General features: G+C 75.1%; 40 protein-coding genes and 1 pseudogene. 15 read left to right on the forward strand and 26 right to left on the reverse strand.

Translation table 11 applies throughout. The annotated features are described in order from the left end of the window. Positions 1-114: 114 nt before the first annotated feature. Genes ACGF07_RS33055 through rpmB form a run of 3 tightly spaced genes read right to left on the reverse strand, consistent with a single transcriptional unit; the run spans position 115 to position 1,825 of the window. Positions 115-1,278, reverse strand: a complete 1,164-nt coding sequence (locus ACGF07_RS33055; protein ID WP_392904920.1) for a CobW family GTP-binding protein — start codon at positions 1,276-1,278, stop codon at positions 115-117. A 5-nt stretch (positions 1,279-1,283) separates the two neighbouring features. Then, positions 1,284-1,589: a 30S ribosomal protein S14 gene (gene rpsN / locus ACGF07_RS33060; protein ID WP_350745816.1), complete on the reverse strand. Its 306-nt coding sequence runs from the start codon at positions 1,587-1,589 to the stop codon at positions 1,284-1,286. Then, entirely contained in the window at positions 1,589-1,825 is a 237-nt protein-coding gene (rpmB, locus tag ACGF07_RS33065; RefSeq protein WP_350745814.1) for a 50S ribosomal protein L28, read from the reverse strand. Before rpmB ends, rpsN begins: the two co-directional genes overlap by 1 nt. Positions 1,826-2,387: 562 nt before the next feature. On the opposite strand from rpmB, the gene ACGF07_RS33070 reads away from it, so the two are divergent. From ACGF07_RS33070 to ACGF07_RS33090, 5 genes and pseudogenes are all read left to right on the forward strand, one after another. Then, entirely contained in the window at positions 2,388-4,322 is a 1,935-nt protein-coding gene (locus tag ACGF07_RS33070) for a putative Ig domain-containing protein (protein WP_392904981.1), read from the forward strand. 89 nt (positions 4,323-4,411) lie between these two features. Next, entirely contained in the window at positions 4,412-5,032 is a 621-nt protein-coding gene (locus ACGF07_RS33075) for an L-threonylcarbamoyladenylate synthase (protein ID WP_350748402.1), read from the forward strand. 225 nt (positions 5,033-5,257) lie between these two features. Beyond that, a pseudogene (locus ACGF07_RS33080) lies at positions 5,258-5,941 on the forward strand (NADPH-dependent F420 reductase); the annotation flags it as partial. Positions 5,942-6,284: 343 nt separating this feature from the next. Then, positions 6,285-7,796 carry a S53 family peptidase gene (locus ACGF07_RS33085; RefSeq protein WP_350748406.1) on the forward strand — a complete coding sequence of 504 codons (1,512 nt, stop codon included), beginning with the start codon at positions 6,285-6,287 and terminating at the stop codon, positions 7,794-7,796. 161 nt (positions 7,797-7,957) lie between these two features. After that, positions 7,958-8,386: a VOC family protein gene (locus ACGF07_RS33090; RefSeq protein WP_392904924.1), complete on the forward strand. Its 429-nt coding sequence runs from the start codon at positions 7,958-7,960 to the stop codon at positions 8,384-8,386. Between the two features lie 36 nt (positions 8,387-8,422). Here the strand turns inward: ACGF07_RS33090 and lysA are convergent, their stop codons facing one another. Together lysA and ACGF07_RS33100 are read right to left on the reverse strand one after the other, a co-directional pair. Beyond that, on the reverse strand, positions 8,423-9,763 hold the full coding sequence (lysA, locus tag ACGF07_RS33095; RefSeq protein ID WP_392904983.1) for a diaminopimelate decarboxylase: 1,341 nt from the start codon (positions 9,761-9,763) through the stop codon (positions 8,423-8,425). A 131-nt stretch (positions 9,764-9,894) separates the two neighbouring features. Continuing rightward, on the reverse strand, positions 9,895-10,062 hold the full coding sequence (locus ACGF07_RS33100; RefSeq protein ID WP_350748412.1) for a hypothetical protein: 168 nt from the start codon (positions 10,060-10,062) through the stop codon (positions 9,895-9,897). Positions 10,063-10,658: 596 nt separating this feature from the next. Here ACGF07_RS33100 and ACGF07_RS33105 point away from each other — a divergent pair. Further along, complete coding sequence (locus ACGF07_RS33105) at positions 10,659-11,123, forward strand: hypothetical protein (RefSeq protein ID WP_392904927.1); 465 nt, start codon at positions 10,659-10,661, stop codon at positions 11,121-11,123. Here the strand turns inward: ACGF07_RS33105 and ACGF07_RS33110 are convergent. The 7 genes from ACGF07_RS33110 to ACGF07_RS33140 all read right to left on the reverse strand — a co-directional run bounded on the left by ACGF07_RS33110 (position 11,111) and on the right by ACGF07_RS33140 (position 20,242). After that, positions 11,111-11,737 carry a hypothetical protein gene (locus tag ACGF07_RS33110; RefSeq protein ID WP_392904930.1) on the reverse strand — a complete coding sequence of 209 codons (627 nt, stop codon included), beginning with the start codon at positions 11,735-11,737 and terminating at the stop codon, positions 11,111-11,113. The genes ACGF07_RS33105 and ACGF07_RS33110 overlap by 13 nt on opposite strands. 208 nt (positions 11,738-11,945) lie before the next feature. Next, complete coding sequence (locus ACGF07_RS33115) at positions 11,946-12,401, reverse strand: hypothetical protein (RefSeq protein ID WP_392904932.1); 456 nt, start codon at positions 12,399-12,401, stop codon at positions 11,946-11,948. Between the two features lie 141 nt (positions 12,402-12,542). Next, the gene (locus tag ACGF07_RS33120) at positions 12,543-13,880 is read right to left on the reverse strand and encodes a nitrate/nitrite transporter (protein ID WP_392904934.1); all 1,338 of its coding nucleotides are present in this window, start codon (positions 13,878-13,880) and stop codon (positions 12,543-12,545) included. Then, on the reverse strand, positions 13,877-14,236 hold the full coding sequence (gene nirD, locus ACGF07_RS33125) for a nitrite reductase small subunit NirD (RefSeq protein ID WP_350744126.1): 360 nt from the start codon (positions 14,234-14,236) through the stop codon (positions 13,877-13,879). Before nirD ends, ACGF07_RS33120 begins: the two co-directional genes overlap by 4 nt. Further along, positions 14,233-16,857, reverse strand: a complete 2,625-nt coding sequence (nirB, locus tag ACGF07_RS33130; RefSeq protein WP_392904937.1) for a nitrite reductase large subunit NirB — start codon at positions 16,855-16,857, stop codon at positions 14,233-14,235. The genes nirD and nirB overlap by 4 nt, the downstream gene beginning before the upstream one ends. Next, on the reverse strand, positions 16,854-18,104 hold the full coding sequence (locus ACGF07_RS33135) for an NAD(P)/FAD-dependent oxidoreductase (protein WP_392904939.1): 1,251 nt from the start codon (positions 18,102-18,104) through the stop codon (positions 16,854-16,856). Before ACGF07_RS33135 ends, nirB begins: the two co-directional genes overlap by 4 nt. Next, positions 18,101-20,242, reverse strand: a complete 2,142-nt coding sequence (locus ACGF07_RS33140; RefSeq protein ID WP_392904942.1) for a molybdopterin oxidoreductase family protein — start codon at positions 20,240-20,242, stop codon at positions 18,101-18,103. Before ACGF07_RS33140 ends, ACGF07_RS33135 begins: the two co-directional genes overlap by 4 nt. Before the next feature lie 192 nt (positions 20,243-20,434). On the opposite strand from ACGF07_RS33140, the gene ACGF07_RS33145 reads away from it, so the two are divergent. The 4 genes from ACGF07_RS33145 to ACGF07_RS33160 all read left to right on the forward strand — a co-directional run bounded on the left by ACGF07_RS33145 (position 20,435) and on the right by ACGF07_RS33160 (position 23,146). Continuing rightward, positions 20,435-21,556: a uroporphyrinogen-III synthase gene (locus tag ACGF07_RS33145; protein WP_392904944.1), complete on the forward strand. Its 1,122-nt coding sequence runs from the start codon at positions 20,435-20,437 to the stop codon at positions 21,554-21,556. After that, a complete protein-coding gene (locus tag ACGF07_RS33150; RefSeq protein ID WP_392904946.1) occupies positions 21,556-22,260 on the forward strand; it encodes a sirohydrochlorin chelatase in 705 nt (234 codons plus the stop codon). The genes ACGF07_RS33145 and ACGF07_RS33150 overlap by 1 nt, the downstream gene beginning before the upstream one ends. A 98-nt stretch (positions 22,261-22,358) precedes the next feature. Continuing rightward, positions 22,359-22,625, forward strand: a complete 267-nt coding sequence (locus ACGF07_RS33155) for an LPXTG cell wall anchor domain-containing protein (RefSeq protein WP_392904948.1) — start codon at positions 22,359-22,361, stop codon at positions 22,623-22,625. A gap of 110 nt (positions 22,626-22,735) precedes the next feature. Next, complete coding sequence (locus ACGF07_RS33160; protein ID WP_392904951.1) at positions 22,736-23,146, forward strand: helix-turn-helix domain-containing protein; 411 nt, start codon at positions 22,736-22,738, stop codon at positions 23,144-23,146. 120 nt (positions 23,147-23,266) lie between these two features. Here ACGF07_RS33160 and ACGF07_RS33165 read toward each other — a convergent pair whose 3' ends face one another. The 3 genes from ACGF07_RS33165 to ACGF07_RS33175 all read right to left on the reverse strand — a co-directional run bounded on the left by ACGF07_RS33165 (position 23,267) and on the right by ACGF07_RS33175 (position 25,523). Further along, entirely contained in the window at positions 23,267-23,869 is a 603-nt protein-coding gene (locus ACGF07_RS33165; RefSeq protein ID WP_350744116.1) for an ATP-dependent Clp protease proteolytic subunit, read from the reverse strand. Position 23,870: 1 nt separating this feature from the next. Beyond that, positions 23,871-24,503, reverse strand: a complete 633-nt coding sequence (locus ACGF07_RS33170) for an ATP-dependent Clp protease proteolytic subunit (protein WP_350744115.1) — start codon at positions 24,501-24,503, stop codon at positions 23,871-23,873. 108 nt (positions 24,504-24,611) lie between these two features. Next, positions 24,612-25,523: a phosphorothioated DNA-binding restriction endonuclease gene (locus tag ACGF07_RS33175; protein WP_392904955.1), complete on the reverse strand. Its 912-nt coding sequence runs from the start codon at positions 25,521-25,523 to the stop codon at positions 24,612-24,614. Between the two features lie 229 nt (positions 25,524-25,752). Between ACGF07_RS33175 and ACGF07_RS33180 the strand changes: the two genes are divergently transcribed. Then, complete coding sequence (locus ACGF07_RS33180; RefSeq protein WP_392904957.1) at positions 25,753-26,235, forward strand: hypothetical protein; 483 nt, start codon at positions 25,753-25,755, stop codon at positions 26,233-26,235. Positions 26,236-26,350: 115 nt separating this feature from the next. Here ACGF07_RS33180 and ACGF07_RS33185 read toward each other — a convergent pair whose 3' ends face one another. Both ACGF07_RS33185 and ACGF07_RS33190 read right to left on the reverse strand, forming a co-directional pair. Then, complete coding sequence (locus tag ACGF07_RS33185; RefSeq protein WP_350744112.1) at positions 26,351-27,952, reverse strand: metallophosphoesterase family protein; 1,602 nt, start codon at positions 27,950-27,952, stop codon at positions 26,351-26,353. Between the two features lie 192 nt (positions 27,953-28,144). Beyond that, positions 28,145-28,999: an S-methyl-5'-thioadenosine phosphorylase gene (locus ACGF07_RS33190; protein WP_392904959.1), complete on the reverse strand. Its 855-nt coding sequence runs from the start codon at positions 28,997-28,999 to the stop codon at positions 28,145-28,147. 223 nt (positions 29,000-29,222) lie between these two features. On the opposite strand from ACGF07_RS33190, the gene ACGF07_RS33195 reads away from it, so the two are divergent. Next, positions 29,223-29,912 carry a transglycosylase family protein gene (locus ACGF07_RS33195; protein WP_392904961.1) on the forward strand — a complete coding sequence of 230 codons (690 nt, stop codon included), beginning with the start codon at positions 29,223-29,225 and terminating at the stop codon, positions 29,910-29,912. Between the two features lie 225 nt (positions 29,913-30,137). Here the strand turns inward: ACGF07_RS33195 and ACGF07_RS33200 are convergent, their stop codons facing one another. Both ACGF07_RS33200 and ACGF07_RS33205 read right to left on the reverse strand, forming a co-directional pair. Further along, complete coding sequence (locus ACGF07_RS33200) at positions 30,138-31,949, reverse strand: amino acid transporter (RefSeq protein ID WP_392904985.1); 1,812 nt, start codon at positions 31,947-31,949, stop codon at positions 30,138-30,140. 450 nt (positions 31,950-32,399) lie between these two features. Further along, positions 32,400-33,320 carry a LysR family transcriptional regulator gene (locus ACGF07_RS33205; protein WP_392904963.1) on the reverse strand — a complete coding sequence of 307 codons (921 nt, stop codon included), beginning with the start codon at positions 33,318-33,320 and terminating at the stop codon, positions 32,400-32,402. A 127-nt stretch (positions 33,321-33,447) separates the two neighbouring features. Between ACGF07_RS33205 and ACGF07_RS33210 the strand changes: the two genes are divergently transcribed. Continuing rightward, on the forward strand, positions 33,448-34,497 hold the full coding sequence (locus ACGF07_RS33210) for a YncE family protein (protein WP_392904965.1): 1,050 nt from the start codon (positions 33,448-33,450) through the stop codon (positions 34,495-34,497). A 189-nt stretch (positions 34,498-34,686) separates the two neighbouring features. Next, the gene (locus ACGF07_RS33215) at positions 34,687-35,088 is read left to right on the forward strand and encodes a YccF domain-containing protein (protein WP_350747103.1); all 402 of its coding nucleotides are present in this window, start codon (positions 34,687-34,689) and stop codon (positions 35,086-35,088) included. A gap of 138 nt (positions 35,089-35,226) precedes the next feature. Here the strand turns inward: ACGF07_RS33215 and ACGF07_RS33220 are convergent, their stop codons facing one another. The 7 genes from ACGF07_RS33220 to ACGF07_RS33250 form a co-directional block, all read right to left on the reverse strand. Further along, positions 35,227-36,867, reverse strand: coding sequence for an AMP-binding protein (locus ACGF07_RS33220; protein ID WP_392904968.1), 1,641 nt, complete (start codon positions 36,865-36,867; stop codon positions 35,227-35,229). A gap of 138 nt (positions 36,868-37,005) precedes the next feature. Further along, the gene (locus ACGF07_RS33225) at positions 37,006-37,245 is read right to left on the reverse strand and encodes a chaplin (protein WP_350747004.1); all 240 of its coding nucleotides are present in this window, start codon (positions 37,243-37,245) and stop codon (positions 37,006-37,008) included. Between the two features lie 93 nt (positions 37,246-37,338). Then, complete coding sequence (locus ACGF07_RS33230; protein ID WP_392904971.1) at positions 37,339-37,656, reverse strand: hypothetical protein; 318 nt, start codon at positions 37,654-37,656, stop codon at positions 37,339-37,341. Next, entirely contained in the window at positions 37,653-40,223 is a 2,571-nt protein-coding gene (locus ACGF07_RS33235) for an Hsp70 family protein (RefSeq protein ID WP_392904973.1), read from the reverse strand. Before ACGF07_RS33235 ends, ACGF07_RS33230 begins: the two co-directional genes overlap by 4 nt. 31 nt (positions 40,224-40,254) lie before the next feature. Then, positions 40,255-41,061, reverse strand: coding sequence for a nucleotide exchange factor GrpE (grpE, locus tag ACGF07_RS33240; protein WP_392904975.1), 807 nt, complete (start codon positions 41,059-41,061; stop codon positions 40,255-40,257). Beyond that, a complete protein-coding gene (locus ACGF07_RS33245; protein WP_350747013.1) occupies positions 41,058-41,483 on the reverse strand; it encodes a hypothetical protein in 426 nt (141 codons plus the stop codon). The genes grpE and ACGF07_RS33245 overlap by 4 nt, the downstream gene beginning before the upstream one ends. Positions 41,484-41,767: 284 nt before the next feature. Beyond that, positions 41,768-45,943, reverse strand: a complete 4,176-nt coding sequence (locus tag ACGF07_RS33250; RefSeq protein WP_392904977.1) for a hypothetical protein — start codon at positions 45,941-45,943, stop codon at positions 41,768-41,770. A 215-nt stretch (positions 45,944-46,158) separates the two neighbouring features. Between ACGF07_RS33250 and ACGF07_RS33255 the strand changes: the two genes are divergently transcribed. Continuing rightward, positions 46,159-47,931 carry a serine/threonine protein kinase gene (locus ACGF07_RS33255; protein ID WP_392904979.1) on the forward strand — a complete coding sequence of 591 codons (1,773 nt, stop codon included), beginning with the start codon at positions 46,159-46,161 and terminating at the stop codon, positions 47,929-47,931. The last annotated feature ends 272 nt before the right edge of the window (positions 47,932-48,203 follow it).

Below are 48,203 nucleotides of genomic sequence, written 5' to 3' on the forward strand. Positions count from 1 at the left end.
GGTGTTGTGGGGGTGCGCACGGCCATTTGGTGGGCCCGTGGGGGGGGGGGGGGGGGGGGGGCGGGCGGCGCCGACGGTGGTGACGCCCGCCGCGTGCCGGGCTGGTCCGCCCGGTCAGGAAACGGGTTCGAGCAGGTCGGCGAAGGCGTCGGGCAGGGCCTTCCAGCCCTGTTCCCCCGCCATCAGCTCGGCGTCGGTGAGCAGGCACGAGTCGAGCAGCTCGACGATCCCGTCGACGTCCAGGCCCTCGGCGGTGAAGGCGAGTTGCTGGACGCGGTCGCCGTGGGCGGGGTGCCAGTCCAGGGCGGCGGCGGCCCGCCGGGCGGGCGGGTAGAGCTCCCAGGCGGCGTCCGGCAGCGAGGCCAGCCAGGGCCCGCACTCCTCGACCGCGAGGTTCGCCCCGGCCGCGTCCCAGGCCAGCATCAGCTCCGGGCGGTTGGCCAGCCAGAACCGGCCGCGGCTGCGCTGGGCGGCCGGGACGAGCAGTTCCAGCGCGGCGTGCAGCCGGACGGGGTGCAGCGGGCGGCGGCGCTCCCACACCAGGGTGGCCACGCCCGCCTCGTCGTGCTCCTGCGGCAGCAGGGCCAGCGCCGGGTTGACCCGGTCGCGGGCGGCCGGCACGTCGAAGCCGCCGAGCGCCGCGCGCAGCAGTTCCCCGGTGCCGAGCAGCACCCGGCGCGCGGTCGGGTGCAGCTGGCGCAGCATCGACAGGCCGCTCTCGCCGCCGCGGGCGACGGCGATCGTGGTGGCGTACTCGATCTGGTGGGCGAGCGCCTCGGCCCGGGTGCGGACGTCGCCCGGGCAGGTGTGCTCGCCGTGCTCGGACAACTCGTCGGAGACGGAGAGTTCGCCGAGCAGCCGGTCCGGGTCGACGGCGGTGACCACGCCGGCGAGCTCGATCAACTCCTCCATGGGGCGGCCGTCCACCTCGCCGCCGGCGATCACCTCGACCGCCGGGTGCGGGTCGCTGCCGCCCCACAGCTCGACGACCGCCAGCCCGTGCTCGCCGGCCTCGGCGATGCCGGCGAGCAGCGGCAGCAGGTCCTCGCGCAGGGCGCAGCAGGGGCAGTCGTTGGTCAGCGGGAGCTCGGCGGTGTCGTACACCCCGTCGGTGTCCCGCAGTTCGCGGTGGACGGTGCCCCGGCCGGCGTCGCGCAGATCGTGGTGGAGGACCACGCCGTTGACGCCGCCGTCGAGCAACTCCTGGACGGCGCGGCGGCGTTCGGCACGGTGCAGGCCGGCCACCACGACGACGGGGAGCCTGAGGTGTGCGGGCACGGTGCTCACCAGCTCGACTTGCGCACGCCCGGCAGCTGTCCGGCGTGGGCCATGGTGCGCAGGTTGATCCGGGACAGGCCGAAGGCGCGCTGGTAGCCGCGCGGGCGGCCGTCCACGGCGTCGCGGTTGCGGACCCGGGTGGCGCTGGCGTCCCGGGGCTGGCCGGCCAGCTCGCGCTGGGCGGCGGCGCGCTCCTCGGGGGTGCTGGTGGGCCGAGCGATGATCTTCTTCAGCTCGGCCCGGCGCTCGGCGTAGCGGGCCACGACGGCACGGCGCTGCTCGTTCTTGGCGATCTTGCTCTGCTTGGCCATCAGACCTTCTCCCCCCGGGCGCGGATCCGGGCCACGGCGGCCTCGATCCCGATGGCGTCGACGGTCTTCAGGCCCTTGGCGCTGAGCGTGAGGCGCACGTAGCGGCCCTCGCTGGGCAGCCAGTAGCGCTTGCGCTGGATGTTCGGGTCGAAGCGGCGCGGGGTGCGGCGGTGCGAGTGCGAGATCGCATGGCCGAAGCCCGGCTTGCGACCGGTCAGTTGGCAGTGGGCGGACATCAGGGGCTCCGTTCTGTCGGGGTCGACACGGGGAGACTCTACATGAACATGGATTTCATTATGCCCTCGGTCCCGACCGCCGGGCCACGCGCGGCGCACGGCGAACCGCCCCCGGGAAGCGCCCGTCTCATCCTCCGGACAACTCATGGGCAAGCCCGGGTAAAAGCTGCGCACCGCTCCTTGAGGGCGCCGACGACCCGTCAGTAACGTCATGGCCGCACCGCTACGGCAACGCCCCTGGGCGGTGCGGCCCTTGATGCGCCCCCTGGCATGTCATGGTCCTGTCACCATCGCTGAGGTGTCCCCCCGTTTTCCGGCCCGGGACGTCCCCCGCCTCACAGTTCAGCGCAAGCACCACGCCGGCCCGCGGCCACCAACCGGGGCCGGCCAGCACATGCCGTGATCCGTCAGCACGGGCCCGAGCCCGTACCGGCGAGCACCCCCATGCCGGCACCGGCCGCGCCCTCACCCCACGGAGGGTCGACTCTTGCGCTTCCACCCCCCCAGCAGCCCGCGCCCGCCACGGGCGCGCAGACTGCTCGCCGCCCTGCCCGCCCTCGCCATGGCCGCCACCGGCCTGCTCGCGGTCACCGCCCCGGCGGCCACCGCGACCCCGGCGGCCACCACGGCCGACGGCTCGGCGCACTCCGCCGCCACCAAGCGGCTCTGTGCCGCCCCCAGCCACCCCGGTGAGATGGCCTGCCTCGCGCTCGCCCGCACCGACATCGTCCAACAGGGCACCCTGGCACCGAACATCCTGCCCTCCGGCTACGGCCCCGGCGACCTCACCGCCGCGTACAACCTCCCCGCCTCGGCCGGCTCCGGCGCCACCGTCGCCATCGTCGACGCCCAGGACGACCCCAACGCCGAGTCCGACCTCGCCACCTACCGCTCCCAGTACGGGCTGCCCGCGTGCACCACCGCCAACGGCTGCTTCAAGAAGGTCGACCAGCGCGGCGGCACCAACTACCCCACCGCCGACAGCGGCTGGGCCGGCGAGATCTCGCTCGACGTCGACATGGTCAGCGCGATCTGCCCCAACTGCCACATCCTGCTCGTCGAGTCCGACGACGCGAACATGGAGAACCTGGGCGCCGCCGTCAACACCGCCGTCTCGATGGGCGCCAAGTACGTCTCCAACAGCTACGGCGGCTCCGAGGACTCCACCGACCCGAGCTCCGACGCCAGCTACTTCAACCACCCCGGCGTCGCCATCACCGTCTCCTCCGGTGACTCCGGCTACGGCGTCGAGTACCCGGCGGCCTCCCAGTACGTCACCGCGGTCGGCGGCACCAGCCTCAGCCGCGCCTCCACCAGCCGCGGCTGGAGCGAGAAGGTCTGGGGCAGCAGCTCCGGCGGCAACGGCGCCGGCTCCGGCTGCTCCGCCTACGACGCCAAGCCGAGCTGGCAGAAGGACACCGGCTGCTCCAAGCGCACCGTCGCCGACGTCTCCGCCGTCGCCGACCCGGCCACCGGCGTCGCCGTCTACCAGACCTACGGCGGCAGCGGCTGGAACGTCTACGGCGGCACCAGCGCCTCCTCCCCCATCATCGCCGCGGTCTACGCCCTCGCCGGCACCCCGGCCGCCGGCACCAACCCGGCGTCCTACCCGTACGCCCACACCTCCTCCCTCTACGACGTGACCAGCGGCGCCAACGGCAGCTGCTCCCCGTCCTACCTGTGCACCGCCGGCGCCGGCTACGACGGCCCGACCGGCCTCGGCACCCCCAACGGCACCGCCGCCTTCACCTCCGGCAGCACCGGCGGCAACACCGTCTCCGTCACCAACCCGGGCAACCAGACCACCGCCCAGGGCGGTTCGGTCAGCCTGCAGATCCACGCCACCGACTCCGCCTCCGGCCAGACCCTCAGGTACGCCGCGAGCGGCCTGCCGAGCGGCCTGTCCATCAGCTCCACCACCGGCCTGATCACCGGCACCGCGAGCGCGGCCGGCACCTACACCACGACGGTGACCGCCACCGACTCCACCGGCGCCAGCGGCTCCACCACCTTCAGCTGGACCGTCACGGGCAGCGGCGGCACCTGCACCGGCACCCAGTTGCTCGGCAACCCCGGCTTCGAGACCGGCAGCGCCGCGCCCTGGACGGCCACCTCCGGCGTCGTCGACAACTCCACCGGTGAGGCCGCCCACGGCGGCAGCTGGAAGGCCTGGCTCGACGGCTACGGCTCCAGCCACACCGACACCCTCGCCCAGACGGTGACCGTCCCCGCCGGCTGCAAGGCCGCCCTCAGCTTCTACCTGCACATCGACACCGCCGAGTCCGGGTCGACCGCCTACGACAAGCTCACCGTCCAGGCCGGCTCGACCACCCTGGCCACCTTCAGCAACGCCAACGCGGGCGCCGGCTACACCCTGCGCAGCTACGACCTCAGCGCGTTCGCCGGCCAGACGGTGACCGTCAAGTTCACCGGCACCGAGGACTCCTCCCTCCAGACCAGCTTCGTCATCGACGACACCGCCCTGACCACCTCCTGATCCCCCCTCACACGGTGGGCCGCGGCATCCGGCCGCGGCCCACCTCGTGGTTGCGCCCGTGGATCTCCGGGATGCCGTAGGGTCGCCCAATGGCGAAGTACTTCGACGTGCACCCAGAGTCCCCGCAGCCGCGCACCATCAGCACCGTGGCCGCCGACCTCCGGTCCGGGGCCCTCATCGCGTACCCGACCGACTCCTGTTTCGCCCTCGGCTGCCGACTGGACAACCGCGACGGGCTGGAGCGGATCAGGTCCATCCGGCGTCTCGACGAACGCCACCACTTCACGCTGATGTGCGAGGACTTCGCCCAGCTGGGGCAGTTCGTCCACATCGACAACAACGTCTTCCGTGCCGTCAAGGCCGCGACGCCCGGCAGCTACACCTTCATCCTCCCGGCCACCAAGGAGGTGCCGCGCCGCCTGATGCACCCGAAGAAGAAGACGGTGGGGGTCCGGATCCCCGACCACGCCGTCACCAGGGCGCTGCTGGCCGAACTCGGTGAGCCGCTGCTCTCCAGCACCCTGTTCCTCCCCGGGGACGACGAGCCGATGACCCAGGGGTGGGAGATCAAGGAGCGGCTGGACCACGTGCTGGACGCCGTGGTGGATTCGGGGGACTGCGGCACGGAACCGACGACCGTCGTCGACTTCTCGGACGGCGAGGCGGAGATCGTCCGCCGCGGCGCCGGCGACCCCGCGCGCTTCGAGTGACGGCGGGGCCGTCCTCCCGGGCGCGGGCCGCCCGGTCGGCGTAGGGGCTCGCCGGCTCACCGGCGCGGCGGGGCGCGCAGGGCGGCGCGGGGATGGTCCCCTGCCCGGGAACAGATCCGACCACCGCGGGGTTGGCCGAGGTCGACGAGCTTGCGGCAGTCCTGAAGCCGGAGCGGACGGAACGGCTGGCACGGCTGGCACGAACGGGCCGGCCGGACCGGCACTCCCGGAGAGAGAGGCTTTCCCATGAAGATCGGCATCATCGGCGCGGGCAACATCGGCGGCAACCTGACCCGGCGCCTCACCGCGCTCGGCCACGAGGTCTCGGTGGCCAACTCGCGCGGCCCGGAGACGCTCAAGGCCCTGGTCGAGGAGACCGGCGCGAAGGCGGTGACGGCCTCCGAGGCGGCGAAGGGCGCGCAGGTCGTGGTGGTGACCGTCCCGCTGAAGAACGTGCCGGACCTGCCCGCCGGCCTGCTGGACGGCGCGGCCGAGGACGTGGCGGTGATCGACACCGGCAACTACTACCCGCAGCAGCGCGACGGCCGGATCGACGCGATCGAGGACGACGGACTGACCGAGAGCCGCTGGACGGAGCAGCACCTCGGCCACCGGGTGGTGAAGGCGTTCAACGGCACCTTCGCGCAGGACCTGCTGGAGCGCCCCCGCCCGGCCGGTGACCCGGAGCGGATCGCCGTACCCGTCGCCTCCGACGACGAGGCGGCCAAGCGCGTCGTGCGGGCCCTGATCGACGAGTTGGGCTTCGACACGGTGGACGCCGGCGGCATCGACGACTCGTGGCGCCAGCAGCCCGGCACCCCGGTGTACGGCCTGCGCGCCGGTGTCGAGGCCGTCACCCGGGCCCTGGCCGAGGCCTCCCCCGAGCGCCCGGCGGCCCACCGGGCCTGAGCACCGAAGGGCTCGCGTGCCCTGAGCCGCGCCGAACCGGCCGGCCCTCCCCGCCCGGGGAGGGCCGGCCTTCTGCTGCACGGCGGGCGGTCCGGCCGCCACCGCCCGGGTGCCGGGGACCGGCCTGGTGGGAGCGTGTACCGACGGTCGGTGGACGGACGTCCGGCCCGCGGCACGGGGGTCGATCCGATTCGGGAGAAGCCATTGAGGCCGGGCCGCCGGCGCCCCTACACTCGCGCCCGTCCGTGACCTCGTGTCACGGAGACCTCACGGACCCGGTGTCGCACGATCCGACCCGCGTCCATCCGCCGATGTCCCCCAACCAACCCTCATGGAGGACGACTTGAAGGCACCAACCATACGCCGGATGCTCCTGGCGGGGGTGAGCAGCCTGGCGCTCGCGGCCTCCGGTGCGCTCGCCGTCCCGACGGCGGGCACCGCCGTGGCCGCCGACTACCCGGCCGTGCACCCCGCGGTGGCCGACTACGCCCAGGTCGCGACCAGCACCACGCCCCCCACCCAGGCGCAGTGCGCGTCGGCGGGCCGCCGCTGCTTCGGCCCGCAGGCGATCCGCGCCGCGTACAACCTCGGCCCGCTCTACGCCGGCGGCTACGACGGCCGGGGCCAGACGATCGCCATCGTCGACTCCTACGGCAGCGACACCATGGCCCACGACCTGCACGTCTTCGACCAGGCCTTCGGCGTCACCGCGATGTGCGGCGAGGAGGGCGTGACCTGCCAGCCGGGCATGCCGACCTTCAGCGAGCTGCACGTCCAGGGCGCGCCGGGCACCACCGCGCCGCCGCCCGGCAGCAAGGGCACCGGCCAGGAGGACAAGGCCGCCTGGGCGCTCGAGGTCGCGCTCGACGTGGAGACCGCGCACGCGATGGCCCCCGGTGCCAACATCCTGCTGGTCAGCACCCCCACGGCGGAGACGCTCGGCGTCCAGGGCTTCCCGGCCATGATGAACGCCGAGCAGTACGTGGTCGACCACCACCTGGCGAACGTCATCTCGCAGTCCTTCGCCTCCGCGGAGGGCGCGTTCGCCAGCGCCCAGTCGATCGAGCCGCTCCGGCACGCCTTCAAGTCGGCGGCCCTGAACGGCGTCACGGTGCTCGGCTCGTCCGGTGACAACGGCTCGGCCGGGTCGAAGAAGACGCCGGTGAAGCAGGGCGGCTCCACCCTCCCGGACCCGTCGGTCGAGTGGCCGGCCTCCGACCCGCTGGTGACCGGCGTCGGCGGCACGAACCTGTGCACCGACCCCGGAGCCACCGCCGGCCGGACCGTCGACAGCACCGACAGCCCGGCCGCCTGCCGGGCCAACCCCGGTGCGGCCGAGGTCGGATGGACCTTCGCGGGCGGCGGGTTCAGCCAGGTCTTCGACAAGCCGGCCTACCAGTCGGCGCTGCCCGCCGGCTCCACGGCCATCGGCGCCAAGCGCGGCGTCCCGGACATCTCCCTCCAGGCCGCCTCCGGCACCGGCGCGCTGGTCTACCTGTCGCTGCCGCCGGACGGCTCCTCCGGCCTCAAGTGCGGTGCCACGCCGTGCAGCACCGGCTGGTACGACATCGGCGGCACCTCGCTCTCCTGCCCGCAGTGGGCGGGCCTGGTCTCGATCGCGGACCAGATCAACGGCGGCGGCCTCGGCCAGATCAACCCGGCCCTGTACAAGCTGGCGGCCGACCCGGCCGCGTACGCCGCCGACTTCAACGACGTGACCCTCGGCAACAACACCGCCGACCCGACGGTCCCGGGCTACCCCGCCAGCACCGGCTGGGACCCGATCACCGGACTCGGCACGCCCAACGCGGCGAAGCTGCTGCCCGACCTGGTCAGCGCCGCCCACACCGGCTGACGCCGGCCGGCCGCACGGGCGGCCGGGGCCCCGCCCGCTTCGCCCCGTCGAGCCACGGCCCGGCGGGGCGAAGCCTGCGCCGGGCCCGTCGCACCGCCAACGTCAACGTCCGTCCGGCATACGGACGATGGGCGTGATCGCCCTTTGCCAGGGTGCCGCCCATGTCAGCGGTCAAGCAGTTCCGGGTCACCTTCGACTGCGCCGAGCCCGAGCGCGTCGGCCGCTTCTGGTGCGAGGTGCTCGGGTACGTCCCGACCCCGCCGCCGAAGGGGTCCGCCACCTGGGAGGAGTACGAGAGCTCCCGGCCGGCCGAGGAGCGCGGTTCCTGGTTCGCCTGCCTCGACCCGACGGGGGTGGGGCCGCGGCTGTACTTCCAGCGCGTTCCCGAGGGCAAGGTCGTCAAGAACCGGGTGCACCTCGACGTCCGGGTCGGCACCGGGCTCGTGGGCGAGGAGCGCCTCGCCGCCCTCCGGGCCGAGAGCGAACGCCTGGTCGCACTCGGCGCGGTGCAGGTGCAGGTGCTGTACGACGGCCACGACGCGTGCATCCCGATGCAGGACATCGAGGGCAACGAGTTCTGCGTCGACTAGGGGTCGTCCTGAGCCCCGCCGGGCCGCTGGCCGCCCTCACCGGCCGACCTCGCGCCGGTGGAAGTCCTCCACCGTCTCCCGGCGGATCAGCAGCCTGGCCCGGCCGTCCTTGACCGCCGCGACGGGCGGGCGGCCGACCAGGTTGTAGCCGGACGCCATGGACAGCTGGTACGCCCCGGCGGCCGGCACCGCCAGCAGGTCGCCCGGGCGCAGGTCGGCGGGCAGCACGGCGTCGCGCACCAGGACGTCGCCGGCCTCGCAGTGGCGGCCGACCACGTCGACCCGGGCGTCGCGCGCCTCCGAGCGGCGGCCCACCAGCCGCACGGTGTACGGCGATCCGTACAGCGCCGGGCGCGGGTTGTCGCTCATCCCGCCGTCGACCGCGGCGAAGCAGCGGCCGTCGGGCCCGTGCTTGACGGACAGCACCCGGTAGACCGCCACGGCGGCCGGGCCGACCACCGCCCGGCCCGGTTCCACCAGCAGACGCGGCACCTCCAGTCCGGCCTCGGCGCAGCGGACCGCCAGGCGGTCCGTCACCCGGACCGCGAACTCGGCGAGGTCCAACTCGGCGTCGCCGGGCACCTGGCGGATGCCGTGCCCGCCGCCGAGGTCCAGTTCGGGCAGTTCCACTCCGTGCCGCTCCCGCACCTCCGCCAGCAGCCGCACCAGCGCGTCCACCGCCCGCAGGTACGGCTCGATCTGGGTGATCTGCGAGCCCACGTGGCAGTGCAGCCCCGACAGTTCCAGCCCCGGCTGGTCGAGGACCCGGGCGATCGCGTCGGCCGCGTCACCGCCCTCGACGGCGAAGCCGAACTTCTGGCCGCTGACGCCGGTCCGCACCGCCGGGTGGTGCCCGGCCGCGATCCCGGGCACCACCCGGACCAGCACCTTCTGCGGGGTGTCGGCGGCCACCAGGGCGGCCAGCCGGGCGATCTCGGCCGGGCCGTCGATCACGATCCGCCCGACCCGCAGCCGCCGCGCCAGCCGCAGCTCCTCGGGGGACTTGGCGTTGCCGTGCAGGAGGATCCGCTGCGCCGGGAAGCCCGCCGAGACGGCCAGCCGCAGTTCGCCCGCCGAGCAGACGTCCAGTCCCAGGCCCTCCGCCTCGACCCATTCGGCGATCGCGCTGCACAGGAAGGCCTTGGCCGCGTACAGCACCTCGGCGTGCGGCAGCGCCCTGCGGTAGGCGCGGGCGCGGGCCCGCACCTCGCCCTCGTCCAGCACGTAGAGCGGGGTGCCGAACCGCTCGGCGGCCTCCGCCAGTCCGACCCCGCCGACCAGCACCTCCCCGCCCGGGCCGGGCCGCGCCGAGGCCGGCCAGGGGCCGCCGAGGGCGTCGGCCGGCGTGGCGGCGGGCGGCGTGGCGGCGGGCGGCATGGCGGCCGGCGGCACGGCGGCCGGCGTGGCCGTGGGCGGAGCGTCGGCGGCAGGGGCCGGGGCGGGTGCAGCGGCGGGGGCGGCTACGGCGGCGAGCTGGCTCATGGTGGCGACTCCTCGGGTCGGTCTGCTCAGTCCTCGAACTGCATCGCGATGCGGCAGTGCGCCGGGCGGCCGCGGTCGTGGGCGGGTGCGGGCTCCGAGGGCCGCGCCGGCGGGTGGGGCTGCTCGGCCGGACGGGCGAGCAGCCGGACCACGCGTCGTGGCGGCGGTTCGGTGGCGGTGGCGGAGTCGTTCATCGTGACGGTCCCTTCGACGGTGGGCCGCGCGGCCCGGTCCCCTCCAGTGGAAGCCCTCCCCCGGCCGCGGGGCGCCGCTCTTGACGCGAGCCGTACGCCCCGGCCGCCGACGTTGACGGCCCCCTGACACCCTCGACGGCGCGGCCTCGGGCCCGGCGCCCACTTCGACAAGCCTGTCGAACTTGGCATGGCCCGGCTATCCTGTCGGCAGGTCCGAAGGTGAATCCCTGCCCCTGTCGACGCCCGCACCAGCCCCGGCGCACCCGACCGGAAGGAGGCGAGACCCGTGGACCGCAGGAGTCCGGGACTCGACCGCACCCGCGTCCGCCCCAGAACCCCGGACTCCGGTTCCGGGGGAACCCGGAGCCCTCGGCCGCGCCCCCGACGGCCCCGACGCCCCTCACGCCCCTGACACGCCCGCGCTCCTGACGCTCCTGAGGCTCCTGGGGCTCCTGACGCTCCGTCAACTCGGCGCCCGGTCGTTCACCGCCCGGTCCGTCCGGGCGCACCCCGGGCCGCCCGCCGCCGTTGTACGGAAGGTGAGTCGCCGCGCCCGCCCCCGACCCCCGGCCCTCCGGCCGAGGAAGAGGTTCCCCATGACGACGTCCCGGCTCTTGCCGCGTCCGCGCGAGGCGGCGGTCCTGCTCTCCGTCCTCGGGCTGCTCGTACTGGAGGAGGTGACCCTCGGCCTGGCGGAGGAGGACGAGCGCCCGGTGATCGGCGGCATCCTCGTCGGCGCCTCCTGCTCCGGACTGCTGCTGGTCGGCGCGGTGCTGTTGAGCCGCTGGCTCGACGCCCGCCGGCCCCTGCCGCTGCCGCCGCTCGGCCCGAACGGCCGCGAGTACAGCGCCCGGGCGCTCGAGGGCTTCCCGATGGAGGCGGTCCGCCCTCTGCTGCTCGCCGAACAGGGGCCCCAGCTGGGCCAGTTGTACTCGGCCTGGACGCTCGTCAGGGCCGGCCGCCCGGCACCGTGGATCGCCCGCCGGCTGGACATCCCGCTGGACACCGTCCGGCTTCTGGTCGACGCCGCCCGCACACCGGGCCTGGATCAGCGCCGCTGACCGGGCGCCACCTTCGCCTGCGCCACCAGATAGGGCACCAGTCCGCGTTCGGCCAGCGAGGACCGCCAGGCATCCCGCGCCCGCGCCAACTCGTCGCCGCCGTCCGCCGCTTCGGCCGCAGCCGGCCCCTGCGGCCGGGCCGCCGCCGCCAACAGGCCCAGCCCGCCGCCCAGCAGGGACACCGCCGCCGCCCCGGCGGACACCCATCCGGCAGTCACCAGCGCCCGGCCCAGCGCGTCCGCGTCCTCGGCCAGTCCCAGCAGCCAGCCGAGCAGCAGGAGCACGGCGGCGGCCGCGCCGGCGACGATCGGCACGACCACCGCCAGCACCCCCCACCACCCGGCCACCCGGCCCGCCTCGGGCAGGTCCGCCGGCGGTCGGGCCGGCGACTCGGAGCCCACCCGCAGCGCCGTGTACCGCTCGTACTCCGGCGCCGCCGCGGCCAGCACGTACGCGGCGTTCTCCCGCGCCGTCCGCCGCAGCCGCTCCACGCCCTGCGCGCCCTCCCCGCTGTCCCGCAGCGCGGCCCGCACCTGCGGCGCCGCCAGGGCCCTGGCGAGTTCGGCCTCGAAGTCGGCCCGGTCCTGCTGCGGCAGCCGAAGCGGCCTGTCCATGCTGTGCCCCCGTCCACTGGTCGTCCGGGCCATATTTCTACAGCAGTGTAGAACCTGGGGCCAGGCAGGGCGGCGCCGCGGAGTGGCACGTCAGCGGACGACGGGGGCCGGACGGCTGGGGACCGGACGGCTGGGGACCGGACGGCTGGGGACCGGACGGCGAGGGGCCGAACGGCGAGGGGCCGAACGGCGAGGAGGCGTCCCGGTGTCAGCCGGCGGCGAGCTTCACCCGGCGGCTGTCCGCGAACGCCGACGGCGTCGCGCCGATGTCGGAGACGGTGGCGATGACGACGGCGTCGGCGCCCGGGATCCAGTTGACGGTCTTGGACTGGACGACCACCTGGCGGTGCTGCCGCGTCCCGTCGCAGATCACGTCGGCCTCGGCGGTGCGGCTGGAGCCGAACGCGATCGACGAGGAGTCCTCCGGGTCCCGCTGTTCGACCGAGACGGTCAGCGAGCGGGTCTCGTCCGCGACGGAGCACAGGTAGTCGACGTCCACCCGGACCCGGCCGGGGAGCCTCGGATCGATCCGGACCTCACCGATGGCGGCGACGGTGGCGGCCGGCGCCGGGTCGCCGGTCGGTGCCGGGGCGTCGGCCACGGCGGGGACGGCGAGGCCGGTGAGGGCCGAGGTCAGTACCGTCAGGACGATCCACCGCTGCACTGCGACCTCCTGGGGCCGGGAAGGGTTGGGGCCGGGAACGTGTGGCCGACGCTAACCCCCGCCCCCGGACCCCGCGCGCCGGGTCGTCCGAACGTCGTACGGACGACCCGGCGCCGACGGTGACGCGACACCCGGGGCCGCTCACCGCCGCCGGAGCCACACCGCCCAGGTCAGCGCCGAGCAGACCAGGTACGCCACGAGGAACCCCAGGTACGCGGCGTCGCCGTTGTGGCTGGCCTGGAAGGCCTGCCGGAACGCCAGGTTCACCAGCACCCCGCCGAAGGCGCCGACCGCCCCGGCGAGCCCGATCAGCGCCCCGGACCGCCGCCGGGACTCGGCCTCGGCGGCCTCCGGGTCGGCTCCGGCCGCCACGGCCCGCCGGGCGAGCGCCTGGTAGTGGGCCGGAATCAGCTTGTACGTCGAGCCGTTGCCGAGGCCGCTGAGGACGAACAGCGTGATGAACCCGGCCAGGAACAGCGGCAGCGAGCCCGCCCGGGAGGCCGCCAGCACCACCGCCGTCCCGGCCCCCATCGCCGCGAAGGTCGCCAGCGTCACCCGCGCGCCGCCGTACCGGTCGGCGAGCCGCCCGCCGACCGGCCGCAGCAGCGAGCCGAGCAGCGGTCCGAGGAAGGTGAGCGCGGCGGCCTTGACCGGGGTGTCGAAGCGCGCGTGGAACTGCACCTGCAGCACCTGGCCGAACGCGAAGCCGAAGCCGATGAAGGAGCCGAACGTCCCGATGTAGAGGGTGGAGACCGCCCAGCCGTAAGGGTCCCGCGCCACCTCCCGCATCGCCCGGCCCTGCCCCGAACCGGCCCGGGAGGCCGGCAGGTCGTCCATCCGCCACCAGGCCCCGGCCGCCGCCAGCACGATCAGCGGCAGGTAGAGCAGCGGGAGCAGCCGGGGGTGCGCGGCGCCGGCGGTGGCCAGCACCAGCAGCCCGAGCAGTTGGACGGCCGGCACGCCGAGGTTGCCGCCGCCCGCGTTGACGCCGAGCGCCCAGCCCTTGAGCCGGTGCGGGTAGAAGGCGTTGATGTTGGCCATCGAGGAGGCGAAGTTGCCGCCGCCGACCCCGGCCGCGCACGCCACCGCGAGCAGCGTCCCGTAGGAGACCCCGGGCTCCAGCACCACGGCCGCCAGCGCGGTGGGCACCAGCAGCAGCAGCGCGCTGATCACCGTCCAGGTGCGGCCGCCGAAGCGGGCCACGGCGAAGGTGTACGGCAGCCGCAGCAGCGCGCCGAGCGCGGTCGGCAGGGCGGTGAGGGTGAACTTCCCTGCGGTGTCGATGTGGTAGGAGGGGCCGAGGAAGAGCACCAGCACCGACCAGAGGCTCCACACCGAGAAGCCGATGTGCTCGGAGAGGACGGAGAAGACCAGGTTGCGCCGGGCGATCCGGGCGCCGGCGCGGGCCCAGAACTCCTCGTCCTCCGGGTCCCAGCCGCCCGGCGGGAGGGGCGGTCTGGCCTCGACGGCGACGCTCATGCCGCCACCTCCCCGTCGAGGGCCCGCACCGGCCAGCGCCGCAGTACGGCGGGGGCGCCGTCGGGCGTGGTGTCCTCGTCCAGGCAGCGTCCGTCGGTGAGGTCGTACACCTGCTTGTACATCGGCGAGATCAGGGTGGGCCGCTCGCCGCGGCTGCCGATCAGGCCGCGGGAGAGGACGGGGGCGCCGCTGAACGGGTCGAGGTTGTCGACGGCGTACAGCTCCCCGGCGCGGTCGCGGAAGAGGGCGACCTGTCCGGCGTCGGGCAGCAGTACGGCGACGCCGCGGCCGGGTTGGAGGTCGGCGAGGGAGCAGACGGTCCGCCAGCGGGTGCCGTCGTGGATCTGCACGGTCACGGGGTGAGCACCTCCAGTCGGGCCCCGGCGACGAGCACCGGGGCGTTGCGGGGGCGGCCGGCCTCGCCGGGGCGGGCGGGGCGGATCTGGCCGCGTTCGGGGACGAAGGTCACGGCTGGGTCCGGGGTCCCGGGGGCGTTGACGAAGGAGGAGAAGCGCCGCAGCCGCTCGGGGTCGGCCAGCGTCTCGGCCCATTCGTCCCGGTAGCCGGCGACATGACGCTCCATCAGTTCGTCCAGCTCGGCGGCGATGCCGAGGCTGTCGTCGAGCACCACCGCGCGCAGGTGGTCGAGGCCGCCGTCCAGCCGCTCCAGCCATACCGAGGTGCGCTCCAGCCGGTCGGCGGTGCGGATGTAGAACATCAGGAAGCGGTCGATGGTGCGGATGAGGGTGTCGCGGTCGAGGTCGGCGGCGAGCAGGTCGGCGTGCCGGGGCGTCATGCCGCCGTTGCCGCCGACGTAGAGGTTCCAGCCGGCCGAGGTGGCGATGACGCCGAAGTCCTTGCCGCGGGCCTCCGCGCACTCGCGGGCGCAGCCGGAGACGGCGGCCTTGAGCTTGTGCGGGGAGCGCAGCCCCCGGTAGCGCAGCTCCAGTTCGATGGCGAGGGCGGTGGAGTCCTGGACGCCGTAGCGGCACCAGGTCTCACCGACGCAGGACTTCACGGTGCGCAGCGACTTGCCGTAGGCGTGCCCGGACTCGAAGCCGGCGTCGACCAGCTTGCGCCAGATGACCGGGAGCTGGTCGACGGTCGCGCCGAACAGGTCGATCCGCTGGCCACCGGTGATCTTGGTGTAGAGGCCGTGGTCGCGGGCGATCTCGCCGATCGCGACCAGGCCCTCGGGGGTGATCTCGCCGCCGGGCACCCGGGGGACGACCGAGTAGGAGCCGTTGCGCTGGAGGTTGGCGAGGAAGTGGTCGTTGGAGTCCTGGAGGGCGGCCTGTTCGCCGTCCAGGATGTGGCCGTTGCCGAGGCTGGCCAGGATCGAGGCGACGGTCGGCTTGCAGATCTCGCAGCCCTCGCCGCTGCCGTGCCGCGCGAGCAGCTCGGAGAAGGTCGTCAGCCCGGTCACCCGGACGATCTCGTACAGCCCGGCGCGGGTGTGGGCGAAGTGCTCGCACAGACCCGTGCCAGTGGAGACCCCGGCGGCCGCCAGCTCCTCGGTGACGACGGTGCCCACCTGCTTGAGGCAGCTGCCGCAGCCGGTGCCGGCGCGGGTGCACTTCTTGACGGCGGCGACGCTGTCGGCGCCCTGCTCGCGGACGGCGGCCCGGACGGCTCCCTGGGTGACGTTGTGGCAGGAGCAGAGCACCGCGTCGTCGGGCAGTGCGAGCGGTCCGGCGGAGGCGAACCCGGCGGGCAGCACCAGCTGTTCGGGGGCGACGGTGAGCGGCTTGCCGGCCACGGCGAGCGCCCGCAGCGCGCCGTAGCCCTCGGTGTCGCCGACCAGGACGCCGCCGAGCAGCGCGCCGTCGGCGCCGATCACCAGTTTGCGGTGGACACCGCTGCGGCTGTCGCTGTACAGCACGTCGAGCGCGCCCTCGGCGCTGCCGTGCGGATCGCCGAAGCTGGCGACGTCGACGCCGAGCAGCTTGAGCTTGGTGGAGGTGTCGGCGCCGGTGAAGCCCTCGCCGGCCGGTCCGGTGCCGTCGCCGTCCAGCGCGGCCACCGTACGGGCCGCCGTCTCGGCCATCTGGTAGCCGGGGGCGACCAGACCGTAGACCCGGCCGTCGGCGGCCTCGGCGCACTCGCCGATGGCGAGGACCGCCGGGTCCTCGGTGCGGCAGTGCGCGTCGACCACGACGCCGCCGCGCGGGCCGACCGGAAGCCCGCAGTCCCTGGCCAGTTGGTCGCGGGCCCGCACCCCGGCGGAGAAGACCACCAGGTCGGCGGCCAGCTCCCGGCCGTCGGAGAGGGCCAGTGCGCGCACCCGGCCGTCCGGCCCGGTGAGCACGCCGCCGGCGCCGACGCCGGTGTGGACGGTGACGCCCAGCTCCTCGATCCGGCGGCGCAGCGCGGCGCCGCCGCCCTCGTCCACCTGCACGGCCATCAGCCGGGGCGCGAACTCCACCACGTGGGTGGCCAGGCCGCCGGCCCGCAGGGCGCCGGCCGCCTCCAGGCCGAGCAGTCCGCCGCCGACCACCACGCCGGTGGTGGCGCCGGCGGCCCCGGCGCGGATGGCGTCGACGTCCTCGACGGTGCGGTAGACGTGGCAGCCGGGTGCGTCCGTGCCGGGTACGGGGGGCACGAAGGGCACCGAGCCGGTGGCCAGGACCAGGACGTCGTAGCGGACTTCGGCGCCGGACCGGGTGGTGACGGTCCGCCCGGCCCGGTCGATCGCGGTGGCCGGGTCGCCCAGGCGCAGGTCGATGCCGTGTTCGGCGAGGAAGCCGGGCGGGCAGAGCGCGAGGTCCTCCGGGGTGCTGCCGGCGAAGAGCGAGCTGAGGTGGACCCGGTCGTAGGCGGGCCGGGTCTCCTCGGCGAGCACGGTGACCCGCCAGCCGGGCGCGGCCGGCTGCTCGGTCCAGGCCTCCAGGAAGCGCTGGCCGACCATGCCGTGGCCGACCAGGACGAGGTCCCGGAGGGTGCCGGGGCCCCGGGCGGTGCGGTCGTCGAGGGTCATCGCGCTTCTCCAGTCATGGCAGGTCCTCCGGTGAGCAGGTGCAGGGGGTGGCCGGCGAGCGCGCCGCCGTCGGCGAAGGCGCCGGCCAGCGCGTCCACGGTGGCCAGGTCGCCGAGCAGGATCGCGCCGACCAGCCGGTCGCCGCGCAGGACGAGCTTCTTGTAGCTGCCGCGGGTGGCGTCGGTGAGCCGCAGCACGTCCAGGTCCGGCGCGAGGGTCTCGTCCACGGTGCCGAAGGCGGCGTACTCCAGGCCGCCGGTGCTGAGCCGGGCGCGCGGGCCGGTGCCGGGGTAGCGGGCGTCGGGCTCGGCGCCGGAGAGCCGGCGGGCCAGCACGTCGGCCTGCTCCCAGGCGGGGCCGGCCAGGCCGTGGACGGTGCCGCGGTGTTCGGCGCAGTCGCCGATCGCGGACACGTGCGGAGCCGCAGCGAGCTGGTCGTCCACCAGGATGCCGGTGCCGACCGGCAGTCCGGCGCGGTGGGCGAGCGCGGTGCGCGGGCGGGTGCCGCAGGCGAGGACGACGAGGTCGCAGTCCAGCCGGTATCCGCTCGCCAGTTCCACCGCGCCGACCCTCTCCCAGCCTCCGTCCGGGGGGATTGCCGTGCCGCCGTGCACGGCCCGGGCGCGGTTGCCGGTGTAGGACTCCACGCCGAGCCCCCGCAGCCGTTCGCGCAGCACCGCGGCCGCCTCCGGGTCGAGTTGGCGCTCGACCAGGTGCGGTGCCTGGTGGACGATCTCGGTGCGCACGCCGAGCGCGGCCAGCGCCCGGGCGGCGCTCACCCCGAGCACCCCGCCGCCGATCACCACGGCCCGCTTCGCGCCGACGGCGTCCTCGGCCAGCCGGGCGCAGTCCTCCAGGGTGCGCAGGGTGTGGACTCCCCCGGCCAGGCCGTACCCGTCGGCGCGGCGCAGCCCGCGCACCGGCGGCAGCACCGGGTTGGCGCCGGTCGCCAGCACCAGTTCGTCCCAGGGCTCCACGGTGCCCTCGGCCAGCCGCAGCGTGCGGCGGGCGGTGTCGATCTCCACCACCTCGCAGCCCGGCCGGGCCAGCGCCCCGCCGAGCGGCAGCGCGATCGACTCGGCGTCGTAGCGCCCGGTCAGCACGTCGGCGAGCAGCACCCGGTTGTACGGGGCGCGTGGCTCGGCGCCGTACACGGTGACGGTGCCGGGGCCGCCGAGCGCGCCGTAGCGCTCGGCGAAGCGGGCGGCCGCCATGCCGCCGCCGACCACGGCGATCCTCGGGCTCATCCGGCGGCCTCCGTGGTCGCGCGGTCGACCCGCACCGCGCAGAGCTTGAACTCCGGCATCCGGGAGACCGGGTCGAGCGCCGGGTTGGTGAGGCTGTTGGCCCGGCCGGCGCCGGCCCAGTGGAAGGGCATGAAGACGGTGTCCGGCCGGATGGCGTCGGTGATCCGCGCCGGGGCGACGGCCCGGCCGCGCCGGCTGGTGACCGCGACGGGCTCGCCGTCCGCGACGCCCAGGCGTTCGGCCAGCCGCGGGTGCAGCTCCACGAACGGGCCGGGGGCGGCGGCGTTGAGCTCCGCGACCCGGCGGGTCTGCGCGCCGCTCTGGTACTGGGCGAGCACCCGGCCGGTGGTCAGGTACAGCGGGTACTGCGCGCACGGCTCCTCGCCGGCCGGGCGGTGGGTGACGTCCGCGAACCGGGCCCGGCCGTCCGGGGTGGCGAAGCGGTCCAGGAACAGCCGGGGGGTGCCCGGGTGGTCCGGCGCCGGGCACGGCCAGAACACCCCGTCCTCGGCGGCGATCCGCCGGTAGCTGATGCCCGCGTAGTCGGCGTCGCCGCCGGCCGAGGCGCGTCGCAGCTCGTCGAAGGCCTGCTCGGGCTCCACCGGGAAGCCTTCCGGGACGCCCAGCCGGGCGGCGAGTTCGCGCAGCAGCCACAGCTCGCTGCGCACCCCCTCGGGCGGGTCGAGGGCGCGGCGGCGCAGGATCACCCGGCCCTCCAGGTTGGTGGTGGTGCCGTCCTCCTCGGCCCACTGGGTGACCGGCAGGACGACGTCGGCGAGCCGGGCCGTCTCGGAGAGCACCACGTCGGCGACGACCAGCAGGTCCAGTGCGCGCAGCCGCTCGGTGACGTGCCCGGCGTTCGGCGCGGACACCGCCGGGTTGGAGCCGGCCAGCAGCAGCGCCCGGACGCCGCCCGGCCGGCCGAGGCCGTCCAGCAGCTCGTACGCGGACCGACCGGGGCCGGGCAGCCCGGCCGGGTCGACCCCCCAGACGGCGGCGACGTGCGCCCGGGCCGCCGGGTCCTCGATCGAGCGGTAGCCGGGCAGCTGGTCGGCCTTCTGGCCGTGCTCGCGCCCGCCCTGGCCGTTGCCCTGGCCGGTCAGGCAGCCGTAACCGCTGTACGGGCGGCCCGCGTTGCCGGTGGCCAGGCACAGGTTGATCCACGCGCCGACGGTGTCGGTGCCCTTGCTCTGCTGCTCGGGCCCGCGGGCGGTGAGCACCATGCCGGTGCGGGCCTCGCCGAACAGCCGGGCCGCCTCGCGGAGTCGGTGGGCGGGCACGCCGGTGATCCGCTCCACCCGGTCGGGCCAGTGGGCCATCGCCGACTCCCGGGCCCGTTCGAAGCCGGTGGTGCGCCGGTCGACGAACGCGCGGTCCACCAGGCCGTCCGCGATCACCAGGTGGAGCAGGCCGAGGGCGAGCGCGAGGTCACCGCCGGGGCGGACCCGCAGGTGCAGGTCGGCCAGCTCGGCGGTGCGGGTGCGGCGCGGGTCGACGACGATCAGGGTGCCGCCGTTCTCCCGCAGTTCGCGGAGGTAGCGGACGGCGGGCGGCATCGTCTCGGCCGGGTTGCCGCCGACCAGGATCAGGCAGCCGGTGCGCGGGATGTCCTCGAGCGGGAACGGCAGCCCGCGGTCCAGGCCGAACGCCCTGCGGTGCGCGGCCGCCGCCGAGGACATGCAGAACCGGCCGTTGTAGTCGATGTTGGCGGTGCCCAGCACCACCCGGGCGAACTTGCCCAGCAGGTACGCCTTCTCGTTGGTCAGGCCGCCGCCGCCGAACACGCCCACCGCGTCCGGGCCGTGCTCGGCCCGCGTCCCGGCCAGCCCTGCGGCCACCCGGTCCAGCGCCTCCGGCCAGCTCGCGGAGCGCAGCGGTGCGCCGGGCCGGTCGCGCAGCAGCGGGCCGGTCAGCCGGGCGGCCCGGTCCAGCAGCGCGGTCGCCGAGCGGCCCTTGCCGCACAGCGCGCCCCGGTTCACCGGGAAGTCCGGGCGCTCCAGCACCTCGACTGGCGGTACGGCGCCCGGTGCGGTGCCCGGTGCGGCGCCCGTGGACAGCCGCATGCCGCACTGCAACGAGCAGTACGGGCAGTGGGTGTCGGTGGCGGCCGTGGTGGCCGCGGGGCTGGTCGGCGTCATGCCGAGAACGGTCACCGCCCGCTGTTTCGCGACCGGGTCACCCGTGTTGCGGCCGCGGTACACCTCGCTCACGGCCGCCGAGCACCGGGGTGCGCGGCCGGACATCCGGCGTAACCGCGGCGGCACCTTCGCTTACCGGCGGGTGACGGCCGGGCAATGCCCCCGTAACACGCGCACCGCAGGCTGACCGGCATGGCAACCCTCCCCCAGCCGGGCCCCCTCACCGGCTTCACCGTCGGGGTCACCGCCGCGCGCCGCCGCGAGGAGCTCACCGCCCTGCTCACCCGGCGCGGCGCGCAGGTGGTCGAGGCCCCGGTGCTGCGCATCCTGCCGCTCGCCGACGACCTCGCCCTGCGCGAGGCCACCGACCGCTGCCTGGCCGCACCGCTCGACTACGTGGTGGCCACCACCGGGGTCGGCTGGCGCGGCTGGATGAGCGCGGCCGAGGGCTGGGGCCGGGGTGCCGCGCTCGCCGAGGCCTGCCGGGGCGCCGTGGTGCTCAGCCGCGGCCCCAAGGCCACCGGCGCCGTCCGGGCCAGCGGCCTGGACGAGGGCTACTCCCCCGGCACCGAGGCCACCGACGAACTGCTCACCTGGCTGCTCGCCCGTCCGCTGGCCGGGCGCCGGATCGCCGTGCAGGAGCACGGGGTCCGCCTGGACGCCTTCGCCGCCGCACTGCGCGAACGCGGCGCCGAGGTGATCTCCGTACCGGTCTACCGCTGGGCGCCCCCGGAGGACCCGGGCGCGGTGCGCCGGCTCCTCGACCAGACCGTCCGCCGCCAGGTGCACGCCCTCACCTTCACCAGCGCCCCGGCGATCACCGCGCTGCTCGCCGCGGCGGAGGCCGAGGGGCTGTACGGGGCGCTGCTCGACGCCCTGCGCGCGGACGTCCTGCCGGTCTGCGTCGGAACGCTGTGCGCCCGGCCGCTCACCGACCTCGGCCTGTCCGCCGTCCACCCGGAACGCGGCCGGCTCGGCGCGCTCGTACGGCTGCTCGCGGAGGCCCTGCCCGGACGCGGCCGCCGCGAGATCGCGCTGCCCGACGGCCTGTTGACGCTCCAGGGGAACGCCGCGCTGGTCGACGGCGAGAGCCACCTGCTCAGCCCGCGCGGCGCCGCCGTGCTCCGGGCCCTCGCCGAACGGCCCGGCCGGGTGCTCAGCCGCGCCGACCTGCTGCGCGCGGCCTGGCCCGACGCGACCGCCGACGAGCACGCGGTGGAGGCCGCGGTCGGGCGGCTGCGGGCGGCGCTCGGGCCGCACGCCGCGCTGATCCGCACCGTCCCCAAGCGCGGCTACCGGCTGGCGGCGGGCTGATGGCACCGGTGCTGCTCGCCGTCGCCCACGGCAGTCGCGACCCGGCGGCCCGCACCGCAACCCGCGCGCTGCTGCGCCTGGTTCGCTCGCTCCGGCCGGAACTGACCGTCCGCTGCGGCTTCCTGGACCTGGCCCAGCCGGCGCTCGCCGCGGCGCTCGCCCACCTGTCCGGCGCACAGCCGATCCTGGTCCCCCTCCTCCTCGGCACCGGCTACCACGTCCGCGTCGACCTGCCCGCCGCGCTCGCCACCGCCGACCTCCCGCCCACCCACCTCGCCCCGGCGCTCGGCCCCCACCCCCTGCTCGCCGAGGCACTCGCCGACCGCCTCGCCGAGGCCGGCGCCCCCGCCGACGCGCCCGTGGTCCTGGCCGGCGCCGGCTCCTCCGACCCCAGCGCCCTCGCCGACACCGCCAGGATGGCCGAGCTCCTGGCCACCCGTCTCGGCCGCCCCGTCGCCCCCGCCCACCTCTCGGCCGCCGAACCCACCCCCCACCAGGCGGTGGCCGCCCTCCAGGCCGCCGGCCACCCCGCCGTCGCGCTGGCCCCGTACCTCCTCTCCCCCGGCTTCTTCGCCCGCCGCGCCGCCACCACCCCGGCCCGCTGGAGCGGCGCCCCGCTCGGCGCCCACCCGGCCGTGGCACGGCTGGTCCTCCACCGCTACGACCAGGCCCACGCGGCCACCCGGCTCGCCGCGGCCGCCTGACCGCTGAAGCCGGCTGCCGGTCACCGTCCGGCTGATCCCGCCCGCGGCTGGAGCAGCGTCGCGAAGCTGCTGCCGCCGGCCCGACCAGCGCCGCCCCGGTGCCGACGCCCACGCCGAGCTCCACCACCACGCCCACCACCGCGACGCCCGCCACCACACCGTCCCCGACGGCGGCTTCGGGCGCACCGACCGCCTCGCCGCGGGCCAACCCGCAGCTCCCGGCCGCGACGACGACGCCGGCCACGGCCGCTCCGGCACTGGCCGCCACGGGCACCGACGACGGCCTCCTGGTCGCCGCCGGGGTCGCCGCAGCCGCCCTGGTGGCCGCCGGCGGCGCGGCGGTGTACGTCGGCCGGCGCCGCTGACGGTACGGCAACCCCCGTCCCGGGGCGCGGCTTCACCAGGGGTGCGCGGCTTCACCCAGGGCAGAACCCCGTGCCCTTCCCCCGGCGCCCCGATTGCCTAGGCTGGAGGGGTGAGCACTCAAGCGCCGAACGAAGCCCGCGTCATCCCGCTGCGTCCGCAGACCTCACCGCCCGGTTCCGATGGGAGGAACGGCACCCCGCAACCGCCCGCGCCGAAGGAACCCCTCTGGCGCGACCTGGTCGGAGACGTCCTGCGACGCGAACGACTCGCCCAGGAGCGCACGTTGAAGGACGTCGCGGAGGAGGCCCGGATCTCCATGCCGTACCTCTCCGAGCTGGAGCGCGGGCGCAAGGAGGCTTCCTCCGAGGTGCTCGCGGCCGCCGCCAGGGCCCTCGGACTCGGCCTCGGTGACCTGCTCTCGCTCGCCCAGGACGAACTCGTCCGCCACACCCGCAGCCGGTCGGCCCACCGCCGTACGGCGCCGTCGGCCCGGACCAACGGCCTCTGCCTCGCCGCGTGAGCCGTCCGGTGGTCGACCCGTCCGGTGATCGAGCCGTCCGATGGTCGAGCTGTCCGGTGATTGAGCTGTCCGGCGGCCGGTACACCCCCGTGGTCCCGGCCGCCGGACACGCTCCGCGGATCAGGTGAACGCGAGCCGCCGGCTCAGCACCTCGTCCGCCAGCCCGTACGCGACGGCCTCCTCCGCGGTGAGCACCTTCTCCCGGTCCATGTCCGCACGCAGCGTCGCCACGTCGTGCCCGGTGTGCCGGGACAGCACCTCCTCCACCTGCGAGCGGATCCGGATCATCTCCTTCGCCGCGAGGCTCAGGTCGGAGACCATCCCCCGCCGCCCGCCGCTGGCCGGCTGGCCGAGCAGCACCCGCGCGTGCTGGAGCACGAACCGCCGACCGGGATCGCCGCCCGCCAGCAGCACCGCCGCCGTCGACGCCGCCTGGCCCACGCAGAAGGTGGAGATCGGCGCCTGCACGAAGGTCATGGTGTCGTAGATCGCCATCAGCGAAGTGAACGACCCCCCGGGCGAGTTGAGGTAGATCGAGATCTCCCGCTCGGGGCTCTCCGACTCCAGGTGGAGCAGCTGGGCGATGACCACGTTGGCGACCCCGTCGTCGATCTCGGTGCCGAGGAAGATGATCCGCTCGTTCAGCAGCCGGCTGAAGACGTCGTAGGACCGCTCGCCCTTCGCTGTCCGCTCGATGACGTACGGAACCGTGTACGACCCCATGTCAGAGCCCCATCCGTCGGCGGGACGAGGCCGGGCGGATGTCGGCGACCGACTCCACCACCCGGTCCACCAGCCCGTACTCCACGGCCTGCGCCGCCGTGAACCAGCGGTCCCGGTCGCCGTCGCGCGCGATCGTCTCCTCGCTCTGACCGGTGTGCTCGGCGGTGATCCGCTCGATCGCCTTCTTGGTGAACTGGAGGTTCTCCGCCTGGATCTCGATGTCCGCGGCGGTGCCGCCGATGCCCGCCGAGGGCTGGTGCATCATGATCCGCGCGTTCGGCAGCGCGAACCGCTTGCCGGGCGTCCCCACGGTGAGCAGGAACTGGCCCATGCTGGCCGCGAACCCCATCGCCAGCGTGGAGACGTCGTTCGGGATCAGCCGCATGGTGTCGTAGATCGCGAGCCCGGCCGTGACCGACCCTCCCGGGCTGTTGATGTACAGGCCGATGTCGCTGCGCGGGTCCTCCGCCGACAGCAGCATCAGCTGCGCGCACACCCGGTTCGCCGACACGTCGTCGACCTGGGTGCCCAGCAGCACGATCCGCTGCGCGAGCAGCTGCGCCGCGAGGTGGTCGTCGAAGGCGCTGGGCGGGGTGTCACCCTGCTCCGCGCGGGGCGCGTCGAATGGATTCATCTGGTTCCTCCTCGTCGAGGCGGGGATGCCGTTGCCCTCCACTCTCGCCCCCGCAGGCCCGCCGGACCCGTTTTCTCTGCCCGCAGCGGATTCGCCGCGGGCAGAGCGTCAGACCACCTCCGCCGCCTGCTCCAGGGGCTTCCGCGCGGCACCGTGGAACACCTGCCGCACGTGCCACTCCCGGTGCCGGTCCGCAACCGGCGGATTGCCCGCCTGCGGCCCGATGACCGGCCGTCCGGCCAGTGCGAGCACGTGCTGCCGGCTGGCCTCGCTGCGGCCGACGAACCGCTGGGAGACCAGGATCCGACGCCCCTCCCCCACCCCCAGGACGCCCTTGTCGAAGAGCTTGTGGTGGAGCGAGCACAGGCACAGCCCGTTGTCGACCGCGTCCGGCCCGTCGTGCGACCACCACCGCACGTGCGCGGCCTCCAGTCCGACCGCGCTCGCGCCGAGGGCCCCGTCGTACCCGCAGAACGCGCACTGGAACTCGTAGGCGGTGAGTATCAGTTCGCGCATCCGCCGGTCCCGCTGCCGTCGGGCGGTACGTCCCGCGATCCCGGTGCCGGCCTCCTCCGGGTCCAGTCCTACGGCCTCGCAGAGGTCCTCGTGCAGGGACGGCGGGAAGTGGTCGTCCAGCAGCACCCGGGCCATCCGGCTCAACAACGCCGGGTCCCGGCCGAGCGCCGCCCGCAGCTCGGCCGCGAGCCGGCCGGTGGCCCCGCTCGACCGCAGCACCCCGATCCCGCTCCCCGGGCTGCCCGGCCCGCGATCCGTCCGGACCTCCCAGACGCCGTCGCTGACCAGGTGGTGGAACGGGTACGCGGGGGTGGTCGGGTTCGACGGCCCGTACTCGGCGAGCAGCCGCTTCAGCTCCTGCTCGACCGCGGTGTAGCGCAACTCCCCTTCCGCGTCCCGCTGGTAGCTTCCCAGCGCGTAGAGCAGCAGCAGCGGTTTGTGCGGCGCGCGGACACCGTTGCTCGTCCATCGCCTCAGCCGGGCGACCCGATCCAGCCAGTCCATGCCGGTCAGGGTAGTGGCGCACCGGCATCGGCTCCGACCCGGCGATCACGCCGGGCTCGGCTCACGTCGTCAGGTGGTTTCCCCGCCTGGGACGCCGCCGCCTGACCCCTTGCCCTCGGCGCAGGAAGTCGACCCGGCCGACTTCCTGCGCAGCAGACCCGGCACTGCTCCGAGCGCCGGGCCGAAAACACGTTGTGCCCCGAGGGCCGGCGCTGTAGACCGGTGGGCAATGACGACCTTTCATTGCGCCGCCTGCGGTGAGGCCCTCACGGCCGCCCTCGAGCTCCTTCCGGCCGTTCCTGCCCGGCACCAGTTCGAGGGGGTACTCGTGGACGGCCGGCGGCAGGCTCCCCCCACCATGTCCCGCGGTCACTATGCCGTCGACCCGGAGCCGCACGGGCCGCCGTTCGTACCTGCCGAGGACCAGGACGGCTTTCCGGCCGCCTACCCCGGTGGTCCGTGCATCAGCAACCTCGATGGCCTGGTCGTCGTTTCGGCCGGGCCACGGAACACCTTCGTCCTGCACCCCGCGGACGCGCCCGGCCTCACCTGGCACTCCGCGCCGGGCGGACCGCCCGGGTGCTGCGGCGCCCCCGGCGACGGCCCGCCCAACCGGGCCTGTCCGTGCGGCGCCGTCGTCGGGAGCGAGATGTCGGACTGCTGCACGCCCTACGAGCTGCATCTGCTCCCCGGTGCGGTCCGCCTGGTGTGATCGGCCCACCGCATCGCGTCCCCCCGCGTTCCGCGCAGGAAGTCGGGCGGGCCGACTTCCTGCGCGGAGGCCGCCCTCCGGTGCAGCGCGCGGCGGGCTCCCGTCCGGGAGTCGGCTACCGCCGGACGGCGGCGTGCTCGCCCCGGGAGTTCTCGTCCTCGCCCTGGTCGTCGTCGCCCCAGCCGTCGCTGCGGTCGCGGTAGAGGGTGAAGCGGTCGAACAGCACCGGCGTCGGGACGGGGTTCGCGGCCGTGGCCGGCACCGAGTGGTAGTAGGAGACCGTGATGGTCGTCCGTCCGCCCGGGACCAGCCCCGGGTCCACGTCGAAGACGGCGACGCCGTACGGGTGGGTGGTGTCGGGGTCGATGACGGCGGACCAGTGGGCCTTCTCCTTGGCGTCCGGGTCGGCCTTGAAGGTGAGGCGCTGGGTGCGGACGCTGGCCTCGCGCACGCCGTCCGGGTCGGCGGGCAGGTAGACGTCGTCGGAGCCGGCGGTTCCGCCGCCGCCGAGGATCAGGTGGACGGTGCCCCGGGAGGTGTCGATCCGGCGCAGGTCGTCGTCGACGACGGCCGGGGTGAGCAGGCCGCCCGGCTCGGTGCCGCGGACGGGGTGGGTGCGCTCGTAGTCGTGGTCGTGGCCGGCCAGCACGAGGTCGACGGAGTAGCGGTCGAGCAGCGGCAGCAGCTTCTCCCGGATGCCCATGTCGCCGCCGTGGCTGGCCGCCGAGGAGGACATCGCGAACTGGTGCAGGTTGACCACGATCCAGTCGATCTGCCGCCCGCTCCGGGCCCGCGCCAGCACCCGCTCCAGCCAGCGGAGTTGGGCGCCCTCGCTGTAGTCGCTGATGTAGATGGACCGCCCGGTGGCCGGGTCGAGGCTGGCGTCGTCCTCGACGGCGATCTCGTTGCCGTCCAGGGTGACGAACAGCACCGCGCCCACCTGGAAGCTGTACCAGTTGCCGCAGTGGTCCCGGGTGCCGTTGTCGGGCAGCTCGAAGCGGGTCAGGTAGGAGGCGTACCCGAGGTCCCCGCCGCCGGCCTCCACCTCGTGGTTGCCCGGTGCCGGCATCCAGGGGCGGTTGGCGGCCGACGTCGCCAGGTTGTTCATGAACGCGTTCCAGGCCTGCGGCTGGAGCTGGGGGTTGCTGTTGGCGTACGCGAGGTCGCCGTTGAGCAGGTGGAACAGCGGCGCGAACTGCTCGACCTGCCGGACGGCGGCGGCGCCGTGGACGGACGACTTCTTGAACGCGGCGTCGCCGGTGCCGAGGTCGCCGAAGCTGGTGAAGCGGAAGCCGGCGCGGCCGCGGCGGGGCGCCGTGCGGAAGGTGCCGCGGACCGGTCCGGCGCCGTCGTGCAGGACCTCGTAGACGTAGGTGGTGTCGGGGCGCAGCCCGTCCAGGCGGGCGTGGTGGGTGAACGTCTCGACCTTGTTGAGGCCGTCGACGTAGCTGCGGCTGGCGGCCTCGACGGTGCGGCCGACGCCGCCGCGCGGGGTGCCGATCCGCACCCGGGGCCTGCTGACCGACGCGGCCGTCGCCCAGGAGACGGTCATCTCCCGGGAGGGGTCGTTGCCCCACTGGAGGTGGACCTGCTCCGGGCCGGGCGTGCCGGCCACGGCCGGCTGGGTCCACAGCAGGGTGGACGCGGGCAGGGCGGTCAGCGCGCCGACCGCGCTGCCCGCCCTGAGGACGGTTCTACGAGAGGGATGTGACGCCACTGCGGCCTCCTGGGCTCCGGGAAACGCCCAGGAGGTTCCCAGCCGGACGGTACGTCCGCACCACGTCCGCCCGTGGGTACGGCGAACGGTGGCTGAACGCCACGCGCGCCGCCCGCGCCAGCGCGACCACCCGCGCCGCCGCACCCGCCCGCGCCGCCTCGCCGCCTCGCCCCTGCGGCGGGCGGGCCGCCGTCAGCTGCCGGGGACGCCCGGCAGGCCGGTGGCGAGGCCGTCCAGGGCGTGGGAGCAGACGCAGTCCCGTTCGGCGGGCAGCCGCTCCAGCGCCTTGAACAGCACCGTGCGCAGCCGGTCCACGTTGCCCGCGAAGACCTCCAGCACCTCCGCGTGGGTCACCCCGTCCCCGCTCGCCACCCCGGCGTCGTGGTCGGTGACCAGCGCCAAGGAGCTGTAGCAGAGCCCGAGTTCACGGGCGAGGACGGCCTCCGGGTGTCCGGTCATGCCGACCACCGACCAGCCGTTGGCGGTGAACCAGCGGGACTCGGCCCGGGTGGAGAAGCGCGGGCCCTCGATCACCACCAGCGTGCCGCCGTCCACCGGCTCCCAGGCCGCCTCCCGCGCGGCCTCCAGGGCGGCCCGCCGGCCGGCCGGGCAGTACGGGTCGGCCATCGACACGTGCACCACCTCGGGCACCGTGCCGTCGGGCAGCGGCTGCCCGTCGTAGTAGGTCTGCACCCGGCCCGAGGTGCGGTCGGCGAACTGGTCCGGCACGAGCAGCGTCCCGGGCCCGTACTCCGGCCGCAGCCCGCCCACGGCGCACGGTCCGAGCACCTGCCGCACGCCCAGCGAGTGCAGCGCCCACAGGTTGGCCCGGTAGTCGATCCGGTGCGGGGGCAGCTTGTGGCCGCGGCCGTGCCGGGGCAGGAAGGCGACCCGCCGCCCGGCCACGTCGCCCAGGAACAGCGCGTCGCTGGGCGGTCCGTACGGCGTGTCGACCCGCACCTCGGTGACCTCGTCCAGCAGCGCGTACAGCCCGGATCCGCCGATCACACCCAACTCGGCGCGCGCGGTGCCCTGATCGATCGCCATCGTTCGTCCGTCCCCTTCTTCGAGCGGTGTTCCGGCCACTGTAGGGGGACGCCCGGAAACGGGCGTACGGCCGGATGGCCGCGGGCCGCCGGGGTGGTACCGGGCGGCCGGGCGGGTGACTTCCCGGTCGTGTCGGCGGCGGCGTGCCCCGCCCGGTGTGGGTCGGTGGAGGAGCGCCTTCTCCGGACGGCGCACGCCCTGTCCCCGGACCTGAGAGCCGCCCATGCCTTCCACCGCCCGCCTCCGCCGCCTCGTCCCCACCGCGCTCTGCGCCCTCACCGTGGCCGTCGCCGCCCCCGCGGCCCACGCCGCTCCGCCGGGCGCCGACTCCGGGGCCGATCCCGGCGGGAGGTCGGACGGCGCGGCGTACGACTGGGACCGCGTGGCGGCCTGCGAGAGCAGCGGCGACTGGCACGTCAACACCGGGAACGGCTACTACGGCGGCCTCCAGTTCGACCAGCCCACCTGGCGCGAGAACGGCGGCCTGGCCCGCGCGCCGCGCGCCGACCTGGCCAGTCGCGAGGACCAGATCGCCGTCGCCCAGCACCTGGCCGACCGCCGCGGCCTGTCCCCCTGGCCGGTCTGCGGGGCGCGCGCCGTCGGCGGCCGCGGCCCCGGGTCCGACCACGGTCGGGACGGCCACGACGCCGGCCGCGGCGCCGACCGCGGCCACCAGGCCACCCGCGACCACGGGCGCGACGCCGTCCTGCCGCCGCCCGGTGCCCCGCTGCCGGCGCCGGTCCCCACCGAGGACGGCCGGGTGACCGTCCGGGACGGCGACACCCTGGACGGGCTCGCCGCCGCGCTGCGCGTCCCGGGCGGCTGGCCCGCCCTCTACGCGCTCAACCGCTCCGTGATCGGCGAGGACCCGGACCTCATCCAGCCCGGCCTGGCGCTGCGCCTGCCGTCCTGACGACGCCGCACCGCCACCCGCCGCACCCCGGCCCGGTCCTCAAGGGCCGCCGCAGCACCGCACCACCGCACGGACCCGCCGCCCACGCCTCCCCTCCCCGCGTGGGCGGCGCCCCGTGCCGCGACGGGAACGGCGGCGGCCCGTCCGGTCCTCGGGGACCGGACGGGCCGTGGCGGTGCGGACGGGCCGCGACCGTGCGGACGCGGCGCCGGGGCCGCGGCGCCGTCAGCCGACGTGGACGCGCGGGCGCCGGGCGCGGTCCGGCTCCGCCTCGCGCAGCACCTCGCGGGTGACCGGCGCGACCTCGCCCTGGCCGAACAGGAAGAACCGCAGGAACTGGGCGAAGGGGTTGCCCTCGGTCCACTCGAAGTACAGGTGCGGCTGCTGCCCCGTGCGGTCCCGGACGGTGAGCGCCAGCGCGGCGATCGCGTTGGGGATGCTGGAGCTCTCCAGGGTGAGCACCCGGTAGCGGCCGTGCAGCACCTCGCCGCGCACGGTCAGCTCGGCCTCGAAGTCGGAGGCGTCGCGGACGGTGACCTCGACGAAGACCAGGTCGTCCTCGCCCGGGATGTCGTTGTCGGCGCGGATCTGGCGGATCTTGTCGCGGTACTCGGCGACGTCGCGGTTGCTCGGCTCGTTGGCGATCAGCCGCAGCGGGCGGTGGGCGTAGTCGCGGATGAAACGTTCCGCCACGTCGTCCAGCACCACGTTGGTGACCCGTAGCTCGAAGGCGCGGCGCAGTCGGGAGAGCAGCGAGACGAGGATGATGCCGGCGATGAAGCAGGCACCGATCTTCAGACCGTCCGGGCGCTCCATGCAGTTCAGCACGGTGGTGTAGAGGAAGATCGCCGCGATCGCGGCGAAGCCGATGGTCCAGCCGCGCTCGCGCTTCCGGTACGCGGCGATGGTCACCGCGATGGCCGCCGAGCTGATCAGCACCAGCACGCCGGTCGCGTAGGCGCCGCCCTGGGCGTCGACGTCGGCGTCGAACAGCCAGGTGACCAGGAAGCCGATCAGGGTCAGCACCATCACCATCGGCCGTACGGCACGGGCCCAGTGCGGGGCCATGCCGTAGCGCGGCAGGTAGCGGGGCAGCAGGTTGAGCATGCCCGCCATGGCGGAGGCCCCGGCGAACCACAGGATGGCGATGGTCGAGAGGTCGTAGACGCTGCCGAAGGCGCCGCCCAGGTACTGGTGCGCCAGGAAGGCCAGCGCACGGCCGTTGGCGTCGCCGCCGGGCTTGAACTGGTCGGCCGGGATCAGCAGCGTGGTGATGAAGCTGGTGGCGATCAGGAAGCAGCTCATGATCACGGCGGAGGTGGTGAGCAGCTTGCGGGCGCCGCGGATCCGGCCGGTCGGGGCGGCGTCGGTGTCGCCGGGCCGGCCCTCGATGTGCGGCATCACGGCGACGCCGGTCTCGAAGCCGGACAGGCCGAGCGCGAGCTTGGGGAAGGTCACCAGGGCCACGCCGACCATGACGATCGGATTGCCGTGCTGGGCGGTCAGCGCGGCCGTCCAGTCGGTGACCACGTGCGGCGCCTCGATGATCTTCCACAGGCCGACGGCCACCACGACGACGTTGAGCGCCAGGTACACACCGACCAGCACGACGGCCAGGCCGATCGCCTCGCTGAAGCCCTTGAGGAAGACCGCGCCGAGCAGCGCGACCAGGATCAGCGTGATCAGCACCTGCTTGCCGCCGAGCACGCTGTTCAGGTGCGGGTTCTCCACGAGGTGCGCGCTCGCGTCCGCGGCGGACAGCGTGATGGTGATCAGGAAGTCCGTCGCCGCGAAGCCGAGCAGCGCGAGGACGAACAGCTTGCCCTTCCAGAACGACAGCAGCCGTTCCAGCATCGCGATCGAGCCCTCACCGTGCGGGCTCTCCTGGGCGACGCGCCGGTAGACCGGCAGGGCGCCCAGCAGGGTGACCACGACCAGCACGATCGTCGCGATCGGCGACAGCACGCCCGCGGCCAGGGCGGCGATGCCCGGCTGGTAGCCGAGCGTGGAGAAGTAGTCCAGGCCGGTCAGGCACATCACGCGCCACCAGCGCTGGCCCGCGTGGGCGCCGTGGTCGGCGTGCCCGGCGGAGTCCCCCGACTCCGCGCCATCCTGCTCCGCCTGCGCCTGCGCGGCGTCGGCCCCCTTGGCGGCCTTGTCCGGAGACATGTCCTCGAGCAGCCAGCTGCGGAGCCGTATTCGCGCCGACGACGGATCCTCCGTCGCCGTGTCCGTCGAACCCGACGAAGTCACCTTGCACCTCTTGTTCGCAACCCCGTGAAAGCGCCGTCGGGCGACGGCAGTGCGACAGGCTATGCGACCGCCGTCAAGGATGCGTCATCGGCCCGCGTTAAGAAAACGTCATGGAACCGCAGGTCGGAGCCGGTGGCCCGGTACTGCGGGGCCGGCGCCGGGAGCGGGGGCGGGTCCTGCGGCCCCCCGCGTCTCAAGGCGTGGAACGCGGGGACGGGCGGTGTCCGGGAGCGGTCATGATGCCGGTGAGGGCGCGGCGGACGGCTGCCGCGCCTGCCGTACGGCCGCCGCAAGGTGCTCGCGGAACCAGCGCTGGCCCGGGTCGGCCGAGTTCCGCGGATGCCAGGCCATCCCCAGCTCGAGCGGGGCGAGCCCGAGCGGGATCGGGAAGGTGCGCAGGCCGAGCGCCCCGAGGGTGTCCGGCAGCCAGTCCGCCAGGCAGAGCGAGACCAGGTCGCTGTCCCGGGCCAGCAGCAGCCCGCTGGTGTGGCTGGGCACCACGACCGCGACGCGGCGCCGCAGCCCGCGCGCGGCGAGCGCGGCGTCGATGGGACCGAGCCGCTTGCCGCGCCGGGAGACCCCGATGTGGTCCGCGGCGGCGAAGCGCCGGGCGGTGATCCTCCCCTCGAACAGCGGGTGGCCCTCGCGCGCCACGCCCACCACCGGCGCGCTCACCAGCGGCCGGGTGCGGATCTCCGGATCCAACTGCCCGAGCACGCCGACCTCGACGTCCACCAGCCCCTGGCGCAGCGCCGGGCCGCCCTCCAGCGACTCCGGCAGGAACACCACGTCGACGTCCGGCGCCTCGGCACGGATCCGTTCCCTCAGCGGGCCCGCCACCCGGACCAGGACCAGGTCGCTGGTCTGCACCGTGAAAGTCCGGTCCAGGTGGGCGGGGTCGAACCCGGCTCCGGGCCGCAGCACGTTCTCGGCGCCGCGCAGCAGCGCGCCCACCTCCTCCCGCAGTTCGACCGCCCGCGGGGTCGGCACCAGGCCCTGCCCGGCCCGTACCAGCAGCGGGTCGCCGACCGCGCGGCGCAGCCGGGCCAGCGTCCGGCTCACCGCCGCCGGCGAGCTGCCGAGCCGTTCGGCGGCGCGGGTGACACTGTTCTCCTGGAGCAGGGCGTCCAGGGTCCGCAACAGGTTGAGATCCATTCGGCACTCCTGAGCTGCACTTTTGCAGTTCCGTCAACTATCCCGTGCTCATCCTTGCATTGTTCGGGCGGCCCGGGCCGCCGAAGGTGGGAGGCGTCCACCAGGAAGTCCATCCAAGGAGCGCCCCGTGCCGACCGACCCCCGTTCCCACCGCGCCGGCGACGTCCTCGCCGCCGTCAGCCAGAGCGGAGCGACCGTCTCCTTCTTCGACGCCGCCACCGACCGGCTCCTCGGCACCGTCGAAGTCCCCGCCGAGCCCCACGAGTTGTGCTTCGACCCGACCGAGCGCCTGCTGTGGTGCACCACCGCGTACCGCTCCGGGTACTACAACGCCCACACCGGCCACCGCACCGAAGTGACCGTCATCGACGCCGACAGCCGCCGGATCGTCGAGGTGATCGACCTCGCGCCCGAGCACGGCCCGCACGGCCTGGCCCTGGACCCCGCCCGCCGCCGCCTCTACGTCAGCGTCGAGGCCTCGCCGGACCGCCCCGGCGGGGTCGTGGTCATCGACACCGCGACCCGCCGCCCGATCGGCCGGATCGACACCGACGCCCCCGGCCCGCACTGGTTCGCCGTCTCCCCGGACGGCCGTACGGGCTTCGCCACCAACAAGGAGGCACCGTTCGTCTCCGTCGTGGACCTGGACCGCGGCGTGCTGACCGCCAAGGTGGAGGTTCCCGGCAGCGAGGGCCTGACCGTCTCCCCCGACAACGTCCACGCCTACGTGGCCGCCCCCTACCTCGGCTTCGCCGCCCGGGACGACGCCCGCCCCGGCATCCGCGTGATCGACGCCCGCTCGGCCTCCGTCACCGCCACCCTGCCCACCGAGGGCGCCGTGATCCCCGTCCACCTGACCTCCACCGGCAAGCTCCTGGCCGGCGAGTTCCGCTCCGCCCGCGGCCCCGTCGTCGGCGCCCAGCTCGGCGAGCAGACCCCCGGCCGCCTCACCGTCTTCTCCGCCGACACCCACGAGCGCCTTGGCTCCGTCGACACCGGCCTGTTCCCCCTCACCATCACCTCCTCCCCCGACGGCCGCCTCGCCTACGTCTCCAGCGTCGTCTCCTCCACCGTGGACGTCATCGACCTCGACACCCTCACCCCCGTCTCCCGCCTCACCCTCCCCAAGCTCGCCGAACCCGGCGCCCACGGCCTCGCCTACCTGCCCCGCCCCTGAACCCCTCCCGCCCCACCCGCGCGCCGGCCCACCCGCCGGCGCGCGGCCGTTCCCGGCGGCGAACCCGAAGGAGCCGCCGGCTCCCGACCTCTGAGGAACACCCCCTAAGGGCGTGGACACCCGCGTCGGCGGGCATGGCACGGGTGGAGCGCAGTGTGCAACGCCACCAGCCGTGAGAAGGTACCGGATATGAGTGCAGTGAAATTCGTTCTCAATGTCATCTGGCTGCTCTTCTGCGGGATCTGGATGGCAATCGGCTACGTGGTCGCCGGAATCATCTGCTGCGTGCTGATCGTGACCATTCCGTTCGGCATCGCCTCGTTCCGGATCGCCGGCTTCATCCTGTGGCCGTTCGGGCGCATGGCGGTGGAGCGGCGGGACGCCGGGGCCGCGTCCTTCGTCGGCAACGTGATCTGGTTCATCTTCGCCGGCTGGTGGCTGGCCCTCGCGCACCTGGTGACCAGCATCCCGCTGTTCCTGTCGATCATCGGGATCCCCTTCGGGTGGGCCAACCTCAAGATGATCCCGGTCTCGCTGACGCCGCTCGGCCGGGAGATCGTCTCCACCGATCAGCCCTGGGGCGCCCGGTAGTCCATCGGACGGCTGCGGCCGGCGAGGGCGACGGCCCCGCCGGCCGCAGCCGTTCTGCTCCCGGTGGGGCCGGGGCGGCCGGCGCGGCGTCGCGGGCGTACGGGTGGGGCGGGCGGGGGCCGCGTCGCGCCGGGCGGGTCACTGGCCGAGGATGTCGACGGCCATCTCGCGCATCTCGACCTTGCGGATCTTGCCGGTCACCGTCATCGGGAACTCGTCGACCACGTGCACGTAGCGCGGGATCTTGAAGTGGGCGAGGCGCCCGGTGCAGTAGGCGCGGACGGCCTCGGCGGTGAGCGGCTCGGCGCCCTCCCGCATCCGGATCCAGGCCATCAGCTCCTCGCCGTACCTGGCGTCGGGAACGCCGATCACCTGGACGTCGAGGATGTCCGGGTGGGTGTGGAGGAACTCCTCGATCTCGCGGGGGTAGAGGTTCTCGCCGCCGCGGATCACCATGTCCTTGATCCGCCCGGTGATGGCCAGGTAGCCGTCCTCGTCCATGACGGCGAGGTCCCCGGTGTGCATCCAGCGGGCCGCGTCGACGGCCTCGGCGGTGCGCTCGGGCTCGTTCCAGTAGCCGAGCATGACGGAGTAGCCGCGGGTGCACAGCTCGCCGGGTTCGCCGCGCGGGACGGTGCGGCCGGTGGCCGGGTCGACGACCTTGACCTCCAGGTGCGGGCCGACCCGGCCGACCGTGGAGACCCGGCGCTCGACCGGGTCGTCGGTGCGGGTCTGGGCGGAGACCGGCGAGGTCTCCGTCATGCCGTAGCAGATGGACACCTCGGTCATGCCCATCCGCTCGATGACCTCCTTCATCACCTCGCTCGGGCAGGGCGAGCCGGCCATGATGCCGGTGCGCAGGCTGCTGAGGTCGTGGCGGGCGAAGTCCGGGTCGGCGAGTTCGGCGATGAACATGGTCGGCACGCCGTACAGCGAGGTGCAGCGTTCGGCGGCGACGGCCGCCAGGGTGGCGCCGGGCTCGAAGGAGGGCGCGGGGATGACCATGCAGGCGCCGTGCGAGGTGGCGGCGAGATTTCCCATCACCATGCCGAAGCAGTGGTAGAAGGGCACCGGGATGCAGATCCGGTCCTGCTCGGTATAGTCGAGCAGTTCGCCGACGAAGTAGCCGTTGTTGAGGATGTTGTGGTGCGAGAGGGTCGCGCCCTTGGGGAAGCCGGTGGTGCCCGAGGTGTACTGGATGTTGATCGGGTCGTCGGGGGCCAGCTCTCCCTGGCCTTCGGCGAAGCGGGCGAGGAGAGCCAGGTCGGCGGCCCGCCCGGCGGCCAGCAGGGCGTCCCAGTCGGGGCTGCCGAGCAGCACCACGCGTTCCAGCTCCCGGCAGTTCGGCCGCACGTCGGCGATCATCGCCGCGTAGTCCGAGGTCTTGAAGCGCTCCGCCGCGACCAGCAGCCGGACCCCGGCCTGGTTCAGCACGTACTCCAACTCGTGCGCCCGGTAGGCCGGGTTGACGGTGACCAGGATCGCCCCGAGCTTGGCGGTGGCGTACTGGGTGAGGGTCCACTCGGCGCAGTTGGGCGCCCAGATGCCGACCCGGTCGCCCTTGGCGATGCCGAGTTCCAGCAGGCCGAGCGCCAGCGCGTCCACGTCGGCGCCGAGCCGGGCGTACGTCCAGCGGCGGGCGGTGGGGCGGTCGACCAGCGCGTCGCGGTCGGGGAAGGCGCGCACCGCGCGGTCGAGGTTCTCCCCGATGGTGTCGCCGAGCAGCGGGACGTCCGCGGTGCCGGAGGCGTAGCTGCGCGGGGCGGGGGTGGTCGGCACGGGCTGGCTCCTGGGTGTGGCGGTGCGGGACAGGGACCATGGTCGCGGCCCCCGGCCCGCGCCGCCACCCCCGAACGGGGGTGCGGACACGGCACCGGGGCCGTCCGCCGACTGCGGCGGACGGCCCCGGTGCTGCTGTCACCCGTTGATGCAGATGTTGCCGAACGCCGGGTTGAGGAGCCCGATCACGTCGATCGAGTTGCCGCAGACGTTGGCCTCGAGGTTGATCGGGACCTGGATCAGGTTGCCGGACAGGATGCCCGGCGAGTTGGCGGCGATGCCGTTGGCGGTGGCGTCGCCGGCCGCGGCGGTCCCGGCGCCGGCGAGGACCGTCACTGCGGCGAGCGCGGTGGCGGCGAGGGTGGTGCGAATACGCATTGCGTCACTCCTTGTGAGGGTGGCGAACAGTCGGTGTGACGATCACACTCGCACCGATGGAACTCGACGGCAGTCCGGGAGCGTCCGAATTGGTCACTCAGAGGGCGTGTCGCGCTGCTCCCGGTCCGCGGCGGACCCGGCGGATCCGCTCACGGTCAGTGATTCCAGCAGCTCCCGGGCCGGTTCAAGACCGGGCTCGGCCGCCACCGCGCGGTGCAGCAGCCCGAGTGCGAGCGCCCCGTCCCCGGCCGCCAGGGCGTCCAGCGCCCGGTTGTAATCGATCCGACCGGCGTAACGCAGGCGGAACAGCGCGGACAGGTCCTCCCGGCAGGACGGGCAGCCCAGCGCCTGCCGGTCCGCCGGTACCTTGCACAGCGGGCACAGCACGTCCAGGGGGGTCACGGTGCTCATCGCGGACCGGCCTCCTCCGGGCGGACCGGGCCGAGCGACTCGGCGGCCGGCTCGCTGCCGAGCTCCCGCTGCGCCTGCGCGTAGAGGGCCAGCAGGTTCGACATGTGGGTGTTGACCGCCTCCATGTTGGGGGCCTCCACCGCCTCGTCCAGCCCGCGCAGCTCCGCCATGATCCGCTGGGCCAGCGCCGGCGAGACCATGCTCTGGTTGACGTAGACGTTGCACATGGTGAGCATCCGGAAGGTGTGCCCGAGCGAGTCGCACAGCTCGTCCGCCTTCTGGGCCGCCCGCATCGCGCCCTCCCAGTCCGCCGCCTCCCGGCGCAGCCGCAGTTCGGCGGCCACCGAGCGCAGCCGGTCCAGGTCGCTCGGGTCCAGGTGCTTCTCGCAGTAGTGGATGAACAGGCTCAGGTAGGCCTCCGAGCCGCGCACCCAGCGCTGGGCCTTCAGCTGGCGCTGCGCCCGCTCCAGGGCCTCGTCCACCGACTGGCCGCGGGTCTGCCCGGCCGCCAGGTCGTCCAGGGCGTCCATCAGCCGCTGCGCCTCGCGCATCTCCGCCTCGGTGAGCTCGCCGCCCCAGCGGTCCGTGAAGGACTCGATCTGCCGCTGCTGCTCCTCGACCTGCACCTTCAGCTCGGGGTCGAGGGTGACCCGCTCCAGCTTGACGGTCTTCTCCCCGCCGCCCTGGATCCGCACCGACAGCGTGATCGTGCGGTCCCGGTCGAGGCCGAAGGAGACCTCCACCGGCGTACGACCGCCGAGCCCCTCGGGCAGCCGCAGGGTGAGGTGGCCGATCAGCTCGTTCTGCTGGGCGATCTCGTGCTCGCCCTCGTAGACCGCCACCTCCAGCCGCTGGCGGCCGCTGCCGGAGACCACGAACTCCCGGCTGACCGGCGAACTGGTCGGGTAGCTGGTGTTCTTGGGGATGATGACGGCGAGCCGGCCGTCGTTCAGCTCGATGCCGAGGTTCTTCGGGGTGATGTCGAAGGGGTTGGTGACCTGCATCAACTCGCCGCAGCCGGTGCAGGCTTCGCTGCCGGGCGGGCTGACCGTCCCGCACGCGGCGCAGCGCAGGCCGACGTCCTCGGCGGCGGTGGAGGCCACCCTGGTCTGCCCGGGGGCCGCCGAGTTGAGCGCCTCGCCGCACAGTTCGCAGGCGGTGACGCCGGGGGCGGCCGGGGTGCCGCAGCGCGGGCAGTTGTCGCTGCGCACCACGGTGACGGACTGCGCCTGCTTCGGCACGGTCGCGCCCGGTGTGGCCGAACCTGCCATGTCGTGACCGCACTTGGGGCACTCGGCGGCCGCGGTGTCCACCGGGATGTGGCAGGTCGGGCAGGACACCCGGTCGCCGCCGAGCAGGGAGGTGGCGCAGTTGGCGCAGTTGGAGGCGGAGAGGTCCCCGGGGGCACGGCACTCGGGGCACTCCACCTCGCCGACCAGCGCGGACTGCACGGCCGCGCCGAGTGCCACGCACTGCATCGGGTTGACGCCGCGCTTGATCCGGTGGTTGCCGAAGACCTCGCCGAGCCGCCGGGCGACCAGCGGGATCGACGTCGAGCCGCCGACCAGCACCACCTCGTCGATGTCCCCGACGGTCAGGTTGGCCTGCATGATGGCCTTGTGGGTGAGCTCGATGGTCCGCTCGATCTGGGCCTCGATCAGCTCCTCGAAGCGGCTGCGCTCGAACTCCGTCTCCAGCACCAGCTGTCCGGCGCCCAGGCCCGGCAGGATGACCTCGGAGGACTGCTGGTTGGACAGCTCGATCTTGACGGTCTCGGCGGTGGAGGCGATCTTCGGGCGGTCGCGCAGGTCGGGCTGGTAGTCCGACCCGTACTCCTCGCGGATGTCCTCCAGCAGCGCGGTGGCGATCGCGCGGTCGAAGTCGTCACCGCCCAGCAGGTTGTCGCCCTCGATGCCGAGCACCGAGACCGAGCCGGGCACCAGCAGCAGGATGGAGATGTCGAAGGTGCCGCCGCCGAGGTCGTAGACCAGGACGGTCCGGCCCTCCTCGCTCGCGTCCCCGGCCAGGCCGTACGCGAGCGCGGCGGCGGTCGGCTCGTTGATGATCCGCAGCACGTGCAGGCCGGCCATCCGGCCCGCCTCCTGGGTGGCCGCGACCTGCCGCTCGCCGAAGTACGCGGGGACGGTGATGACGGCCCGGTGGAACGGCTCGCCGAGGCGCTGCTCGGCGTCCTCCTTGAGCCGGTGCAGGATGATCGCGGAGATCTCGATCGGGGTGTAGGAGCGGCCGTTGAACCAGACGTTGACGTCTCCGTCGGTGCCGGCGGTGACCTTGTAGTCGACCTCCTTGAGGGCCGCCTGCACCTGCGGGTCCTTGAACTTGCGGCCCATGAAGCGCTTCACCGAGCGGATCACGTTGGCGCCGTCGATGGCGGTGCGGCTGCGCGCGGTGGAGCCCACCAGCAGCTCGCCCTTGCGGCCGCTGCCGACCACGGAGGGCGTGGCCTCCTGGTTCTGCCGGTTGAAGATGATCTCCGGCTCGCCCCGGCGCAGGTGGGCGACCACCGAGTTGGTGGTGCCCAGGTCGATGCCGAGTGTGCGGTACATGTCGTTCCCCTCTTGCCCCTCGTGGTCCTGGCTACTTCTTGTGCTTGCCGCGCTTGCCCTGCCTGCCCGCGGCCTTGGCCTGCCGACGGACCCGGGGCGGCACCGGCCGGGCGGCGGCCTCCCCGCCCGCCGGCGTCCCGTTCGGCGGTGCCTCGGTCGACGGCCCCTCGTCCGAGGCCGTTTGACTCGACGGCGCCCCGCCCGACGGTGCTTCGCCCGACAGGCCCTCGGTCGACGGCGCCCCGCTCGACGGGACCTCGGTCGACGACGGGCGCACGTTCGAGGGCGTCTCCGGCTCGGGCTGCTCCGGCCCCGGCGCGGTGAGCCGGGGGTCCTCCACCGCCGGCAGCGCCGACTCCGGAGCGGCGACCACCACCTGGGCCCGCCGCAGCACCTCCTGCTCCCAGAAGAAGCCGGTCACCACCGTCTGCACCACCGTCTCCGGCGCGACCCCGGGCCGCACCTCGGTGCCGACGATCTCGGTCAGCGCCGGATCCGCCGCCAGGCCCTCCAGCCGCATCGGCCGCACCCCCGCCTTGGCGAGCCGGCCGAGCAGTCGCCGGCGGGTCGCCTCGATGCCCGCACCCCGGCCGAGCGCGACCAGCTCGCGGTCCAGGCCGAGCGCGGCGAGCGCGTCGTCCACCTCGACCAGCACGCCCAGCAGTTCGCGCTGCTCGGCCCGGGCGGCCTGCTTCTGCTCCGTCAGCTTGCTCCCCAACAGGGATGCCCGGAAGAGGAGTTGGCTGAACTTGCCGTCCAGGTCGACGGATTCGACGCCCGGCGGGACCTCCAGTCGCTGGTGGCCGTCGAGCAGGGATGCGGTCGGTGCGTCGGTCATTCGGGTACCTCGATCTGCGGCAGCACGGACAGGTCGGCCGCGTAGCGGACGGGGACGGGCGGTTCGGGGTCGGCGCCGCCGGGCGGGGGCTCGGCGAAGTCGGCGGCCAACTCGGCGCGGTGCAGGGCGAGGAGGGCCGGGGCGGGCGGCAGCGGCGGGCGCTCGATCACCAGCAGCGGCTCGGCGAGCGCGGGCGCGAGCAGGTCGGCGGCCTGGTCGACGGGCTCCGGCGGAAGCGGCTGCTGGAGGTCCACCTCCAGTCGCCGGTCCGGGTTGCGCAGCAGCGCGGCGGCGTCCTGGATCTGCTGGCGGGTGAACCGGCCCGCCTTGAGCGCCTTTCCGACCGAGAGGTTGATCTCGCGCACCCCGGCCGTGAGCGGGATGCCCAGGACCTCGTACGGCGACGGTTCGTGCAGTGGCATGGCGGGCGGCCCCTCTCCTCACGGCTGGTCGGTCACGGCTGGTCACTCACGGCGGGTTCACCCACGGCGGGTTCACTCACGGCTCTGCGGTCACGTCTCGCCCCACTCTCCGCGGCGCTCGGCTCCGCGCACCGGCTCCGTCCCCTCGGCTCCGCGCACGCGGCGGACCGTAGGGTGCGGGCCGTCCGGCGCCGCGTACGGCCGGCACGGCCGAGCGCGGACGACCGAGCGCGGACGGCCCGGCGTACGGTCTACGACGACGCCGGCCGCCCCCCGGTTGCCGATCAGCGGAGCATGTTGATGCGCACCTGGAGGGAGCGCAGCTCCGGATCGCCCGGATTGTGCTCGACGGCCTGGCGGACCAGGTGGCGGGCGTCCCGGTACTGGCGGGCGTTGGCCCGGGCGACGGCGTAGGAGCTGTAGACGATGCCGAGTTCGGTGTGCAGCTTTGCGGTGTCCTCCGGAGTGCGGGAGAGCGTGAGCGCCTCCTCCAGCAGGCGGATCGCCTCGCTGTAGCGGCGCCCGTCGTAGTGGCCGATCGCCTCGCCGCGCCAGACGCTGACCATCAGCCGGCGGATGTCGGCCGAGTCGTCGTAGGACTTGGCCTTCTGCAGCATCGCGGCCTGGGCGGTGAACGGGCTGTCGGCCATGTTGTCCAGGACGTGGTTGGCGAGCAGCACGGCGACCCGGCGCGGGGCCTCGGCCGTGACGTCGCCGTCCCAGTCGGGGTCGGCGCGCAGCGCCTCGGCCATGTGGGCGACGGCGCCCGCCCGGTCGTCGGCGAAGGCGGCGGCGCGGGCCAGCTGGCGGTGCACGAAGGCGAGGCCGTGCCGGTTGTCCGGGTCGTCGCTGAGGTCGATCAGCAGCCGCCACATCCCGGCGGCCTCCTCCAGGTCCGCGACCGGGGCGTCGGGGCGGCTGAGTTCACCGGCCCGGTTGCCGAGGGCGGCCTTCAGGAAGTGCCGGGCGGTCGGGTCGCCGGGGACGAGGTCGAGGCTGCGCTGCAGCAGGTCGACGGCGCGCGGGTAGTCCTTCTCCTCGTTGTTGATCTTGCGGGCCCACTGGGCGTACGTCGCGCCGAGGTCGCCGCGCACCTCGCGGTCGTCCGGGGCCAGCGCGAAGGCCTTCTCCAGCAGCGCGGCGGCTCCGGCCTGGTCGTCGTCGCTGCTCTTGAGCAGGGCGCGGGCGGCCCGGACGCCGGACTCGGCGGCGATCCTGGCCGCGTCGGCGGGCAGTTCGACGCCGGGGACGATCCGGGCGCGGGTGAGGCAGTCCAGGGCCTCCCGCCAGTCCTGGAGGCGGTGGTGTTCGCGGGCCTGGCTGATCAGGGCCTCGCCGAGCAGCGCCTGCCAGGCCTCGCCGCGCTGGTTCTCGGGCACCGCGTCCAGGGCGGCGACGGCGGCGGCCTGGCGGCCCTGGAGGTTCAGGTAGCGCTGCGGGCCGAGCTCGCCGAACAGGCCGAGGGCGCGGGTGAGGGCGGGCGCACCGGGCCCGGCGGGACGCTTCCAGGCCCGTACGGCCTGCTCGAACGCCGGTGCCCAGGCGGCGAGTTCGGGCTGGGCGCGAAGCAGCCGGTCGAGGGTGGGGCCGACGGCGAGGCGGCGGGCGGGGCGGCCGGGCAGGGTGATCCGGACGTCCTCCTGGGCGAAGGCGTCGGCGGCGTGGGCCTCCATGCCCAGGCGCAGCGTCCAGGCGGTGACCTCGTCACCGGTGCGTCCGGCGGCCCGGTCGAGGGCACGGAGGTCCTCGCGGAGGCGGTCGGTGAGGGCGGTGCGGGCGGTGGCCCTCCGCTGCGGCTCGACCGGGCGGCCGGTGATCCGGGCGGACTCGGCCCACAGTTCGTCCTGGTGGAGGGCGGCGACCAGGCAGCCGAGCGTCCAGGCCCAGACCTGCTCGTCGGCTTCCCCGGCGGCCTCCTCGGTCCCGGTGGCAGGCTCCCCGACGGCGGGGCCCCCGGCGGCAGGGGCCCCGGCGGCGGGGCCCCCGGCGGCGAGCCGGTAGCCGGAGAGTCCGAGCGCGTGCAGCAGCCGGGGGTGGGCCGGGTCCTTGAGCAGCAGCGCGCGGTAGGCCCGGTAGGCCTCGCGGTGGCGGCCCTCGAGGGCGTGCTGGTGGGCCTCGTGCTCGCCGAGCAGGACCAGTGCGCCGGCCGCCTGGGGGTGGCCGGGTGCGAGGGCGAGGGCCTGGCGCAGGTCGGCGGCGGCCCGTCCGGGCTGTTCGGCGGCGAGGGCGGCGCCGGCCCGGCGGACCAGGACGGCGGCCCGGGCGGCGCCGGCGTCCTCCGGGAGCTCGGCCAACGCCTCGTCGAGGCGGCCGAGTTCGGCGCGCAGCAGGGCGAGGTCGAGTCGCAGCGGCGCGGCGGCGGCGCTGTCGCCGAGGGCCTCGGCCCAGGCGGCGAGGACGGGTTCGGCCTGTTCGGGGGTGCCGGCCCGGCGGGCGCAGTCCAGGACGGCCCGCAGGGCGGGCCCGGAGCAGCGGACGCAGCGCGCCGGGGCGCCCCCGGCGGGGGCGTGCAGGTGGTCGGAGCAGGCCTCGCGGCCGCAGCCGCCGCAGCCGCCGGTGGCGGGGCGGTCGCAGACGGCGCAGTCGCCGAGGGGTTCGGCCTGGGAGCGGGGGGCGCCGGGCGAGGCCAGGAAGTGGCGGTACCAGTCCAGCGCGGTGGCCCAGTTGCCGGCCCGTTCGGCGAGCATGGCGCGCAGCCGGGCGAGGGCCGGGTCCCCGGTCGGGTCGGGGTCGAGCGGCCCGAGCAGCGCGATGGTCTGGACGGGACGGCCCGCGAGCAGGGCCGCCGCCGCGAGGTGGTAGCGGTCGCGCTGCCCGGCGGTGGCGTCGAGCAGGGCGGTGACCTGCTCGGGGACGCCGTCGGCCAGGGCGAGGGCCGCCCGCAGCCGGGACTGCCGGTGGGTGAGGGCGCCGGGCAGGGTGTCGGCCAGGGCGAGGGCGGCGGCGGCGCGCCCGCGCGTCTCGGGCCGGTCCCGGGCGGTGGCGAGCAGGTGGGCGGCCTCGCGCAGGGCGGCCTCGCGCAGCGCGGCCCGGTAGCCGGGGGCGGCGGGGTGCTCGGCGGCGGCCTGCTGCCACAGTTCGCGGGCGGCGGCCGGGTCGGCGGCGAGTCGGGTGCGGGCGAGCCGGTCGCGGGCCAGGGCCTGGCGGGCGTGGAGTTCGGGATCGTCCAGCGCCTCCCAGCGGGCGAGGGCGCCCGCCTGGTCGCCGGTGCGGGCGAGGGCGAGGCCGTGGTGGAAGGCGGCGATCCGGCTCCAGCGGGAGTCGGGTTCGGTGTCGGCTTCGGCGCGCAGGACGGGCTCGGCCTCGGCGGGGCGGCCGGCGGCGGTCAGGGCGGCGCCGAGTCGCACCCGGGCGGGGCGCCAGTCGGAGGCCTGGTCGAGGCCGGCCCGGTAGTCGGCGGCGGCCTCGGCCGGGCGCTCGGCCCGTTCGTGGACGAGGGCGAGGCCGAACCTGGCCGGGGCGAAGGAGGGTTGGACGGTCAGGGCGGCGGTGAACTGCTCCTGGGCCCGGTCGTCGGCGCCGAGCAGCAGGGCGAGCCGGCCGAGGGCGTAGCGCGGGCGCGGGTCCGCCGGGGCCTCCTCGGCGGCGGCCGCCAGGTCGGCCCAGGCGGCGTCGGTGGCGCCGAGCCGTTGGCGGGCGAGTCCGCGGAACAGCAGGCTGTCGGTGCGCAGCGCCGGTCCGCGTCCCCAGGGCGAGGGCTCGCCGGGGCCGCGGTTCAGTGCTTCGTCGAAGGCGGCGACGGCGGCTTCGTCGCGGTGCTCGGTGAACAGCTGGGCGCCCCGGCGGAACCAGAGTTCGCCGCTGCCGCCGGGCGCGGCCGCGGCGAGCAGGGGCTCGGTCTCGGCGGTGCGGCCGGTGGCGCGCAGCAGGGCGGCCCGGGCGAGCACCGGCCAGTCCCGGCCGGGCAGGGCGGCGAGGGCGCGGGCGGTGGCGTCGTCGCGCTGTGCGGTGGTGCCCTCCCGGCACAGCTGTTGCAGCCAGTGCTGGGCGCGGGCGGCGGCTTCGGCCTCCTCGCCCGGCTCGGCTCCGGCGGCGGTGGCCCGGAGGAAGGCGAGCAGCGGGCCGAGGTCGCCGTCGGGGGCCAGCATCCGTTCGTCGGCGAGGCGGCGCAGGCTCCACCGGGGCAGTTGCCGGGCCGGATCGGTGAGCAGCGGGAAGGCTTCGCGGTGGAGGGCGAGGGTGGCCTGCTGGTCGCCGGTGGGGATGGTGGCCTCGGCCTGTCCGAGCAGGGCGAGGCCGCGCTGGGGGCGGAGTTCCTCGGGCCCGGTGGCGAGTCGGCGGGCCAGTCGGGCGTAGTGGCGGCGGGCCTGGGGGGCCTTGCCGGCGGCGAGCTTCTCCGCGGCGGCGGCGAGGGCCTTGGCGACGCCCGCGGCGTCCAGGGCCGTTCGCCTGCGCCCGAGTACGACGGCCGCCACTGCGGCCAGTGCCACCACGACCAGTAGCACCGCGGTCAGCAGCATGCACCGTCCCCCTGTTGTCCGACAGACGCCGATTCATGATCAACAACCCCCGTACGATCATGATTTGACGTTGTTTCGTGATGTTGCTCCCGGCGCCCATCAGAATAGGCCCTCCTCAGGGTGGACGAACAGGAACCCGGACTATCCTGGGCAGCGCATCGGCAGCATCAGCAGCGGTGACAAGCGTCGGGGGTCGTGTGTCCGAGTCTCGTTGGGTGCCCGGGCTCCGCTTCGGGCCCGAGTTCGACCCCGAGCAGTACGAACTACTGGAGTTCCACCACCGCGGTGGGGAGGCCGAGGTGTGGCGGGCCGTGCGCACCGGCCACAACGGGATCAAGGAGCTGGTCGCCGCCAAGATCATGCTGGAGCGCGACCCGTCCGAGGTGCGCCGCTGGCTGGGCCGCTGGGACGACGTGTCGCACAACGCCCACCGGCTCGGCGTCACCGACCTGGTGGTCCCCAGCTTCCTGCTCGGCCCCTCCCCGCACCGGCCCGGCACGGTGCCCTCCGGCGGCCTGCTGGGCTACCAGATCTCGCCCTGGGTCGACGGCGTACCGCTGCACACCTGGGCCCGGAGCCAGCGCGGCGGGCAGACGGCGGTGGCCGAGGTGCTGACGCGGCTGTGCCGGATCGTCGACGAGCTGCACCGCAAGCGCTGGGTGCACCGCGACATCTCCCCCGCCAACGTGCTGGTCGACGCCCAGGGCCAGGTCAAGCTGATCGACCTGACCTTCCTCGCCCCGCTCGACCACACCCTGACCGTCGCGGTCTTCACCCCCGGGCACGTCCCGCCGGAGGCGGAGCAGGTCGGCGGCTTCCCCACCACCGCCAAGGACCTGTTCGCGGTCGGCACCCTGGCCCGCACCCTGCTGCTGCCCGACCACGGCCGGCTCGACCACCGGCTCGCCGCCGAGCAGGCCCGCGCCGAGCTGCTCGCGGCCGGCTACGGCGAGGAGTTGGCCCGGTGGGCCTGCGAACCGCTGGCCCGCGACCCCGACCGCCGCCCCTCCCCGCTCGGCCCGTGGGCGGCCCGCGGCCGCGAACTCCTGCGCGCCCACCGGCCGGTGGCCCGCACCGCGGGTCTGGCCGTGCTGCCCGACCGGGCCGGCCGGCCGCTGGCGGTCACCGGCGGTGCCGACGGCATCGCGCTGGCCGGCCCCGGCCCCACCGGTCACCGGCTCCCGGCCGGCCAGGGCCCGGCGGGCGTACGGGAGGTGACGGCCGGCTGGGCCGGTCGCCAGGGCGAGCTGACGGTCTGCGCCGAGGACCGGGCCGGCACGCTCTGGGTCGGCACCGCGACCGGCTGGTGGGAGGCGGCGCGCGGGGTCGGCGGACTGGCCGGGGCCGTCAACGCAGCCGGGGAGCTGACGGTCTGGACGGCGGCCGGCGGCACCCTGCGGTCCTACCGCTGGGCACCCGGACTCACCCTCACCGGCCAGGAGCACACCGGTTGCCCCGCCGACCGGGTGCTCGCGGCCGAGGAGGAACGCCCCGGTGCCTGGCTGGTCCTGGTCGAACACCGCGAGCGCGTGCTCGGCTGGCGGCCGGGCACGACCCGGCCGCCCGTTCCGCTCGGGCCGCCCGGAGCCCTGCGCGCCGGCGCGCTGGCCCGTACCTCCGCCGGACCGCAGGCCGCCACCCTGCGGGCGGACGGCTCGGTGCAGCTGCACGCCCTCGACGCCCCCGGGCCGGGCACGGAGATCGGCGACGGGGAGCCCGCCCTCGGCATCTCCATGGCCGGCCACCGCGGCGGGCCGACCATCGCCCTGGCCGGCGCGGGCGGGGTCCGGTTGCGGCTGCCGGCCGGTGGCGCGTCGCGGCGGCCGCGCTGGTGGCGGCCCACCCTGCGCCCGGCCACCCGGGTCGCGCTGGCCGTCGGGGACGACTGGCGGCTGTGCCTGGCGGCGGTGGTGGAGGGCGAGTTGCAGGTGTGGCAGGAGGACGCGGCGTACCGCTGGCAGGCGGTGGAGCTGCCCGGGGGGCCGTGACGGCGAACCGGCGTGGCCCGGGGCGGCGCAGGCCCTGTCCGGCGGGCGCAGGGCGCCCCGGCACGGCCGGGGGGCCGGACGCGCCGGGGCCCCGGAACCGCTGGACGGTTCCGGGGTTTCCGGTCGGCGGGCCGGGGGCGGAGGTCAGCGGAAGCGGCGGAGCCGGAGGCTGTTGCCGACCACGAAGACCGAGGAGAAGGCCATGGCGGCGCCGGCGATCATCGGGTTGAGCATTCCGGCCGCGGCCAGCGGCAGGGCGGCGACGTTGTAGC

The sequence above is a fragment of the Kitasatospora sp. NPDC048194 genome (assembly GCF_043202455.1).
Classification (GTDB): Bacteria; Actinomycetota; Actinomycetes; order Streptomycetales; family Streptomycetaceae; genus Kitasatospora.

Bases quoted from the DNA above. Each gene is read 5' to 3' on its own strand.
- rpsN (WP_350745816.1), bottom strand. From the start codon at position 1,589: ATGGCCAAGCAGAGCAAGATCGCCAAGAACGAGCAGCGCCGTGCCGTC.
- rpmB (WP_350745814.1), bottom strand. From the start codon at position 1,825: ATGTCCGCCCACTGCCAACTGACCGGTCGCAAGCCGGGCTTCGGCCAT.
- ACGF07_RS33070 (WP_392904981.1), top strand. From the start codon at position 2,388: ATGGCCGCCACCGGCCTGCTCGCGGTCACCGCCCCGGCGGCCACCGCG.
- ACGF07_RS33075 (WP_350748402.1), top strand. From the start codon at position 4,412: ATGGCGAAGTACTTCGACGTGCACCCAGAGTCCCCGCAGCCGCGCACC.
- ACGF07_RS33090 (WP_392904924.1), top strand. From the start codon at position 7,958: ATGTCAGCGGTCAAGCAGTTCCGGGTCACCTTCGACTGCGCCGAGCCC.
- lysA (WP_392904983.1), bottom strand. From the start codon at position 9,763: ATGCCGCCCGCCGCCACGCCGCCCGCCGCCACGCCGGCCGACGCCCTC.
- ACGF07_RS33100 (WP_350748412.1), bottom strand. From the start codon at position 10,062: ATGAACGACTCCGCCACCGCCACCGAACCGCCGCCACGACGCGTGGTC.
- ACGF07_RS33105 (WP_392904927.1), top strand. From the start codon at position 10,659: ATGACGACGTCCCGGCTCTTGCCGCGTCCGCGCGAGGCGGCGGTCCTG.
- ACGF07_RS33110 (WP_392904930.1), bottom strand. From the start codon at position 11,737: ATGGACAGGCCGCTTCGGCTGCCGCAGCAGGACCGGGCCGACTTCGAG.
- ACGF07_RS33120 (WP_392904934.1), bottom strand. From the start codon at position 13,880: ATGAGCGTCGCCGTCGAGGCCAGACCGCCCCTCCCGCCGGGCGGCTGG.
- nirB (WP_392904937.1), bottom strand. From the start codon at position 16,857: ATGACCCTCGACGACCGCACCGCCCGGGGCCCCGGCACCCTCCGGGAC.
- ACGF07_RS33135 (WP_392904939.1), bottom strand. From the start codon at position 18,104: ATGAGCCCGAGGATCGCCGTGGTCGGCGGCGGCATGGCGGCCGCCCGC.
- ACGF07_RS33140 (WP_392904942.1), bottom strand. From the start codon at position 20,242: ATGACGCCGACCAGCCCCGCGGCCACCACGGCCGCCACCGACACCCAC.
- ACGF07_RS33145 (WP_392904944.1), top strand. From the start codon at position 20,435: ATGGCAACCCTCCCCCAGCCGGGCCCCCTCACCGGCTTCACCGTCGGG.
- ACGF07_RS33150 (WP_392904946.1), top strand. From the start codon at position 21,556: ATGGCACCGGTGCTGCTCGCCGTCGCCCACGGCAGTCGCGACCCGGCG.
- ACGF07_RS33165 (WP_350744116.1), bottom strand. From the start codon at position 23,869: ATGGGGTCGTACACGGTTCCGTACGTCATCGAGCGGACAGCGAAGGGC.
- ACGF07_RS33170 (WP_350744115.1), bottom strand. From the start codon at position 24,503: ATGAATCCATTCGACGCGCCCCGCGCGGAGCAGGGTGACACCCCGCCC.
- ACGF07_RS33175 (WP_392904955.1), bottom strand. From the start codon at position 25,523: ATGGACTGGCTGGATCGGGTCGCCCGGCTGAGGCGATGGACGAGCAAC.
- ACGF07_RS33180 (WP_392904957.1), top strand. From the start codon at position 25,753: ATGACGACCTTTCATTGCGCCGCCTGCGGTGAGGCCCTCACGGCCGCC.
- ACGF07_RS33190 (WP_392904959.1), bottom strand. From the start codon at position 28,999: ATGGCGATCGATCAGGGCACCGCGCGCGCCGAGTTGGGTGTGATCGGC.
- ACGF07_RS33195 (WP_392904961.1), top strand. From the start codon at position 29,223: ATGCCTTCCACCGCCCGCCTCCGCCGCCTCGTCCCCACCGCGCTCTGC.
- ACGF07_RS33200 (WP_392904985.1), bottom strand. From the start codon at position 31,949: ATGTGCCTGACCGGCCTGGACTACTTCTCCACGCTCGGCTACCAGCCG.
- ACGF07_RS33205 (WP_392904963.1), bottom strand. From the start codon at position 33,320: ATGGATCTCAACCTGTTGCGGACCCTGGACGCCCTGCTCCAGGAGAAC.
- ACGF07_RS33215 (WP_350747103.1), top strand. From the start codon at position 34,687: ATGAGTGCAGTGAAATTCGTTCTCAATGTCATCTGGCTGCTCTTCTGC.
- ACGF07_RS33225 (WP_350747004.1), bottom strand. From the start codon at position 37,245: ATGCGTATTCGCACCACCCTCGCCGCCACCGCGCTCGCCGCAGTGACG.
- ACGF07_RS33230 (WP_392904971.1), bottom strand. From the start codon at position 37,656: ATGAGCACCGTGACCCCCCTGGACGTGCTGTGCCCGCTGTGCAAGGTA.
- ACGF07_RS33235 (WP_392904973.1), bottom strand. From the start codon at position 40,223: ATGTACCGCACACTCGGCATCGACCTGGGCACCACCAACTCGGTGGTC.
- grpE (WP_392904975.1), bottom strand. From the start codon at position 41,061: ATGACCGACGCACCGACCGCATCCCTGCTCGACGGCCACCAGCGACTG.
- ACGF07_RS33245 (WP_350747013.1), bottom strand. From the start codon at position 41,483: ATGCCACTGCACGAACCGTCGCCGTACGAGGTCCTGGGCATCCCGCTC.
- ACGF07_RS33250 (WP_392904977.1), bottom strand. From the start codon at position 45,943: ATGCTGCTGACCGCGGTGCTACTGGTCGTGGTGGCACTGGCCGCAGTG.